We start from the raw sequence: 46,716 nt of genomic DNA on the forward strand, positions 1-46,716 counted from the left end.
GCTTGGATACAGCTTTAGGTGCTGAAATTTCATAAAAGCCTAGAGCTGTTTCTTCTTTTTCTGTAGTTTTACTTGATGATTTTGTTTCCTCTTGTTGATCAAGAAAATATTCCCTGGCTTGGCGCTGCCAGTAAAAGAAATCGCCACGCTTAATGTTATTTTTCTCGCAAAAAGCTTGCTTAGTTAATCCACTTCTGGCTTGTTCTTCAAAAACTGGTATCCAGGACTTCAATCTAACATCCATGACTTTTTTATCCATAACAAAACGCCCTCCAAATCAGTAGTTTTTCTTTAATACTACTAATTTGAAAGGGCGTATTCGAGAGCTTTATATTTGCCGCTTACTTTTTTATTAGGCTTCCCCTAGGAGGGGAAGCTGTCACCGTAAGGTGACTGATGAGGTGTAAGCGCGCCTACGGCTCCGCCGAGGCCAGCTAAAAATCTACTCAGCCTCCTCGCCATCTTCTATCTCACTCTCTTCTTCCTCTTCCACATAATTAGGATCATACACCACATATTCATTGGATTCTCTAAAGACTGTGTTGGAACTACCCATCTGACAGACCTTTATCTTATCTCCATTTTTAACGTCTGATGCCTTTATGGTGAGGACCTGACCGGATTCATATTTTGTAGAGACCTGCTCATCCCCCACAAATACCTTTGACCATTTCGTAAACTGGTCACCGTAAATGTGAAGCCTTCCATTAAAGAAGTAAGCCCGGTCAATGTTTACATCCTTTACACCCATCACAATGTCTGAAGGCTCATACTCTGTACCAGCCTTGTAGGTGTAACGGTTGCCATACATGATATCGTACTGAAGCATTCTCAAGTCGTTCAAGTAATCGTTTGTGCCATATTTTTTGCCAGCAGCCATTGCTGTCTGATGATATCCATTAATATTTCCATTGTGGATACCAAGTCTGTTTAAATACTCTGAAACCAGCTGGTATGTGGTAAGGTCCATATCTTCCTTTGGCATACCAAAGTTGTTCCAAGTGAAATACTTTGTCTTGTATAAATCCTTGGTAGATATTTCATCTTCTGTAAGGCCCATGGTAGGAAGGTGATCACCGAACATGATAACCAGCGTATCCTCGCCACGCTCATCAAAGGCCTCTATGTACTGCTTGATGAAATCATCCACGTTGTGGATTCTGTTTACGTAGTAAGACCAAGCGTAGTTTTCTTCTTCGGTCTTGCCTACTGCGTTTACCTTTATCTCAGGGTCTTTTTCTACCTCGTAAGTAGGGTAGGAACCGTGTCCCTCTACGGTGATAGTGTAAATAAAATCACTGCCTTCGGTGCTGTCCATGGCATCCATTGTACCCTCTAAAAGGATATCGTCTGTAGGCCAGTTGCCAAGAGGAGTGTAATCTGTGATATCAAGCATCTCCTTAGATGTGAATGTGTCAAATCCCATCTGGGAGAAGGCGTTTCTTCTGGAATAGAAGTTACCACCATTGTTGTGAACTACGTGTGTGCCGTAGCCTATATCCGATAAAACATCTGCGTAGCTTTCCACATCAACATCCTTGAGAATGGTCTTCTGTGGGTACTCACCAGGACCAAAGAATCCAACGCTAAGACCTGTCAGAATCTCAAACTCTGAGTTGCAGGTTCCGGCACCTACTACAGGAACGATACAGTGACCTGTAGAATAGTTTTGCTCCAGCGAATGGATAAATGGGATTGGGTCCTCGTTTGTCTCCAGGAAATCTGCTTCACTTACATCATAGAAGGACTCAAGGAGAATAACTACGATATTTGGCTTGGTGCCGTCATTAGTCTGTAGTGTCGAAACATAAGCCTTATCATTTTCTATAATGCTGTCGATTTTGGCCTCTGAGTAGCCGAATGGTCTGTTCATACCTCTGTCTAAAACTGAAGTAGAAAAACCGTATAAATATCCGTAATCCAGATATCCCTGTGCCAGATTTCCGAAGTAAGAAGTCATAATTCCGGAATTTCTAAGGAACAATGTGGATGGATAAAGTGATGCAAAAAGTGCAACCACAAGTATCAATCTCTGCCAGAATGGCTTGCCGTCCTGCTTTTTATGACCTTTTATAGCGTATATCACCATGATAATGATATAAATGATAAGCGCCACTATGGCCATCATTGCCTGCTGGGCTGAGAAGTAGTTGGAGTCTTGCATGGTGAGCAAATCGCTTATCATGTATAGGTCGGTATAGCCAAATGGCGATACGCGGTTCAGCAGAATGACGCAGTTTATAATTCCAAGAATGATGAAAAACATGCTTAAGAACACTCGCCACCAGCCACGTCTTTTGCTCAAAAATACTATGGAAAGAACTACAAACACACAGTATGAATTAAACAAAAATGGGCCTGTATGATGAACCACAAAACCTGTGGCTGCTGCGAACGAATGTCTCGAAAGCCATTCCATAATGAATATGATTAGAAGGGATAGGGGTATCTGCATCCAGAATGCACTCTTGTCCCACAGGCTTAACCATTTCCTGCGAACCTTGCTGTTTAGATATGACTGAACAACCTTTGAATTTACAATTTTATTAGAGAACTTTTTTATGTTATTGCCGACTGTTTTACAGACAAATTTAGTGCCTGATTTGATTTTACTTAATAGCTTTTTCATTGAACCTCCGATAAGCTTTAAAGTAGATTGTAGCTAAGATTAGTGATAAAATAATTCCTGTCATTAATCCCACGGATTATAACACTTTATATTTTAATATTCAAGAAAGCGAGTTCCCATGAGATTACAGTTTTATAAGAAAGGTATTCCCACTAAAATACTACAACGTGCAGCCATTTTGCTGGCTGTTTTTATTATATCTCTTGTATTCTTTGAAATAGTTACAAATATATCTGAAGATGTAGAGATATCTAAGCAATCATCACCTACGCTTCCTATAGTCACCATGGAATTTCTAAACCACGGCAATACGCAGCTCCACGGCTACACTTCCGAAATGGACCCGGCCTACATGCGTGACGCCATCATTCCACTGGACAAGAAACGTACCATTTCATTATCTATAGATACAAAGGATTTCCCTGTGGACAGCCTGTCCTATGAAATCCGCTCACTTGATACCCAGCGAAATATCGCAAAAAATGACCTTGACTACAAAAAGGATGGGGACATCATCACCGCCAGCTTCCAGGCTGAAAACCTTATCGAGGTCAACGAGGAATATCTCCTCATACTGACCCTTGAAAATGATGGTAAAAGCGTATATTACTACACCCGAATCATGGAGACGGACGGCTGCAACGAAACAGAGATTTTGGACTTCGCTCAATATTTCCATAATACAGCACTGTCAGAGGATGCCACAGATTTGGCCACCTACATCGAGCCAAAATCTACAGGCAACGACCAGGATTTAGGCCATGTAAATATCAACTCCACTCTGTCACAGATTTCCTATGGCAACTCAAAGCCTACTCAGGTGGGCACTACCAACGTAGCCATGACAGATATCACCTCAAACTACATCAGCCTCACCCTGCTGTACACCCTAAGCATGGAAAATGATGACCACACGGAATACTACACAGCCTCTGAGGACTTTAGAATCCGCTACACAGCCGATAGAATCTATCTTTTGTCCTACGACCGCACCATGGAGCAGCTCCTTGACAAGGATTCAATCCAGATAACCGACAACCTGATAAACATCGGTATCACCGACCCGGATGTTAAATATCTTTCAAACGAAACAGGCACCATCGTTTCTTTCGTGGAAAATGGCAGCCTGTTCCAGTACGACCAGACCAACCGCCAGATTAAAGAAATCTTTAGTTTTGTGGATGACCCGACGGACTGCCGTTCCACCTACAATCAGCACCAGATTCTTCTATTAAATATAGATGAGTCCGGCAGCATGGATTTCGTTGTTTACGGATACATGAACTCAGGCACCCACGAGGGCCAATCCGGCATCAATCTTTACCACTACGATGCCACAGAGGATGTTGCCAGCGAGCAGCTTTTCATTACATCCACCAGCTCATACCAGATACTTAACGCCAACTTCTCAGATCTTTTATACGAAGCTTCTGACGGCGAGTTTTACATCATGATTAATGGCACTTTGGTCTACATGAATCTTAAGGACCTCACCACCAAAGAAGTCATTACCGGTCTTGATGATGCCCAGTACGCTTCCTCAAGCTCCCGCAGATATGTGGCATGGATGGAAGATGCAAATGTTTCAGAATCTATCCACATCATGGATTTGGAGACAAACCAGACCTTTGATATAGAGGCCGAGGAAGGTCAGCTGTTAAAGCCTTTATCATTTATGGATGACGATATTATTTACGGTTCCATTTACGAAAAGGATATTATTCGTGACCAGGCTGGTTCCATGGTTTATCCGATGTACGCTTTGACTATTGCAGATATCACCTCTGGCAAAGCAGAGCCTCTGAAAACTTACCAGAAAAACGGCTACTACATCACAGGAGTGCACCACGATTCCTACACTATTTATCTGGACCGTGTAAAAATCGATTCCGACGGTACCATCCTTCCTGCGGATGAGGACACTATCAAAAACAGTGCCGGTGCCCAGAACCAGGCGGTTCCTATCACCACTGATATAGACGAGGTAAAGCAGCAGGTGGTTATACTGAACATGACTCCGCTGGACGAGGATGAAACTTTGGGCAAGGTTTCCTACAAGGTTTCAGGTCTGGTGCTTGGAGACCCATCCAGAACCATCGATGTAGCCTCAACCACCAGCTCTACCCACTATTTCGTATATGTGGGAAGCACTGTCACTTTGGCTACTGACAACCTGATGGAAGCCATCACCGAGGCCGATGCAAATATGGGCGTTGTCCTTGATAATGATCCAAAATACGTTTGGAAACGTGGACGCAGAAATTATCAGAACCCTATCGAACAGGTAGCCTACGGCTCCAGCGATTCCGAGGCAAGCTCTAATGCTAAAGCCCTTTCAGCTATGCTTGTACACGAAGGGGAAAACGTGCAGGTTCACACTCTGTTAGAGGCGGGCGAGACACCTATTTCGCTCCTTACAAAGACCCTAAAGGATTACACGATTCTTGATTTAACTGGTGCCACTTTAGATGAAGCTCTTTATTATGTAAGCATTGGCAATCCAGTCTATGCCTACACCGGTGAGAACAACGCAGTGCTTATCATAGGCTACGATTCCACCACCATCACCTATTTTGACCCTGACACCAGCACCAATAAAAAAATGTCGATGACCGAAGCCACCGACTATTTCTCAACTTTTGGTAACGTATTCGTAAGCTACATAAAATAAAAGCCTTCCCCCCTAGGGGGAAGGTGGCCGCAGGCCGGATGAGGGCTAGTACCTAAAGGCTATAGACAAACAAAAGTATAGCCAAATAATAAGTCCCCAAATTCAGCCAATGAACTAACCTCTTATTTTTCACATCCTTAAAATGATAAAAATACAAAAACAATATCGTCAAATCACTAACCAACGTCAGCACTCCAGCCACACCAATCAGTGGCATCCCATTCAACCCACACTCTACAGCCTTTAAGGTCATAGTGCTTACAAAATAGGCATATATGAGACATGGCACAAGCAAGCTACCCATGTGTAAATGGCAGGCCTTTTTTAATATCAGCACAATGCCACAGCCCAGCACAGGAAGGATGTACACCAGCACATTTGTGAAATCTGTAATCCTGCACATGTAGTTTAAAAGCCCTACATGGCCCAGCATAAATGCGATGATACCCAGTGCAATAACCCGTTTGTTCCTGTAGGTGTTGTAGAATGCCATCAAAAGGTCACCTACAAAGCATGCCAGAAGCGCCCAAAACATCAACCACAGTTTCTCGGAAAGCATCTGGTTAACCCACAGTATCACCAGAAATGATGCAGAACACAGCATTTTCAGTGGTACGTAATACTTTCTGGACAGGCTGTTATCACATACGAAAAACAATGCAATCAATAGTGCCACGTAAATTAAAGTCTCTAGTATCATAGTTTTCTCTCCAATAACTCTCCCATGTATTAATGGTCAAGGTGATTAACACCTTGACCATCGTTTCTTTACATTATAATCATTCGTCATCCTGACCTGCAAGTATTGCTTCAAGCTTTCTTTGGTTGCTGAGCATGATTGCTCCAACACCAAGCAGGAATATTGCTATGCAAAGCAGGTATCTGGCGTCGAATCCATCTGCTGTCTTTGGAGTGGTATCCTTTGTGTGGCCCGCTGAAATGGAGCCATCTGCAGCCACCTTGTAGGTCACTGTGGTTGTGGTCTTGGTTCCGGCTGGCGCAATCTTTAAGCCTGTCATGGTATATCCGTCAGTGTACTGGAACTGAACCACATGGTCGCCCTCAGTTAGAGAGCTGACAAACTCAGACTTCAACGTAAGTATGGTAGAGCCTGATTTGATAGTATAGTTCACCGGGTCTAAAACCTTTCCATCAAATAGGATGTAAAGTAGCTTTTCAACAGGTCCGTTGCAAGTGATAGTTATGCTTCCTGCATCCTTTGCCACTGACTGTCCAGCCCCCTGAGTGATTTTGTACATCATGTTAGTCTGGGCTTCTGTGCTGGCATATGGAGCAGCGCCACCTGCAATACCTCCTGCTGCACCGGACGATGAACCAGATGAAGAGCCCGAACCACCGGAACTTCCTGAACCGCCGGAACTACTAGAGCCACCTGAACTTCCTGAACCACCGCCTGTTCTAAGCTTGTAGATGTAGGTATAAGTAGCATCTCCAGTTGCTGCTGCAAATGGAGGCTCTGGACCTGACTGGTAGTCATAGGTCTTATTAGTTGCACTATCTGTGTAGGAAGGTGGGTAAATACATGTAGGGACCTCACCCTTCTTTACGCTTAAGGTGTAGCCTGTGACAGTTTTTTCAATTGTCTTTAGGGCGGCATCCATTAGTTGGTAGTTGATGGTGATGGTGTATGTACCATCTGGTTTGCTACCTGCTCTGTAGATATAGGTGTAATCAGCATCTGCTGTAGCTGGCACAAATACAGGGTTTGGACCTGAAACAAGGCTATAGGCTACTCCGCCATACGAATAAGTTCCAGGCGCTGTAAAGCTTGGAGTTACACCGTCAGCCACTGTCATTGTGTTTCCATTGATTGTTTTAACCTCTTTTCCGGCTTCATCCTGAAGTAAAAATTTGATTACGATTGTGTGATTTGTCTCTACAGGATTATCTGTGATTTTATAAGTAAATTTATAGCTTGCGTCCGCTGTAGCCGCCACAAATGCAGGGTCTGGCCCTGACACTAGCTCATATGTTTTTCCTGCATTGTCAGTATAGATTGATGGTGCGGCTGGTGGCATCTGCCCCTGCTCTACATACTCAATTTTGGTACCTATTTCAGTAGTACCATCCTCTAAAACATATCTGTAGTTTATGTCAAAGGTCTTGGCGTCGCTAACAGCCTTATACACGTACTTATACACTTGATCTGTTGACGCTGGATAAAATTCTGGTTCAGGACCCGATATTTTTTTGTAGGTAATGCCATCTATCTTTATAGTATCAGTACCCTTGCTCCATGTAGGTATAATTCCCTCTTTTACTGTAAAGCTAAAAGTAGGATCGTTATTAGCATTATAGTCTGTGGTGATACCAGATAGTGAAGTCAAATGGTATTCAATATCAATAATATATTCCGCTAAGTCATCCGAAGAATCCAGGACGACCGTTGCGCCCATTCTCTTAAAGGCCTTTGCAACTTCATTTTCTTCAGTACAACCAGGGCAATAGACTTTAAGTGGCTTCCAGCCATTTTGGGATCCAACACTAGTTATGTCTGTTCCATCTACAAATGTTATGATAGTGATATTGCTATCACTAAAAGCATCCCTTGCAATAGTAGTGATTCCATCTGGAATCTCTAGTGGATCAGGAACATTTTTCGATACATATTCAAGGGTTGAGCCACTATATTTAGGCGTTGTGCTACTTGTGTCTTGGTCTGAACCAAGTGAATTACTAAACACAGGAGCTGCCAAAGTCATAAGCATGGTTCTAAGACCTGATTGCTCTGCAGGTTCCTCACCGCCCGTAACCTCCGAGCCAGTTGCCTCATCAGCTGGTGCATCCTGATTTCCTGTCCCATCATCCGGTGATGGTACATCAGGTGTAACCCCATCCTGTGCAGGTAACCCAGTCTCTTCATTCAAATCTTCAGTTGTATTATCTGTGGTGATTGTATCAGAATCCTCGGGTGTCTCTAAAACCAAATCTGTGTCCGGCTCCGCTTCAGAAGTAGAGCTGCCTACAAAGGTCCACCCCCCGAGAATAATAGACGCGCTTATAAGTAAACATCCTATTTTTTTCAAAAGTACTTTTTTCACCATAGCAGTCCCATCCCTGTAACTCATGAGAAATAAAGTGTCACTATTTGACTCTCTTTGCTACGATGAACATTCTGCCGTCTTCCTTGTAAGTATTACACGTGCTGAGAGTCAATATTTTGTCTGTGCTAGAAATATTGATAGTCTCATCAAAAACTGATAATGCCTGTATGTTATCCAAGAACTCCTGAAGCTCAGCACCTGTTACAGCATCTATGAAATTGTAGTATTTGTAGTTGTCATCGTCATCATAACCCACTTCAGACAGACCCACTCCTACTACCTCATACTCCTGCTCTTCGTATAGAGTCTTGAAAGTAATTGTCTTGTGTGACAAATAATAGTCGTGATCTAGATATCTCTTTAGGCCGCCAAACATAGTGCCTGAGCGCATATTGTGGCCGTAGATAATTGTGTTTGTGGTCGGATTTACTATGTCACAACGATAATCGACAAAAAGTGTGCCTGCCGTACTGTCCTGGCCATAGAAATCACGTCTTAAATAGTACTCCGGATCATTTGGTGTCTGCACTACAGGATAATTGATGTCGGTATCAGCTATAGTAAGTACCCCTACAAAATCCTTGTTCTGCGCCAATAAATCCTTTAATTCTGGGAGAACTTCGCGCTCATCTGCTGCATAATCACTGTCCCAAGGGCTGAGAATCAAATCATTGCCAATGACGTTCGCAGAAGCTACGTTACTCTTTTTACCCCCATTCGAATCCTCTACAGATTCTATATCGTCTATTTCATTACTTATATTAACTGATTTTTGTGAATTATTAGTGTCCGTACCATTTTCCAATCGTGACTCTATATCTGCCTGAATTCGTCTGGCCTTGACTATCTCCTTCAGCTCAACACCTGCAAAAGCTACTACCAGCACAGCCGCCAAAGACACAAAAAGAAGGCCCAGTCTCCTAGAGCTCTTGGCCTTTCCTGCTGCTTCTTCTATGATTTCACGGTCACCAAGCATACCTGCAGACTTGTTTGCCACAATATCTGCCACATGTGCCGCGTATTGTTTACCGATAGGGCTTTTAAATGTGATGATACCATCACGGATGTCATTATAAAGGCGTAAAGCAACCTCAGGATCCTGGATATCAAGCTCCCCATTGATGCACTCTATTTTCTTTACATCTTCCTGTGCTGCCCTGTACTCATAGTAGGTTTCAAACTCAAAACCGCCTATGTTAAACCTTTTCTTTTCCAAAACTGCGCTCCCCCATCAAGCCCATTTTGTCTTATTTTTAGTCTATCACAATCGATTTGGTTTTGCATTAAAATCAAGGGTACGGAGCTTTATCGAACACTTTATTCAACTGTAAATAGTAACTGAGTATAGCATAGTGGGGGATTTATTGGATAGCAAAAGTTAAAGAATAGTTTTTTAATGCCATTTACCTTTTTACCTTCACTTCTGCTAATTTTGCCCAAACCTCTTCTTCTGAAAAAACTCTTCCATTCTCCATATCATCAATTGCTTCATCAAGCATTGAGAAAAGGTTATCCATATTCTTTTCCATATCCTTTGCTTCAAACGAAACATCATGCTGTATCATAATAAAACCCACTTTCTATATACATGCCATTTCTGTATATAAAGATTACCACAAAATAGTAATTTTTAACAACATAGCAGCCCCATCGGGCACGCAATGTCTTAGACCGTTATAGGTCTAATATTCTAGAATTGTAATTATCTTTGCATCATTTATAACATGCGTGTTCTTGCATATTATATACCTATATTAGCCATTAATATGCGCGTACTTGCGCTTTATATATATTATTATTGTAATATTGAAGATTTATTAGAATAGTTCAGGATGTTCTATAGAGAATATAAAATGAAAATGTTATAATGAATGACGTTGCCACCCCTAGACAGGCAAAGGAAGGGGGTGTTTGCTTGGAAATAATAGCATCATTTCTAATCTCTGTTATGGCAAGTATAGCTGCCTACTATATTTGCAAATGGCTCGACGGAGATGACCACGGCAATGAGCCTAAGGAATAAGCCACCTTGTCCAAAACGGAATAGAAAAAGCTAGGAGCTGCAACTCCTAGCTTTTTTGTTTGCCTATTATGAAATAATAACATCATTTCTTTGCCTATTATCATTATAGCAATTCGTTATAGAATGTCAAATTTGAATTCGTTTTTTCTTCTACATACTATTAATTCTTACTACATCCTGATTATATATCTATTGTAATATCAAACCAACATAAAAATGGTACCCGAATAGTACCAAGCACTCATTTTGCTATTGCTATTCAATAGTTTTTTGTAAAATTAAGGCAAGCCGAGGCTCGCCTTAATCTTGATTACATTCGCTCGCTCTCATAGGGGCGAAACCCTAATAAAGTCGTTCGCACATTGTGGGGGCGAAACCCCAATAAAGTCGTTCGCACATTGTGGGGGCGAAACCCCAATAGATGTGTAATCGCATCATCTGAGTGCATTTTAACAAGATTTTTAAACTTGTCAACAACTATTTTCCATCGGGCACGCAATGTCTTAGACCGTTATAGGTCTAATATTCTAGAATTGTCATTATCTTTGCATCATTTATAACATGCGTGTTCTTGCATATTATATACCTATATTAGCCATTAATATGCGCGTACTTGCGCTTTATATATATTCTTATTATAATGTATTTGAGGTGATAGAAATGAAATATATGTTTTCCTATGATATTATTTCAGAACTCGCTAAGCGTACAAAAGAATATAGACTAGCATATCCTCTGACTCAACAAGAGCTAGCGGACAGAGCTGGAATATCACTTAGGTCGATTCAAAAATTCGAAAAGGGTTTAGATGTGCAACTGGATATCTTTATCAAGATTATTATGGCATTAGATTTAGCCGACAACTTTGATGCTCTGCTGCCAGATATGAGTAACAGACCATCTGCGTATTTAGCAAAACAAAAGGGCACCGTAAGAAAAAGAGTTAGAAAGAAAAAAGTTCAGCCAGGCAACAGGACTTTCAAATGGGGTGATGAATAATGAACAACCTTGCAGAAATATTTTTATGGAATACAAAGATAGGCACTTTAAATCTGAGAGAAGATTTGCCCTACGCTTTTTTTGAATATGATAAGGATTTTATAAACGGCGTTCAGGGAACAGGTATACAACTTTCACCTTTGAGGATGCCTATTTCTGACAGGCTCTATTCCTTTCCAAATCTGGCAAATGCCTTTCACGGAGTGCCTGGTATGATAGCTGATTCTTTACCTGACAAGTTTGGTAATGCTGTTATCAATCAGTGGCTTGCGTCTCAGGGTAAAACAGAAACAGATTTCAATGTAATAGACAGACTATGCTATACCGGAAGCCGAGGAATGGGTGCACTAGAATATCGCCCTGCTCTCTCACTTGATGCTAAGGCATCTGACAAAGTCAATGTCAGTGAGATGGTCAAGTTTGCTTCCGATGTTTTAAACAAAAGAAAAAGTGTAGATATCGACATGTCCAATGCAACTTACTCTCAGCTTCTCAAACTAGGCACCTCTGCAGGTGGCGCCAGAGCAAAAGCTGTCATTGCATGGAATGAAGAGACAAACGAAGTTAAGTCTGGTCAGATTAATCCAGAAAAAGGTTTTGATTACTGGCTAATGAAATTTGATGGTGTTAGTAACAATGGTGATCATAATTTAGAAGACGAGCCTGAATATACTCTCATCGAGTATGCATATTATCTCATGGCCTTAGAAGCTGGCATCAATATGAATGAATGCCGGATTTTCAAAGAAGAAAACCACAATCACTTTATGACCAAGAGATTCGACAGAGTTAATGGCTCAAAAGTCCATATGCAAACTTTAGCAGCTCTAGCCCACATTGATTACAACACACCAAGACTTTGTAGCTATGAATTGGCGGCTTCCTACATGAAACAGATTGGTCTTGGCGCTAATGAGATTGAGCAATTCTTTAGAAGAATGGTGTTTAATGTTCTTGCTGTAAACAGAGATGATCACGTTAAAAATGTTTCATTTTTAATGGATAAGAATGGCATCTGGAGTTTGTCACCCGCCTATGATGTGACTTTCTCTTATAATCCTACTAACAAATGGTTAAGCAAACATCAAATGCTGATTAACAACAAAAGTGAGCTGATAGAATTAGCAGATTTACTACAGGTTGCATCTACCATCGGCATCTCAAAGCCAAGAGCCAAGAATATTATTGCTGATGTAAGAGCCGCAGTAAATCACTGGTCTTCCATTGCGGGAAATGTTGGAATTAGAGAAAACACTATAGAATTAATAAGTACAACTATTGCTGAATTAGTTATTATTTAATTTTTAGACCAAGTGCAAATATATGAATACAGAGGTTGTGTCAATACAAAGAAGGATTCAGGGCTGTCCGAAGACAACCACTGAATCCTATCTTTGTTTAAGGGGAGTTTTTTACTATCCCTAAAATGCTTTTACTTGACTACCACCGGAATCGTCTTCGAGGTATTAACCTGAACCGATTTATCTCCATCTCCTTCAAATATATATCCTTCCACCGTGTAGTAATAGGTCTTACCACTATCAAGTTTGGTGTTTGTATATGATCTGGTGGTGGCTGGTATGATAGCTATAACCTTACCCTTGTCGTTTGGAGACTCTGATCTGTAGATGTAGTAATGGTTAACTGTACCATCGTTTGGCCAGCCGGAGATTGTTGCTCTTCCTGCATTCCTGCTTGTTACCTTAAGTGCGGTAGTAGCAATATCTGTTGTTTTGTAGATTTCCTCAGTGGCACTTGTGATTTCTGTGCCGTCTTTCAATGTAGCATAGGCTATGGCTTCTATCTTGTACTCTGTGCTGTTCTTGAGGCCTTCAAATGTAAATGTGTTGTTCTGCCTGCCTACCATTCGCTTGAGCTGTTTTTCTTCATAGGTGCCATCGGCCTTCTTCATCCACAGTTTCAAATCGGTTCCATCTGAGTACAGCTCACCTACCCATGCCACTGTCAGTGAATCACCTGTATCATCTGTCACTCTAAGATTTGCCACGCTCTGAAGCTTGATATTGTAAGGCACTGTAATCTCGCCTTTGAGTCTGTCCGATACGCCTGTAAATCTGATATTAGTAGGGCCATAAACTGCCTCACCGTATTCTACCTGGTAATCTCCGCTTGTGCCATCGAACATATCAAGTGTATATCGCTTGTTTGGTGTTGATTCGATAAATACCTTGACACCTGGCTTTTGAACTATTCCTCTATATCTAAGAGTACTACCCTCTGCAGGAATAATTGTACAGTTGGCGATATTTCTTAGGACAATTTCATAATTTGCCTCTATATCCCCTTCCTTGCTTCCTATTGTGTAATGCATCGATGCGGTGTACTTACCCACGTCTGAGAAGTTATCAGCTTCTTTTGTCCTGTCATCATTCTTGTAAATCTTTATAGAGTCCTTATCAATACTTCCTGTTGAGACATTGAGTTTAAAGTCTGGAATGATGTCATAACCTGTAAATTGGTAGGTAGGTTCATAATTGATAGCCTTTATATTTTCCTCGTCAAACCAGATATCGTAGTTTATCTCCTTTTTTGGTTCAGCCATGAAATAGCCAGTATTAAGACCAGAGTACACTACCTTTCCAACTGATAAATAGCCATCATCAGAACCCCAGTCTGTTGCAGTGTAATGCTCGCCATACTCTAGCTTGAAATCTTCAAGTTGATCATTATTATTCTTTGGCAATATAAGTGATATCTCTGGCAATCCCTCTGTGATATGTTCACCTGTATACTGCTGTGTTGGGATGATACCCTCATGGAAGATATGGTTTTCATCGTAGTAGCCGACCTTAACATCAGCCATAGTAGCCCAAATAGTGTAGTCTAGGGTCTTTGTTCCTCTAAAGTTACCTATACCCTCTACAGTTACGGTATGCTTGCCTGGTACATTATGGTTTTTACTGTATGACTTTTTATAGTCCGTTCCTTCTACCAGTGGCTGTCCACCATCTGTAACCTTTACATCAGGTTCAATATTTTTACCAGCATCGTAGGTCTGATTTGCTCCGTCCTCGTCCTTAAAATGAACTAACATGTCTCTCTCCTCGATATTGTGCTGAACTATGATGTAATGGAATACATATCCTGGCGAACCTGTGACTTCTGTGGATGTTGGCTGTGATACAAAATAGTTTCTCTTAAATGAAACTGTGACCTTACTAAATGTAGTGAGATCTACTGTACCATTTTCTGCCTTCGTAAATACTGACGCTACGTTTTCATTCTCATAGGCAAAGTCTAGGTCATCTTCACTAATTTTGAGATGAGTTGTTCCATTCGAACCTAAATTGTAATCTATTACATTTACCTTTGGCTTGATATCCTTTCTGTTGTATACAGCAAAGTAGAAATCTTTGAACTCAGCTGCCTGTGCAGCTGACATAATGCCTGTGTCCACCAGATAAGTCTTGAGTGTAGCATCTGTAAATCTGGTCACTGTATTTCCATCAAGTGTAAATTCAAGAGTTTGAGTTTGTTCATCATTAGAAGCTATCATCGGTGAATCTTTGCGATATGGACCACCTTTTGCAGTTATTGCCTTTCTATTAATAACATACATCTGTGATATTTTTCCACAATAGTCACCAATACCAGTGATTACTACATTCTTCCAACCGGCATTAATAGATGAATCCTCATCTCCTGCGGCGTCGGTGTAGGTTACTTTATAGTCCTTGTCTGGTCTGAGTAGATTACCATCTTTAGTATGAACTGAAACTGTAGGTCTTTGACGTGTTGCATTGTAGGTGTACTGCATCTCAGCCTGAGGTTTTTTTGGATTGTCATACTCAGGCTTGTACGTAAATGGGTTTGTTACTCCTGTGACAGTGTACTTGATGTCTAATTCGGCAGTGTTAATGTTTTTGCCGATATTAAATGGCAGTGTGATAGTTCCACCATAGTTTCCTGTACCTGTAATCGTGATATATGGAGAACCATCAGCAACTTTGGCATGGTATCCTTTATTTGCATCGGTTGTAGTAGATTTGCTCCATTCCGCAGATGCAGCGGCTTTATTGTTATATGCTGTTACAGTAAACTCTGCTGCATCTAAAGTATAAAGATTACTGTCTGCTCTTCCTGTATCTTCAATTACTACTTCTGGTGTTACTCCTGCCGTATTTACTGTCTCTACATCATACACATAGATGGTCAGGTCTTCAAAGGAATCCTTTCCTTTACCTCCTATACATATATATCTCTTGTTGACTTTATCGTAACTCCATTTGCCAATCCATCCTGTGGTATTACCCTTTTCGTAATAATAGTGATAGTGGTCTTCCAATGATCGAGGTGTAACAGTAAAGTCTACTTCAAAGCTTGACTCACAACTGTTTATACCAGAAATCAAAATTCTGTAGTTACCTCTGTCCTTTACCTTTCCTCCTTGAATGTTGCTTCCACCTGTGATAGTTACAGTATAATCGCTTATATCTGAGCCTATATCACCACTATAACCATCCCTAACCAATGGTACTGATACTTTTTTACCAGAACTGTTCGTATATGTTGTAGAAAGCTTTACAATGTCAGAAATATCTATCCAGTCTCCAGTAAACTCGTGGGTTGTCTGGTCAATTGATATATTATCACGAGCTAGCTCTAACTTGTGAATGGTAAAATAACCCACTGCGTACGTACCAGCTATCGTGTTAGTACCATACGACTCAACCTTTACTCTTGGTTTTTTTTCATCTGCGATACTACTATCATTTTTATCACATGCAACAGTGTTATTTGCCCAGCTATAAAACTTCCAGTCACCTGCGGTAGAGCCATTTGTGTTTTCTTTAAGCAAATTCTTTATTTTTTTTGCACTATCCACATAATATACTGAGTATTTTGGTTTGAGTTCCACCCTGTCTTCTTCCGCTGGTACATCTGGGTTGTTATAAAAGCCACTATAAGTCGCATCTTCAACTTCTACTACAACGTGAGGATCATTTAAAGCCAGTTTAGTTATAGTAAACTTACAGTCTTCAGGTGTGAATGTATCACTATCTGAATATGCACCCATTCCTTTAATAGATACAGATGCCGTTTTTACACCTGCGTTTACATTATCCTTATAGGTAACTCTGAAGTCAGTGCCTTCTACCAACTCTTTTCCATCAATAGTACCCTTAACCACTGGTTTTATAGCCGAGCCAATATATCCATATTCATAACGCTCTGTACTTGGATTATCTGGGTCATACAGCTTAAATTTAGCTTTTGTTTTCAGTCCTACCTGTTTTACTCTAAATTTCTTGCTAGTGTTTGGATCACCATATACAAAATTTCCACCCAGTGTAGTTTTGTCCACCGTTATAGTGTGTTCGCCTACTGTAGTCACCGAGTCAGGACTAATAGTGAAATAGTCATTGGTTGGAAGTCCTGGTGATCCTTCATTGTATACTTCTTTTCCTTTAATAGTAATCCTTACATTTCCACGTTTTGATTCGTCTTGATCGTATGGCTTTTTAGTGTACAGCTTGAATGGATTACCTGTGTATTCAACACTATCTACAGATTTGAATCCTTGAGCTGGGTCCACAACTGTAATTTCAGCATCAGCAAGGTTGTACTTAATATAGAATGGTATAGCTGTTGATGAATTAGACACATAGTATTGGTTTGAAGCATCCGCTGTTGCCTTAATTACTGCATACCACTTTCCAACATCTTTTGCAGTGTCTCTTTCGAGATTTGATGGATCACGAGTGTAGATTATTGTATAATCGCCAGTAGCCTGGTCTGTTTCAGCTAGACTAGCTCCATCAAGTACATCACCAACAGGTCTAGGTTTCACCGCATCGCCTGTATATCGATAAACTGTTCCGTTTGCAAATGTAATTTTATTTGTATCTGGCCCATAGTCACTTAAATCTGCAAGGAAATATACCTCAGATGCTGTGTTACCATCTACATATCTCACGTTAGTGGCTTTGCCTGTACATGCATATTGTCCATTAACTGCCAAACTTGGATCTGGACCTGGAAGTTTATTTCTGTCTCTAGAAATTGTGTAATTATCCTTTGCTAATGCTTCAACCGTAGATGTATTTGACAAAGTAGCATAGCTAGTAGGGTCAGTTGCATTTTGCTTCACTTCCTGATATTTAATGGTTGGAACTATCTTTTCAGTTGTTTCGCCCTGAGCATTAAGCTCATAGTAACCCTTGTTTACAGATACTTGTGCGTATGCGGAACCTAAATCAAGCACTGTATTAAAGAATATCTGCTTGTATCCACTATAGGTTCCAATACCCTTTACAAATATCCAGTTCTTTTCTGTGCCTTCGGTGCCATAGATTGGCTTGTTGTTAACACCTCGGATATCAGCTACAGATGCATATTCAGGTTGTTGGTGAATCGCATCCAATTCTTCTCTCTTATCATCATCTGTTGCAGGTGCAACTATCGCATAGTCTTTACCATAAGTGAGTTCATTTTCTGAATTGGCAGTTTTCTTTAATGATATAGTGTTTGTCTTTTTGTCAATATAGTCTGCTATCTGTGCTGGTGTCAAATCAACTGCCTTGTAAGTAATATCGCTAATTGAACCCACATAGCTTGTAATAGAATTAGTTACGATTGCGTAATGTAATTTAATTATTCCTGAATAGAAATTGCTATTAGTTACTCTGATTTCGATAGTCTTTGTGCCGACACAGGTTGCGTCCTGTTTATCACTGTCACTAGCATTAGCTAACTTGCTCTTTTCATCGTCATAAACCTTCATTTCGTAATCAGAACCCGCTTTCAAGGTATATGGACCAGGGTCATTTGAACCATTACGAGATGTCAATGTAATAACTGGGATTTGCGATTTACCATTGTAGGTAAACTGTGGCATAGAATCATCGTGAAGGTTAAATTCAACTGCGTATTCAACGTATGATTTTCCTTCTTTTGGCTCTTCTCCAGATGTTACACCAACAAATTTCTCTGTATCTTTATCTACTGTTCCATCATCTTTCTTGGCAGCTCTATAGATGTTAACATTACCTCTTGTAATTTTTTTCGTATGGGTTGTAGTTCCTCTAAAGTTTCCAACACCTGTCAAAGTAGTCACTATATTATTGTCAGATAGATCTGGACCAATAATATACTCAGTAGGTTTGGTGGTATTAGGCGTAATGAAGTCCTTAACATCCCCGCTGTTAAGCTGGTAATCCCTTATTTCACCAGAGGCTGATTGTATGGTAAATAATACCTTTGGTATTATCGTCTGTTCAGCGCCAGTATATGGAGATATTATATCGTCTGCTGCTGCTCGTGTTCCTATATATTGTACCGGAGCCATACTTGTGTTGTAGAAAATATCTATATCCTGAGGCATTACTCTAATATAGAATGTAGCGCTTCCGAAGTAACCTGTATTACCTCCATTTATCTTTACCTCTATAATATTGTAGTTAGTGTCATTTACGTCCTCAGTCAATCGTGAACGATAACCTGTTTTGCCATCTATCTTGAAGTCATCATTCATGTTGGTCATCGTTAGTTCATAATCGTACGGCGAGTCAGAGGCATCTGTACTCTTAGGTGTAAGTGCTAATTCTGAAAAATACAAATCAATTCTTGGAGCTGCTGTATCTCCACGCCAAACTACATTAAGTGGTGATGTCTTTGTTTTTAACGAACTTATTTTTTCAAGTTTGGACTCTGATGATTTAGCCAAAAATACATCATCATTCCTTTGAGCTCCTAAAATCTGAACATAAGTCTCAGAAATATCTTTGCCGACTGTATACTCTTCTATACGCGAATCGGTATAGTTTCCTTTACCTTTTATTAATGCATACTTTTTGCCAGCAACATTAGTGACAGGTTCTCCTCCTTCCCAAACTTTAGTAGTTTCATTAAATGTAGGTTTAGTGTTGTATAACTCCACAGTATAATCTAAATCGGGAACTAATTCTGCAGCTTTATATTTTACAGTAAATACAGGATTTACTGGTGTGTCCTTGTTATACTCATAATGATTAGTATAAACCACTGTAATGTCTGAATCATTCAGAGATCGTGGTTGAATATTAAAATACACAAGTGCAATATTATTTAAATACTTACCCTGACCACGGATTTCTAGGTATGGCGAAGCAGTATCACCAACTGTATACTTCTTTGCGCTCATAGGATTATGATATTCGGCATAGAAATCCTCACCTCTTGTTAGTGGTTTAGTTGGGTCAATACCATATACAGTAATCGAACCATTATAGTTTTTTCCTGTATATTGAGCATTTAAAGTATCACAAGTATATATTCGTGTGACTACTTTATTAGCATCTGAACCTGTTTCGGTCTTAACATATCGAGCTGGATTTGTTCCACCAATATAAATGCCCTTAAACTCGTCTGTATTACTTGCAATTGTAAAATTAATAACCTGACTTCCTGTAAGGTTATTTTTACCTGTTACTGTTATCTTAGCTGTTCCTGGAGATAGATTATCTTCATATTTTACCGTAAAGTTTTCGCTATCGAACGTGGTTCCACTATAGGTGTATGTTTCATTAAATGTACTACCAATAGATACTTTTACCGGTGGATACCATTTGCTGCCTGTATAAGTGTATCCTCGCTCTTCACCCAAAGACGCTCTTGCAGTACCACCTTCACTTAATGAAGCCGGTGTAATCGTGTATTGATATGCCCTTCCTTTTAAAACTCCCGCATACTTTCCAATACCATGTATTTCATATTCAACAGTTCCTACATTAGTATTCTCATTATCTTTGTATGTAATATAATAATCAGCATTTGCACTTGTACTATCATTACCTGGATTTAAAAAAGCGTCTCCATACTTAACAACAATATCAGCAACAGAAGAATCTGATGTACCAGTAGTCAATGTAAGCGGTCTTCCTGTAAATTCCTTTGTAATTGTGCCTGCTGCAGATATCTCTTTTCCATCATGTAATACCCTGATACCTGAACTTGTCAGTTGCCTTGGGACAACGGTAAATGTCGCAGTCTTAACTTGTTTGGGTTCTGTGGCATAGGCACCTATTCCTTCAACCCTAATATATTTTGTGCCAATAGAAGATGTTGAGTCTATTTTATTAATACATTCTTCATCATCATAAATATTTAATGTATAGTCCGTATCCTGACTCAGTGGTCCTGTTCCTGTTAGGTATACAGAAATCATTGATTTATATGTATCTTCTGGATTGTCTCTTTTAGTATATTGCTCAGTATACCCTGTCTTATATTCATTAGCTGAGGTACCTTTTTTTACTGTGCCGCCATCACTAATTCGTATCTCCAAATCTATATCAAAATTTGAGATTATTTTAAATGAAGTAATTATACTTGATTGCTCGTCAAAATTAGTGCCTGTTCCTTTTATAACTAAAGTACACACACCTATATCTTTATGATTTCCCGGGTAGTCCACTGTATAATCTTCTGGATTTATTACTTCATTATTCAGTTTGACCGTAAAATCTTCACCAGGTGTTAATGTTATGTCTTTACCAGTATGCTTGTACTCATTCCCTTTAATCCATTCTACAGTAGCCGCACTTATAGAAGCCTCTTGTACAACAAAAGGCACACTCAGCTCTCCAATATATCCTTTTTCAGACTTCATTTTAAAGATGATCGTCATATTACCTCTTGGAACCGCCTTATTTAGCTTTGGATCTTGGGAGGAATCTGTATATATATTTCCTGCAGAATCCTTGATAACGTAATCTGCTGTGTTTGGTGTGACAATACCATTTTTTTCCTGACCATTAAGATCCTTAAAAACAACCTCGTCCCAGCCTGTATCATTTGCAGTTAAAGTAATATTACCATTGTTAAAATAAATAGTTTTAAGGCGTGAATTTGAGCTTAACTCAACATTTAATAATGTAGCTATATCAATTCCAGCTACTGTTCTTTCAATTCTTATTTCTGCACCATTTTCATTTATAAAATTGCCTTTTCCAGTAATTCTTACATCATATTTGAGTCCCTCACTAGAAGCCGTTGGCTCACCTACTATTTCTGCATCAAAATCAGTGTTATACACAGGTATAACACCATTTACTGCTCCAACTGTTGAAAATGACTGTATCGTACCACCTGATACAGTAAAAGTTGCATTAGCAAAAACACTTTCCGTTAGGTTAAGCGGTGTAATATTGAAATATCTATCATAAGTATATACAGAGTTATCGCCTACATAATAAGATATAGTAACCGTTGCTTTACCTACATTTGTATTATTTGATGTATTATATTTTACATAAGGATAAGAAGAATCGATATCTGATACAGTAGTACCTGCCGCACTTAGTGTTTTATAGGTTAAATTATTTATAACTTGCCCTGTATATGGAGTGCTATAGGTCGCCTTATCTCCAATAGTTTCTGTCCCTTCAATAAAAAATGTTAAAACAGATACCGAGATACTGAGAGTTTTGTTATTATAACTTGCTGTTATTACTGCTGTTCCTGGAGCATCTGCAGTAATTTCAGCTGTCATTGCAGTCTTAGGTGTAACCTTTACTATATTGCTGTCGCTTGAGGACCATACAATTGTACGCTCCACTTTTGCATCTTCACCAGGATTAAGTCCAAGAGATGCAGTTACTGTTGCTTTATCTCCACTGGCATAGTGATATTGTTTATCACTACCTAAAGTGCCATCTGCTACTAGTTTGGATACTATATAGTTATCTCCAATATTATCCTTTGTTTCTACATTTGTTTCTGTTTCCTGAAATATTCCATTATATGAAATTCCATTATATGTATTACTCCAAGGTGCTTTGTCAAGACTGAAGTATGTTTCTATAGATCCCTCATCATAACCTACATGTACACTACTATCCATTTCTACTACTATTGAATAGTAATTGTCCTTTGTAACCCAAGCATTCGGATTGCTACTAATGTTATCAAACTCTTCATCTATAGCATATCTTTTTCCAGCAGAACCATTTACAGTAATCGTTTTACTAGCCACCTCAACACCATCTGTAGGATTTGTTGGCTGTTTTCCCTCGTTATGTTTAAGATTCTTATAATACGTTATTTTAAACGTTGTTTCTTTAGCCTCAGGATAATACAGATAAAATTTAAAACCTCTTACTCTTGTGTAGTTGGCAATAGTTGCCTGTTTAATATAGGCAAAATTGCATGAGCCACCTATATTCTGATACGAATCACATGTAGTCGTACCAATAGTATAAATAGTAAAGTGCTCTGCCTCGATAGTGACATCCTCACCCTCTACCTCTGTTTCTATCTCGGTAATCTCGTAGTCGTCTTCGATTCTGTAGACAGTTACCTCTTCTTCTGAGGCTTTTTCCAAATCATCAACACCTGAAAAGCTTACTGTTACACTATCACCATGTTCTTCTGGTTGGTACTTTCGGCCACTAGCGTCATAAATGTTGATATTATAGGCTTCATAGGCTATAAAGGTCTTGTCATCCAGCTTTTCATTGACGATATGTTCACTTACCTTTGTGCCGGCTTTGTAGATAGTTACCTTAGAATGAGCTGGCATATTACCTGATACGGTTACAGTTGTTGTGCCAAATTGTCTTGAATAGGTCTGCTGTTCCAGGGTCATGTTTGGAGCACCACAATATTTGCAGAGTCCATCCTCGCCATATTCGCAATTTTCAAGCTCTTCGATTCCACACTTAACACATTTTCTCAAATGTGTTCCATCATTATTTGCTGTATACTCCCACTCGTGCTCGCATTCCTCTGGTGCCTTCTCATATCCGCAGAAGAAGCACTTGCCGTTTCCGTCGAATGCACATTCTTCGGCAACTTCCTCGCCACACTCTGTACAACGTTTTACGTGAGTGCCATCACCATTCGATGTGTATTCCCAATTATGTATGCAACCTTCCTTCTTCTCTTTTTCCTTCTCTTCTGCTAATCTCTTTTCTTCAGCTTCTTTATCTGCCTCATCTATTTCATCTAATTCTGTTACTTCTTCTTGAGGTGTGTCCGCTTTTTGAGTTTCCTCTTCTGTCTCAGTTCCTTCTATATTTTCAACTGGGGTTTCTGTTTCAGGAGTTGTTATGGTTTCATCTGTTGTTTCTGCTGTTTCCTCTGGAGTTGTCTCTTGTGGGGTTTGAGTTTCTGCTGGGTTTTCTACTGCATCACCTGTTTCAGCAGTGATATTTTCAGGGTTTTCACCTGGCTGCTCTGGATTCTCAGGAATTTGCTCATCAGTAGTAGGCTCCAAGCCTTCGCCGGTGCCTATATCAGTGGCTACATCTTCAGTTACATCTGTTGCATTTTCAGCTGCTACCTCAGCAGCCTCTCCCTCTGGCTCTGCAATATGGTCATGGAATTCCTCTCCTCTACCACAATCGTCGCAGTATCCGTCAGAATTCTCGCCTGGCACCAAGGTTCCGTTGTCGGTGTAGGCATAGTCGTCCGTGAACTCCTCGCAGTGATTCTCCTGATCGGCTATAACAATAAAGTCCCCAAATAGCGTCGATCCCGCCAAAAACACTGATAACCCGATGGCCAACAACCTTTTGATTACATCCAAATTTTCTCTCATAGTCCAATTCCTCTTTTACAGCAAACCCCTTTACTGTAACTTTCTTGAATTCAACAACTACCTTGTTTCCTGTATTTTTGCGTACCAAAAATAAGCACAGATATAGTGCTACAATTTCATTATCGGCTTAAATTACTATTTATTTTATAATGCGTCGGGGGTGTAACTATGAAATTATTGTGACGTGTTTGTTAAATGGAAAAGGAGCGCCACAGTTATGGCACTCCGCGTAGAATCTATTTGGCTTTATAAGTCCACCAGGCACTTATACAACAGCTCCTCGAAAGGCTCGTAATTAAGTATGGCGCTTTCCTTGCTGGCTAATATCATATCGTTTTTGGTGGTCTTTGAAAAATCTATATCGAAATGGTTGCTATTTTTGCAGATATATTCGATGAACACTCGCTGGGCTCTGCCGTTGCCCTCTCGGAAAGGATGAATCATATTGATTTCGCCGATGAGGTAGGCTAGCTTTTTAGCCATCTCCTCTTTATCGGTCACATCCTTCAGATAATTATTGGAAATAATCCAGTCTTGAATCTTTTTGAACTCTATCTCGATGAACTGTGTCAGGCAAAAAATGGTGCCCTTTGAAATATCTACCGTACGAATCTTGCCTGCCCACTCATAGATATCCTGGAACATGTACCTGTGAATAGCGCACAGATGGTCCAGTGAGAAATCCCCGGGAATCGGGCGTTGACACAACTCAAAGTATCTGGCAGAAGAAAGCTCCTGCTCTGCCTTGAACAGCTCGTCCTTATCCATGATGTTCAGTTTGTTCTTCAATATATGAGTATGGGGATAGCAGTACTGGCCGTTGTCCTCGTACTCATATCGGTAATATTCATCCATCATAGGCCTAACCTACTGAAACATACCTGGATGTAATCTCTCGAACTACATCCTCCACATCAATCTCTCTTTCTATAATCATTCTTCCACGCTCTATTTCCTCTGGCGTAAGAATCATATCCTCCATTGCAAATGAAGCTTTGATGCTTGCGATTTTCTCGTCTGTAGACATTAGCTTCTCCTTATTTATCGGCTTTATTACCATATCTTTCACCTGTTATTTCTACAAATCACAAATTGCTAGGTAAATTATGTTTCTATTATATCACAGAATTCAGTCATTTTGTTATGCTTTATAACTTATAGTGTGGCGCTGTGTTTGTTGGCTGATCCTTGGCGAGACGGCACCGATTTCTATAATGCTAAAGAAGATAGCTATTTAGTTTCTGCTCAATTTGCTTTATATCCAGCGCTGAGAATTCTGTCTCCATTGAAATCAGCAAATTCTCCCCCACTATTATTCCATTTTTATCGTATGTGTTCAGCTTCTCCAGATTTCTAGTGGCATAATCTACCTCTGAGGCCAACCCTAAGTGTTCCCAGTAATATGTTTTTCTTTCCTTTACATTAAGAAGCACAAAATCTGGATATACTGTCCTTCCTGACTTGAGCTTCAGCGCTGGCTCGTACTGGTATGGAACGTTGTGTTTGTAAAACATGTCCGCCAATATCTTTTCTGACTTGGACCTTACATACTCGCCTCTTTCTGTTATATATTTCCCCTTTTCTGGAAAAGTATTTTGACTCCCGGGATTCTGGCGCAGCCACTGTTGAATATACATGTCATCCGTTTGAATTAGCGGCTCAATCAGCATCTTCTTAGCATGGCTTCTGTTTAGGTAGACTCTATCTATTGCCTTCAAATTATAATTTCCCAAAAACATTTCCAATAGTTTTATTTGCTTTATCACCGCTGCTTTTAGGTCCTGATAATACTCCTGCTGGGCCATGTCTTTGATTAGATTCAAATCCTTTTTCTTTACATATGTCCGCCTTCCATCTGCATGATAAATATAATATTGATACCCGTTCTTTCTCTTGGAATAACTTATACTACGACTATCAGTACTAAATGCTTTATTTTCCAATTTGTCTATCCTTGCTGCTAGGCCTTTTAATTGCACTAGCTCTTCATGTAGTTTTTTCATATCCTCATGCTCCTTTATTTACATGTAATTTTTGTAATTCTGTTGTTTTCGTGTCTCTTAGCCCTTCCCTTGGCACGTAAATTCTCGCTTTCCATATTTCTACATGCCTTCTAAAGTCCTGTTAGACACGACAATTTGTTTTATTTCATTTTCTACGTGCCTTTTAGATTTCTGTACGACACGTAATATACTGTTTATCCACACTCTACGTGCTTTCAAGCTTCCTGCTCGACACGTAAAGCCCATTTTTCCTTCTATTCTCGTGCCTCCTGGCTCCCGGACATACACGTAGTACACATTTCTCACTATATCTTCGTGCCCACCGACTTCCGGGCATACACGCAGAATACATTTCTCACTACATCTTCGTGCCCACCGACTTCCGGACATACACGTAGAATACATTTCTCACTATATCTTCGTGCCCACCGACTTCCGGACATACACGTAGTACACATTTCTCACTATATCTTCGTGCCCACCGACTTCCGGACATACACGCAGAATACATTTCTCACTATATCTTCGTGCCTCCCAGCTCCCAATCCAGCACGGGAAACCAGATTTCCCCCAGTGCGCAAATACACCCACTCAAGTTTCTATCCAAAATGATTCAATTAACTAAGAATATAATGTGAATTACGGATTCGAAATGTGAATCCAAAGATAATTTAATTATATGAGGTAAATTTATAAAAAAGACAGCAAATAATATAACCTTTCAAATACAGCATGTCAACCACAATTTCCCCGCCACCGAGCCTTCACCAAAAAACAAAGAAAAAAACCTCCGCAGCGCCAAAGCACCGCGAAGGTTTTCTAAACTAAATAGATTATGCGTTTTGAATCTTTCCAGTATAAAGCTGGTAATACTTACCGCCTTCTTTAATGAGCTCTTCATGACTACCGCGCTCAATGATGCGGCCCTGGTCAAGAACCATGATACAGTCAGAGTTGCGGATAGTTGAAAGTCTGTGGGCGATAACAAATGTTGTACGTCCATGCATCAGCTTGTCCATACCATCCTGTACAATCTTTTCTGTACGTGTATCGATAGACGATGTAGCCTCATCCAAAATAAGTACTGGTGGATCTGCGATAGCAGCTCTTGCGATGGCAAGCAGCTGGCGCTGTCCCTGAGAAAGATTGCCGCCATCTCCACTGATTACAGTGTCGTAGCCCTGTGGAAGTCTGCGGATAAATCCATCAGCGTTGGCAAGCTTAGCTGCTGCAACTACCTCTTCATCCGTAGCCTCCAGCTTTCCGTAGCGGATGTTGTCAGCGATTGTACCTGTGAAAAGGTGTGTATCCTGAAGTACGATACCAAGCGACTTTCTAAGGTCTGCCTTTTTAATCTTGTTGATGTTGATGCCGTCGTAACGGATTTTACCATCAGCAATATCATAAAATCTGTTGATAAGGTTTGTGATAGTAGTCTTACCTGCACCAGTTGCACCAACAAAGGCGATTTTCTGGCCTGGAGTAGCGAAAAGCTTGATGTTGTGAAGTACAGTCTTGTCTGGGTTGTATGCAAAATCAACATCGTCAAATACGATATCACCTGTGAGCCACTGGTATGTAGTAGTACCTTCAGCCTTGTGATAGTGCTTCCAAGCCCACTTTCCTGTATGCTCCTCGCATTCTACAGGCTGTCCGTCCACATCCTTGGCATTTACAAGCATTACATAGCCCTCATCTGCCTCAGGCTCCTGATCGATAAGGTCGAATATTCTCTCGGCACCTGCCATAGCAAGTACGATAGACTGGAACTGCTGAGATACCTGCATGATAGGCATGATAAATGAACGTGTAAACTGAAGGAATGAAACAAGTGCACCAAGTGTAAGTCCTGTCCATCCGTTGATAGCAAGTGTTCCACCTACTATAGCGCAAAGTACATAGTTTACATTACCCAGCTGAGCGTTGATAGGACCAAGTGTGTTTGCCAGGCGGTTAGCCTTGTAAGCGTTCTCATAAAGTCCCTCGTTAAGCTCGTTGAATTTGTCGATTACTTCATTTTCGTGGCAGAATACCTTAACGACCTTCTGTCCCTTCATTGTCTCTTCGATGTTACCATTTACTGCACCAAGAGCCTGCTGCTGCTGTCTGAAATATCTTCCTGACGTGCCAGCGAGAACCTTTGTTGCATAAATGATGATTGCTATCATCACAAGTGTTACACCAGTAAGCGGTACTGAAAGCATGCACATGTACACAAATACAGTAACGATGGTGATTGCACTGTTAAACATCTGTGGGAAGCTCTGTGAAATCATTTGTCTCAGAGTATCGATATCATTGGTGTAGATAGACATGATATCTCCGTGTGCGTGGCTGTCGAAATAGCGGATAGGTAAATCCTCCATATCGTCAAACATCTCATTTCTGAGATCTCTCAGTGTACCCTGAGCCACAAAAATCATAATGTAGTTGTAGGCAAATGTTGCCAAAATACCTATAGCGTAAAATACTATAAGCTGTCCAATAGCTCCTGCAAGAGGACCGAAGTCCTTGCTACCTGAATCTACCATTGGAATAATATATCCATCAATAAGCTCCTGCATGAATGCAGTACCCCTAGCATTTGCGATAACTGCAAGGAAAATGCATATAATTACCGCTATGAGCTGGAACTTGTATCTACTTCCTACATATTTAATCAGGCGGCCAAGCACGCCTCGTCTTTTGGCCTTCTGCTCTGGGGTAAGCTTTGGAATCTGTCCTGGTTGTGGTCCTCTAGGCATTAGTCCTCGCCTCCTTCCGTCTGCTTGTCAAAGTCGCCGCTGCCGGCACCTGTCTGCTGCTCGAAAATCTCCTTATAGATTTCATTGCGGGCAAGCAATTCTTCATGTGTACCAAAATCATTAAGCTTACCATCATCCATTACGATAATTCTGTCAGCATCCATTACAGATGAAATACGCTGAGCGATAATAAGCTTTGTTGTGTTAGGGATTTCCTCTCTGAAAGCCCTGCGGATGTTGGCATCTGTAGCTGTATCTACTGCAGATGTAGAATCATCCAAAATAAGAATCTTTGGCTTCTTAAGTAAAGCTCTTGCGATACAAAGTCTCTGGCGCTGTCCACCGGATACGTTTGTTCCGCCCTGCTCGATGTATGTGTTGTAGCCATCTGGGAATCTCTCGATGAATTCATCAGCACATGCAAGCTTTGCTGCGCGCTTTACCTCTTCGTCTGTGGCATTCTTATCGCCCCAACGAAGGTTATCAGCGATAGTTCCAGAGAAAAGTACGTTGTTCTGAAGCACTACAGATACCTGATTTCTGATGGTTTCCACATCGTAGTTCTTTACGTTGATACCACCTACAACTACCTCGCCCTCATTTACATCATACAGACGTGAAATCATTGAAACTAAAGTAGTTTTAGCTGATCCAGTACCACCGATTACACCGATTGTCTCACCTGAATTAATCTTTAAGTTGATATGATCAAGTACAGGTCTTTCAGCTGTCTTATTGTAGCCAAACACTACATCCTTAAACTCGATAGAGCCGTCTGGCACCTCATATACAGGATTTGGACCATTTGTAATAGTGGTCTCTTCCTCAAGTACCTCATAAATACGCTCTGCACTGGCTACTGAAAGTGTAACCATGATGAAAATCATTGCAAAGAACATAAGTGACATAAGGATGTTCATGCAGTATGAGAAGAATGAAACAAGCTCACCTGTAGTAAGTGTGCCATCGATAACGATGAAGTGTGCACCAAACCAGCTGATAAGCACGATACATGCATAAATAACAAATGTGTTGATAGGCATCGCAAAGGCAATCATCTTTTCAGCTGTTGTAGAAGCCTTGTAAATTCCCTCGCTGCCGTTTCTAAACTTAGTCTTTTCATATGCCTCTCTTACGTAGGCCTTTACTACTCTGATACCAGTGACATTTTCCTGTACAGATGCATTCAAAGCATCGTATTTTTTCATCAGTATCTCAAAAAGTGGTCTGGTCTTTGTGAGAATAAATGCCATCACTGTCAGGATTACCACCATAGCCACTAAAAATACACTGGCAAGTCTTGCGTTGATTCTGAATGAAAGCACCATAGCCACTATTACTGTAACTGGGGCTCTAAATCCCATTCTAAGAATCATGACAAATGCGTTCTGCACATTTGTAACGTCTGTTGTAAGACGTGTTACAAGTCCTGCTGTGGAGAACTTATCGATGTTTTCAAATGAAAATGTCTGGATGTTCTCAAACATTTTTTTACGTAAATTTTTAGCCAAGCCGGCTGATGCCTTACTTCCGTATACCGCGCCAAGCACGCCGCCAAGCAAGCCTATTACTGCGCAAATGAGCATCAATCCACCGATGCGATAGATTTCACTCAGATTTCCAGCTTCTACTCCTTTATCCACCAAATCCGCAATGAGAAGTGGAATAAGCATTTCCATTGCTACCTCTAGAATCATGAATACTGGAGTGAAAATCGCAGCAAACTTGTATTCTTTGATTTCCTGCAATAATCTTTTAACCAAAAGTCTAATCCTCCTTCTTTAATTCTATGTAAGATTTGTAATTTGCAGCGTTACTGCGTAATTTTTCAAGTACCTCTACCACAAGCTCCATCTGCTCTGGCGGGATGTCCTTTGAAATATAATCGTCAACTGCAGATATTTGAGACTCTGCTGCACTGACAAAGTTTTTCCCTGCCTCTGTAACGACGATTTGTTTTTTCCTTCCATCGCCATCCACAGGCACTTTAGCGATAAAACCGCTTTTGTCCAAATACTGAATCATGTCAGCAAGTGTGGATTTTGGAAAATGAAATTTCTTTTCCAAATCCTTTTGAAATACAGGATCTTCCTGACGCTCCAGGTATCCTAACAGCCAACCATATTTCATATTGCACTGTTGTCCTTCGCTGTTGGCGATGATACCACGGCTTACAGCATTTCTGATTTCACGAGAAGCACAATCCAAAACAAAGCCCAGATGTATTCTGTTGTCAAAATCTTTTTTTATCAAAACTGTTGCTCCTTTCTTCAGTATTGTCTATAATTTGTCCGGACTCGGAATGTTCGAATCCGAATAGTCCGCTTCCGAACTAATTGTCAGTATATCACTAAAAATGTGACCAAGCAACAAAAAAAATGTGTAAGTTCAGTTAAAAATTCCTCTCGCCTTGTTTTCCGTGGTATAGTAGACAATGAACAGAATACTGCACACACAGCCTGTTCTATCAGTTATTTGGGGAGAGAAGCTATTAAAAATAAATTTAATAAGGAGCAACTTATGAGAGAACGAAGCAAAGATTTAAGAGTTAGACGTACAATCAATTCGATTCGTAGAGCTTTCTTCGAACTTGTTTTAGAGAAGAACTACAATGAAATTTCAATTACTGAGCTCACTGAGCGCGCAGGTATTAATAGAAAAACTTTCTATCTTCATTTTTCTTCACTTGATGATTTTGTAGCAGAAATTGAGGAGGAAATTGTATCAGATATCTTAGATCACATCGGCAAGAACGCCGAAGATTTTGATTTGGCCGGATGTATCACCAACTTCTATCTGTATCTTGAATCATGCAACGAGGTACAGCAGAAGTTACTTTGTGATGACCACTATTCTTTCTTCTATGAGTCTGTAACAGAGGGCGTTCTTCGCAGTGCGCCTTTTGTAAGATTCTTTGAGATGACCGATTATCCATCTATCGTACGTTCTTACACCATTTCTATCACATTTATATATAGAGACTGGCTCAAGGGCGGCAAAAAGATTCCTTTCGATGTTCTTACAGCTCAGACAAGCAAAATCATCGAAAAAGGCTACGCTGGAATTGTAAATAAACAAGATTTGATTAGAGGCTAAACCCGGGTAAAAAAAGAGGCCTGCAGATTTTTCTGCAGACCTTTTTTTTAAAGAATAAGCTTCATAGCACCGTAAATTCCGGCATCATTTCCAAGTGAAGCAAGTGTAATCTTTGTGTTCTTGCAGCCGTGGAAAGCAATCTGATTGAATCTGTACTCTACCTCATCGATAAGGTACTGACCGGCCTTTGATACGCCACCGCCGATAACGAATGCCTCTGGGTTTACGACAGCTGAAATAACCTGAAGCCCCTGTGCAAGATACTCACAAGCTCTCTTTGCTATTTCCTTAGCAACTGCATCACCCTTCTTTGCCTCATCAAATACAGCCTTTGCATCAACTGTCTCAATGTCTCTAAGTGAGCTTGCATCATCATTCTGAGCAAGTCTGATTTTTGCAAGACGAGCGATACCTGTAGCTGAACAATACTGCTCTAAGCATCCATGATTGCCGCATCCGCAAGTATTTTCTTCTGTATAATTAACTCTGATGTGACCAATCTCACCTGCTGCACCGTGAGCACCGCTGATGATATCGTCGTTGATGATAACACCACCGCCAACACCTGTTCCAAGTGTAACCATTACTGAGCTTGAGTACTCTTTTGCAGCACCCATCCATGATTCACCAAGTGCTGCAACGTTTGCATCGTTACCAGCCTTTACCTTGAGACCACCAAGACACTCTGAAAACTCTTTTTCTACGTTAAATACGCCCCAGCCTAAATTTACGCATCTATTTACCACGCCATCGCCTGATACGGGGCCAGGAATTCCTATTCCAACACCTGATACATCATCAGATGTAATGCCTTTTTCTTCCATTTTTTTGATAACAGTCTGAGCTAAATTCTTAAGAATGTTAACACCACCGTTTGTTGTGTCAGTAGGAACCTCCCACTTCTCTACGAGCTCTCCTTCTGTAGTGAAGAGACCGCATTTACATGTTGTACCGCCCAAATCAAGGCCAAATCCATATTTTGCCATCTTTTTCTTAACCCTTTCAAAAATCTTATTCTGCTATTGTAGTTATTTGAACATCAGTAGCATTTTCTGGTATCGTTCCCGGTGGAACTTCTGTTCCATCGAAAGTCTGGGTAATAACATTATAGGATGGCTGTTCTACAGGTTCTACCACTTCCCCCTCTGGATTGATTTCCTCAGGGTTTTCCTCGTCAAAGACTCCGTATGGTTCCTCCTCGCCTTCATCTTCATCCACAATTTCAAGCTCTTCCTGCTGTTCCTCAGTACCAATATATTTTACAGCTTTCTTGAAAGGAACCGGTGTCAGGTCTTTATGCACCTGTGACATATAATCCTCCCATATCTTTGCCGGATATGTGGAGCCTTTCAGTCCAGGCACTTTCTTAGGGATATCGTAGCCCACCCACACGCTTGTGGTGTAGTAGCCCGTGTATCCTACAAACCAACCATCTCTGTTGCTATTAGTTGTACCAGTTTTGCCAGCTGCGGGCATATTTCCCATGTCGATGCCCTTTGCTGTTCCTTCGACCATTACAGATTGTAGCATATCTGTCATAGTGCGTGCATCATTTTCTTTATAAACTTCTACTTCTTCATCCTCTTTTTCGTAGATAGTTTCACCTTTTGCATCCGTTATTTTTGTAATACAGGTAGGATTTCTCATATAACCATCATTGAAGATAGTCTCATACCCTTTAGCCATCTCAAGAGGACTCACCCCTACGGTCAGGCCGCCTAGACAGGCTGCCATTCCATAATCATCTTTTTCAATATGTGAAAACTCCAGTTTTTTCAGGTAATTAATACCAGTTGCAGGACCAATCTCTTCATATATCTTCCATGCTATTGTGTTCTTTGACTTTGCCACTGCTTCCCGAAGTGTTATCTCACCGGAATATCCTCCGTCCGCATTCTCCGGCCCATCTTCAATTTCCTCATCCACCACTATAGTATCAGGCGTATACCCCCTCTCGATGGCAGGTGTATATACAATCAACGGTTTTATAGCACTTCCGGGCTGTCTAAAACTTTGGAAAGCACGATTCAAAGTATATCCATTCACTTCCTGATTTCTTCCACCTACTATGGCCACCGTCATACCTGTTTTATTATCCAGGCACACTGCAGCCGCCTGAAGTGCATATATCCCTTCATCATTTAAATCTGTAAATTCCTCAAGATTGCCGTCTATGGCATTTTGAAGCAGGTTTTGCTTCCCCATATCTATTGTGGTATAAATCCTGTATCCTGAAGTAAAAAGCGATTTATTCCACTGGTCATAAGCCTCAGAATAGGCATTCTCATAATCTGTTTTTTCCGCCTCTGATGGGAAATCTGTAAGAAACTCAAACCCGTCCGCTTCCATCAACGCCCGTGTAGCGCAGTAGTATATATAAGTTTCAACATAGTCGTTCTTTTGACTCTGGCTTCTTAAAAGAGTAATAGTTTCGCTTTTTGCTTCCTTATATGTTTTTTCGCCTATCACCCCATCATCAAGCATAGCCTTTAAAATCAGGTTGCGCCTAGTGATAGTATTATCAGGATTTGCCACAGGATTATAAAAAGTAGGGCTATTTGGAATAGCAAGCAGGTAACATATCTCCGACAATGACAAATCACTGATATCCTTACTGAAATATCCCTTTGCCGCTGCCTCGATGCCATAATATCCATTAGCGAAATACACGTTATTCAGATAAAATTCCAAAATCTGATCTTTGGAATATTTTTTCTCAAGCTCTGAGGCTATGTAAATTTCCTCAACCTTTCTCCGCCATGTTTTTTCTCTACTCAAAAATATTGTTCTGGCCAGCTGCTGGGTAATGGTACTTCCGCCCTGAGTGATTTCCTTATCTTTCCAATAGGCATAAAGAGCCCTCACAATGGCCTTATAATCCACACCATTATGCTGGTAAAATTTTTTATCTTCTATAGAAGTAATCGCCTGAGTAACGTAGGTTGGAATCTGGTTGAAACTTAAATAATAGACATCCTTTTCACCCTTTAACACAGAAATCATCTGGCCATTTGCCGCATATACTTCACTGGTTTCTATCTGTCTAAAAGTATCAGGGCTAGAATGCCGCACGATATCTACAGCCTCCGTCTTAAGCCTGGAGACCTCCGCAGCATAACCACTCACGTAATAGAATGTGACTCCCGCCACAAGAATGAGCAGCAACACAATTTGAATTTTAATCATCCTAAGGATTTTCCTATCCCTAGACTTAGTTTTTTGCACGGTTCCACTCATACTCCCATTGTAAACAATTGCCATTTTCTCCTCAATACACGCCACATTTTCACCACAATTTTTTCACTGTCCATAATCGTATTTCAAATTATCGTGCTTTTGTTATCTGCACAGACACTCTATACATTTCGGGAATACTTCCCCGGTCTGGTGGCAGGATATGCAGGCGATTTTGGAATGAACCTAGTGAAAATGGTAAGTGAGTTTTGCAAGTTTGGGCAGACCGAGCCATGGACGGCGAGGTCAAGGAGATGCTGAGCACGGATGCGAATATCGACTGGTGCCCAAACTTTCGAAAGTCACTTGCCAATTTTCACTTGGTGAATGGAGTATGAGCCTGCATATCCTGCCACCAGGCCGGGGAAGTATTTTGCATTCCTTGGATGTGTCTGTGGTGAATTTCCAAACGTAACTTCCTTGTCTAATTTTCAATTAAAATTTGCTTACTTACCGAAATAACCTTGTATTTAAGGCGTTAGAGAATTATATTATAAAGAGTTGATAAAGTCTCAAATTAGGTTTATTTGAGGTATAACAGTTTTGTTTAGGGAGGTTTAACGTGGATAAAGAGAAATTAGGCGTTACCAAAAATGGCGAAGATATTATTGCCTACACATTAGTAAATAAAAATGGTATGCAGGCCAAAATCATGAACTTTGGTTGCAACCTGCTTGAACTTTGGGTTCCAGACAAGGAAGGCGTTCTTTCAGATGTGGTTCTTGGATACGATAAAATTGAAGATTATTTTATAAATAGCCCAAGCTTCGGCTGCTGCATCTGCCCTTATGGAAACCGTATCGGTGATTCTAAGTTTACACTCAACGGTGTAGAGTATCAGCTTGATGCCAACGATGGCAAAAACAACCTTCACTCAGGTTTCAATCCTATGCATAGACGCATTTGGGATGTAGAGTCAGTTGATGATAGCCACATCACATTCACATGCCACAAAGCTGATGGTGAATGCGGTTTCCCAGGAGAGATGGATATCACTATCACTTATACTCTTTCTGATGACAATGCTCTAAAGCTTGAGTATTCAGGGCTTTCAGATGTTGATACTGTGTTCAACCCAACCAACCACAGCTACTTCAATTTGAACGGACACGACTCAGGAAGCGTTATGAACCACATCGTTTGGATTGATGCTGACAGATATACTCACACAGATTCTGAATCTATTCCACATGGCGAATGTCGTGAAGTTAAGGGCACTCCAATGGATTTCACAACTCCAAAGCCTCTTAGCCAGGATACTGAAGCAGATTACGACCAGCTTAACTGGGCAGGTGGTTTTGACCACAATTACTGCTTAAATGATCCTTCTTTAGACAAGCCATCTTGTACACTTGAAGATCCCGAGAGCGGCAGAAAGATGGAGGTTTACACTGATTTGCCTGGTGTGCAGCTTTATGCTGGAAACTACCTTGATAATAGCCATATTGGCAAGGGTGAATTCCCTTACGATAGAAGATTTGGTGTATGTTTCGAGTCACAATTCTTCCCAAATGCCGTAAATGTGCCTGAATTTGCACAGCCAATTGCCAAAGCGGGGCAAAAAGTTCACTCAACAACTATCTACAAATTCATCTAATACCAAAAAAGACATCGTCCAACTAAGACGATGTCTTTTTGTTTACCTGTAAATCAATGTGGAAGGTACACCCCACTATTCAAATCTAGCCTTCAATGCCTCCACAACTTTACCAAACTGCATAAAATGTGAAGCCTTTACCAAAATAGTATCTCCACTTCTAACAATTGGTAATAAATCCGAAAGCATAGAGTCCACATCACTATAATGATGTGCCATACAAGAACTGTTCTTCTGGTTCAAAGATTTATTAATTTCTTCAGACAACTCACCTGCTGTAAATACGTAACCGATGTGATTGTCCTCAAGAGCCTGTCCTATCTCGTAGTGGAGATTTTTCTCATCTACTCCAAGCTCGCCCATATCACCAAGTACTGCAATTGTGCGTCCTGCAGCTCTGCCAAGCACCTCAATTGAAGCCTTCATTGAAACAGGATTTGCATTGTAGCAATCATCAATAATGGTAATGCCACGCACTGTGATGACATTATTACGACCTGCGATTGTGCCTGCACTTTCAAGCCCTTTTTTGATATCCTCCTTTGAAAGTCCAAGTTCGTTTCCAACTGCTGCTGCAGCAAGGGCGTTAGCCACGTTATGATTTCCAGGAAGAGGAATAGTAACGTCGATTTTTTCGCTATTAATGCTAATCACAGCCTTTGTAGCAGAAATTCCATCAGCCGCAACATCTGTCGCACTGATTTCCTGACCATTTAAGCCATAGAATACCTTTTTAAGACCAAGTGTATCCGCACCTGCTAGCTTGTCATCGTCACCATTTAATATAACTGTGCCACCTTCTGGCATGTGCTCAAACACTTCAGTTTTAGCCTTTAAAATACCATCTCTGTCCTTAAGGAATTCAAGATGACACTGGCCGATATTAGTCATAACCACCATGTCAGGCTTTGCAATATCTCCAAGGCGATGCATCTCTCCGAAATCAGAAATACCCATCTCCACAACAGCCACCTGATGCTCAGCCTTAATGCGGCAAATGGTCAGTGGCAAGCCTATCTCGTTATTGAAGTTTCCTTCTGTCTTAAGCACATTAAATTTTGTGGAAAGCACCGATGTAATCATCTCTTTAGTGCTTGTCTTTCCCACACTGCCGATTACACCTACAACAGGGATTGTAAGTTCCATCCTATATGCTGTCGCAATCTGCTTTAGTGCTATTTTTGTGTCCTTAACGATGATATATGGGCCTGAACATTTTTCCAGCTCATGCTCAGCCAATGAAGCAAGTGCCCCCTTTGAAAAGGCATCCTCAATAAAATCGTGACCGTCCACTCTGGCACCCACCATAGGTATGAAAAGAAAATCCTTTTCCACCTTGCGGTTGTCATTTACGGCTCCCATTATTTCTTTATCCTTCAGTGCCTCGCTGCCCTCCGGCAAAATCAGCTTGCCTTCAACAACCTGAGCCACCCTGCTAAGTGTCATGTTTTTCATATATTTCTTCTCTCTAAACCAATTCCCATCGAGTTTCTATGATTAAATAGCACCACCGAAACTCACTTAAAACTATGCGTACTTCTTTAATGAAACCTCTATCAGATGTTCACACAAATCCTCAAAATTCATGCCTGTCACTCCTGCTTCCTGTGGTAAAAGGCTTGTAGGAGTCATGCCAGGAAGTGTGTTTGCCTCCAGGCAGTAGATGTTTTCATTTTCATCCATAAGGAAATCCATACGTGCATAGGTTGTAAGTCCAAGTGCCTTAAACGCTATCTCAGCGTACTTCTGCATTTCCTTTGTGGCCTTTTCGCTAATTTCTGCTGGGCAGGTCTCAACTGCAGAGCCTGCTGCATATTTATTCTTATAATCGTAAAATCCCTGCTTTGGAGCGATTTCAATGATAGGAAGTGCCTTGTACTCGATTACACCATCAGAAAACTCACGTCCAGAGATGAATGCTTCCACAACTACCTCATCTTCCCACTCAAAAGCTGCATCTAGAGCTGCGTCAAAATCAGCTGGATCATTTACGATTGTAACACCGATAGATGAGCCGCCACAGTTTGGCTTAACGATGCATGGGAATTTATCAAACTTAAAGCCTGCACGGTTTTCTTTTTTAAGAGAAACACCCTCTGGTACTGGAACACCGGCATTTTTTATTACTTCCTTTGTCATCTGCTTGTCCATGGCGATTGCGCTTGAAAGATAATCATTTCCAGTATATTTGATTCCGTACAAATCAAATGCAGCCTGAACCTTTCCACTTTCGCCATCACCACCATGAAGTGCCATGAAAACAATATCTGCCATCTGGCAAATCTTGATTACATTTGGGCCAAAGAAGCTAGGACTCTTGTCCGCTCTGCTTGCAATAATCGCATCTATATCAGGAGCCTCAGTCGGAATATCATTTACAACTACTGAATTCTCCTCGCTTTTTTCAAATATATCAGTTACATCACATTCCGCGTCAGAATAGCCCATAAATACATCAAGAACCAGTGCATTATGGCCTCTGTTTCTAAGGGCCTTTGCAACCATTGTTCCAGATTTAAATGAAACGTCTCTCTCAGAGCTTAATCCGCCTGCTAATACAACAATATTCATTATAATTTCCTCCTACGATAACTATTCTTCTCATGTACCGTAAAATGACCTTTAATCAACGTGGTGAACCACATATGAAATATCATAGAATAGTTACACTCCTGATGTAATATAGACTTTTTTACGCGAAATTACAAGCCTTTAGGGACTACATATATGTCCTAATTCTATACTCTCCGTACATATGCCTCATGAGATTTCCTGTAGCTGTTAAAAACTCCCCTACAAGCCTTGCACCTTTCTCATCTCCTAATGTTCTACACACTTCTTCCTGAACGGTTAGGGAATCGAAAAATGTACGTGTATCATTATTATTTATATAGACGTTAAATACATATCCCAGGCATTCGTGCATAGTGTCGTAGTCCTCCTTTATAAGGCATGCTTTTGCTAATATGGCTGATATCTGCATGTACTTTTCCTTTATAAATGGGCTTCTTTTATCCATCCTATTTGCCATCAGCCCTTTTAATATCATTTCTCCATCTTCCCGATTCCCTTTAAGTATATTTGCCTCGCCAATCATCAGTAATATTTCATATTCAATTTGAGATAGCTTCATTCTGGAAATATCACAAATTTTTGGCATGGGTCTTCTGATTTCAAATATCTTTACAATCTCACTTAAGAACTCATCCACCGTCATTCCAGATTTTCTTCTCATAGCCAGATATGCCAACACGAAATACTGGCTGTTTTCCTTATCTGATTTTTTATCATCTTCCATATATTTGCAAAAACGCTCCAGCGCTCTTTCAATTTCTTCAAGCCTTCCCCGCTTTATTGCTATTAAAAGCTCTTTCCTTGCATTTCTGAATTCAAACACCTCATCCAGATCCAGCTCATCATATATAATCCCATACTCCTCACAAACTCTGTTTATTTCCATAAACAGTTTTTTACTGGGAAGCTCGTGCCCGTTTTCAATTCTCGAAATCGTCTCCCAGGCACAATTTACCATTTCTGCCAGTTCCTGTTGCGTTAATCCCATGTTTTTTCTCAACCAGCTAATGTATTTTCCATATTCAATCTGATTCATAAAAAATACCTCCTACTGATATAACTAAGGCCTACGCTCTTAATTACTATTTATCAGTAAGAGGTTAAAAATCATTGTATATTCTATTATTTATTCACGAATTTTTAGAATTCTGGCTCAATTAAACCATATGCTCCATTCTTTCTCTTGTATACCACATTGATTTCGTCTGTATCAGCATTTCTAAACATAAAGAAATCATGACCAAGCATTTCCATTTCAAGGCATGCATCCTCAGCATACATTGGCTTCATATCAAATTTCTTTGTACGGATAATCTGAATCTTATCGTCATCATCTATTTTCTCTTCGATGAAATCCTGTGCAAAAATAGTTCTTGAATCAGACTGCTTTTTGTCGATAATCTTGTTTCTGTGCTTCTTGAGCTGTGCCTCCAATGTATTTGTAACAGCCTCAATAGAAGCATACATATCAGATGTAACTTCCTCAGCACGTAAATAACTTCCCTTCATTGGGATTGTAACTTCAATTTTCTGACGATCCTTTTCTACGTCAAGTGTGATGATTGCTTCTGTGTCCTTATTAAAATATTTGTCTAATTTCTTAAAACGCTCCTCCACCGCGTCCTTAAGTCCCTGGGTTAATTCGATGTTCTTTCCTGTAATTGTTGTTTTCATGATGTCTACCGCCTTTACCAAAGAATTTAATAAACCCCTCAAATATTTATTAATTTAAGGTTTTGATTTATCATGTAACTAGTATATCAAGAGATTTGAAAAACCACAATATATTATCTGATAATTAATAATTTGTTAATATTTTGTGTACACTTTTTAATTTTATTCAATAGGAGTTTCAGATGAAAAAAACAGCATTAATCACTGGCGCCAGCCGCGGTATAGGAAAAGCTATCGCAACTGCACTTGCCAAAGAAGGCTATCACCTTGCACTTTTCTGTCATAATAATTTTGAGTTACTGGAAGATTTAGCGAAACAGCTAAATTCAGAATATAAAATAGAGGTTTACACCTACTGTGGAGACATTTCTGATTATGAATTTACCATGACCTCCTGCGAGGATGCCCTGAAAAAGTTAGAACATATTGATGTTCTTGTAAATAACGCAGGCAAAGCTTCCATCGGTCTACTTACAGATATGACCGCCATGGACTGGAATAGCATGGTTGGAACCAACCTTTCTTCTTTATTTTATACTTCCAAAGTTATTATTCCTGATATGGTGGCCCGTAAATCCGGTAATATCGTCAATATCAGCTCAATGTGGGGAAATGTAGGTGCCAGCTGTGAAGTTTGTTATTCATCCACAAAAGGCGGCGTAAACGCCTTCACAAAAGCCCTAGCCAAGGAACTTGGCCCTAACAATATCTCTGTTAACGCTATTGCCTGTGGTGTAGTTGATACTGATATGAATGGAATGTTATCCGATGAAGAAAAGCAAGAACTATCTGATGAAATTCCGGTAGGACGCTTCTGTGCTCCCGAGGAAATTGCCGAAATAGTTCTTGGCATAATAAATGCCCCATCATACATGACGGGGCAAATAATTGGTGTTGATGGCGGCTATATTTAAGCCGCCTTTTATTAAATCTTTTATTAGATGAATTCCTTAATCTGCTTGTAGATACCTGCAGCATCAAGCTCATACTTCTCAAGAAGCTTTACAGCTGGGCCTGACTCGCCAAATGTATCCTTTACACCGATGCGAAGCATCTTTGTAGGGCACTTTTCAGAAAGAACTTCTGCAACTGCTCCACCGAGACCACCGATTACTGAGTGCTCTTCAACTGTAACAACCTTGCCAGTCTTTGAAGCGCTCTTTACGATGAGATCTGCATCGATAGGCTTAATTGTGTGGATGTTAATAACCTCTGCATCAATACCATCCTCTGCTAACTTCTTTGCAGCTTCAAGTGACTCGTTAACCTCAAGACCTGTAGCGACGATTGTAAGATCCTTGCCTTCTTTAAGAACAACGCCCTTACCAATCTCAAACTTGTAATCAGCATTGTCGTTGATTACAGGTACTGCAAGACGGCCAAATCTAAGATAAACTGGGCCATCCATCTTGTAAGCAGCCTCAACAGCAGCCTTTGCCTCTACATCATCAGAAGGATTGATGATTGTCATGCCTGGGATTGTACGCATAAGTGCGATATCCTCGTTACACTGATGTGAAGCACCGTCCTCACCTACTGAAATACCAGCATGTGTAGCACCAATCTTTACATTAAGATGTGGATATCCAACTGAGTTTCTCACCTGCTCAAATGCACGTCCAGCTGCGAACATAGCAAATGAAGAGCAGAATGGAACCTTTCCTGTGCTGGCAAGACCAGCTGCAATACCTACCATGTTTGACTCAGCGATACCGCAATCAATGTGGCGCTCTGGAAATGCCTTCTTAAAAATACCTGTCTTTGTAGCCTCTGCAAGGTCTGCATCAAGAACTACTACATTGTCATATTTCTCACCTAAAGCAACAAGTGCGTTACCGTAGCTTTCACGAGTTGCAATCTTCTTAACGTCTGCCATTCTTACTCACCTGCTTTCTCTAATTCTTCCATTGCAATCTTGTACTCTTCGTCGTTAGGAGCCTTTCCGTGCCATCCTACCTGGTTCTCCATGAATGATACGCCCTTGCCCTTAACTGTCTTCATAATGATTGCTGTAGGCTGTCCCTTTGTCTCTCTAGCCTCTTTGAAAGCAGCGCGAAGCTGTTCAAAATCATTTCCATCAGCAACTTCTACCACGTGGAAGTTGAATGCTCTAAACTTATCTGGAATAGGATATGGGCTGTTTACATCCTCGATACGTCCGTCAATCTGAAGACCATTGTTATCAACGATTACGCAAAGATTGTCAAGCTTCTTTGCTGCTGCAAACATAGATGCTTCCCATACCTGACCTTCCTGGATCTCACCGTCTCCAAGAAGTGTATATACTCTATAGCTTTCGTTTGAAAGCTTTGCTGAAAGAGCCATTCCAACTGCAACTGAAATACCCTGTCCAAGGGAACCTGATGATGCATCAATACCTGGTGTGTGCTGTACACATGGATGTCCCTGAAGATGTGAACCAATGTGACGAAGTGTCTTTAAATCCTCAACTGGGAAGAATCCTCTCTGTGCAAGTGTTGAATAAAGACCTGGTGCTGTGTGTCCCTTTGAAAGTACAAATCTGTCACGATCTGCCTTCTTTGGATCCTTTGGATCGATGTTCATCTCCTCAAAGTAAAGGTATGTAAATACCTCTGTTGCTGATAAAGATCCGCCTGGATGTCCAGCTTTTGCTGCATGAACACCTTCAATGATACCCTTGCGGACTTCAGTAGCTGTTTTCTTAAGCTCTTGATTTGTCATTTTTCTCCTCCTAAATACTCTATCTTTATCTCATTTCATCAAGTGTAATTAGCATGATATTCTTGATTGCTGATGAAATGGTAATAGCATTTTCATGGAACCCGGCATTTGCAAACACAAGATAAAAGGCATCTCCCTGTCTGTGTAGCTGCTTTGTCTTTTCTATAAGTACTTTCAGCTGAGCTACCTCGATAGGCTCGTTATTATAGTAGCACTGGGCAAAAATAGTGGCTGACTTACCCTCGCATTTACCGAGAGATACCAGGTCGAAACCATCTGTAGTACCGGCTTCTTCATCATTTACCCACCAGTTTCCAATTTCTTCCACTGTAAATGGCAGAAGATTCTTGTCGCTTTGTTCCCTAAGATATTCCGCACAAATCTTTATGAATACTGTTTCCATGTATTCGTCCATTGAAGCTTCTACTTTGCTCCACAGGCTGTCAATATTTCCTGATACATAATCCTCATAATTAGGAACAACTATCTTGTACCAGAACAACGTGCTTGTATTAACTATGGAATATCTGGTCTTTTTTCTATTTGTAATCTCTGTAATGGCGGTATCCTTTGTACAGATATCTATTGCCATCAAAGAGTTAAGATATGGCACAACCACATCCTTTGGCTTTTCAACCTCAGCAGATATTTGATTTACTCTGTTGATTCCCTTTGCCAATGTAGTAAGCATATAGTTGTAATATGCAAGTTCTCTGAGTTCTGTGGCCATGACATTTTCTGGATTAAGGCCAACGCTCATATTTTTATCTAAAAACAGTCTAGCTGTAATATCCTTAAGCTTATTACCATCTGACGCTGGCGCAAGTCCATACTTTTCATATCCTGGCACTTTAAGCATATTAGCCACGCGCACCAGATTGTAAGGAATACCGCCTGTAATGCCATACAAATATGCGGCTTCCCTAGGGCTGGCATCAGCAAAAAACTCACATGACTCATAAAATCCCAGTGGATTTACCACTAAATCGAGACTTATATTATTTTTCCAGATTGCTTTTTTACCCTTAACATATTTATCTATTAAAACAAATGCGTCTGAGCAAAAAATAAGCTTTACTGGAAGACTCTTCCATTCACCAATCACATAAGAATATAAAAGCTTATCAAAATCAGGATCCGCTTTAACAAAATTTTGATATTGATCAATAATGATAAGTATCTTTTCTTTTGACGCTTTTTCTGTAATTTCCTTACAGAATCTTTCGGCATCAATATTTTCAATTGACATCAGCTTTCCTAACCTCTCTAGCTGATGTTTACCTGTGGTTTCGTATGCATCAAAGAATATTGCATTCTTTTCTTTTGCAAACTCCTGTAAAAGAGTTGTTTTACCCACACCAATTGATCCGGAAACTACTGCAACCCCCGCAGTGTCCCCCTCGAAAAACCCATTTAGACTTTGTATCTCATCTCTTCTTCCAATTAACATAACACCTCTCCTTTACACGATTTACTAGCGTGTAATTCTATGGTATCACGTTTCAACTATCAAAGCAATAAATTGCAAAATATGAGCTTTATTTTTGGTTATTCTAAATTATTTTAGATATTTATCTATCAACCATTACTTACTTTAGCATTATCTTATAAATTAATCAACAATGTCTTCTCTTTTTTTACCTAATAGCGGTTAAAAAAATGTCTTACACAGCTCTCACTTCACTATCTTTTTCGATTTTTCTATATCTAGTGTGATATAATCTATATATAGTATTTTTAAAACCATAATTATTATTACAGAGGTAATGCTTATGCCTGGTTTTATTACTCATCTCATCTTTGGAGAACAAACTCAATCTTTTATTGATTCCAAACAAACAAATACCATTATCGAAAACCATCATACATGCTTTGCTCTGGGCCTACAGGGACCAGATATATTCTTTTACCATATTCCAGCATATATTTTTTATAAACAAAATATTGGAAATGTAATGCATAATCAGAACGTTATGCTTTTTTTCGAAAATCTTATTAATGCAAGAAATTCCTTTGAAGATAATCATGACCGCAAGATTTGCGATGCATATATTATAGGCTTCATTGGCCACTATTCATTAGATGTTACTTGTCATCCATATATTTATTTCAAAAGTAATCATTTCAGCAATTTGAAACGGGGTAAATCATATGATTTTGGGAAACATGTATCCTTAGAAACAGATATAGATCATCTCATTCTTCAGCATTATAAAAAGATTTTACCTAGTCAATTTGATTACGGCGCAGCTGTTGAACCTTCTACACATGAAAAAGAAGTAATTGCTGAATTATTATATAAATCAATAAATCTTACATATATAGATAATACAGTTCATCATGGAACCGTCCAGCACGCTATAAATTCTTTTATTAAATTAAATCGACTCATGAATGACCCTACTGGTAAGAAAAAACATACAGTTAGAAAGATAGAACAAATTTTATTTAAGCATTGTGTTATTTCAGCCATGATACCCAGTGACAAGAAAATCAAGTATACAGATCCATGTAATGAAGCACATAACAGTTGGTACAACCCTTGGTATCCAGCACTTTTACGTTCAGAAAGCATTTATGATCTAATGAATAAGACAATGCCAATATATTTAGCGAGAATAGAGTTATACATGAAAGCCTGCGGGTACGAGATTAATACCGAAAACATATTGGATTCATTTGAAGAAACTAAAACATATCTACATTATAGAAATAAACTGTTATCTAATTTGAGTGATGTTAGTTATACTAAAGGACTGCCAATACAATAAAAAAGCTTCAGGAGCTAATCCTGAAGCTTTAAATAATAAAAGTGCCCAGAGTCGGAATCGAACCAACGACACGAGGATTTTCAGTCCTCTGCTCTACCAACTGAGCTATCTGGGCACATAGTTGCGGGAGATGGATTTGAACCACCGACCTCCGGGTTATGAGCCCGGCGAGCTTCCAGACTGCTCCATCCCGCGATAGTAATAAAAAAGATGGGCGGTGGTGGATTCGAACCACCGAAGCAATTTGCAGCAGATTTACAGTCTGTCCCCTTTGGCCACTCGGGAAACCGCCCATGATATAAATTATTCAATTAAATGGGACCTACAGGGCTCGAACCTGTGACCCTCTGCTTGTAAGGCAGATGCTCTCCCAGCTGAGCTAAGATCCCAAG

29 protein-coding genes and 4 tRNA genes are annotated in these 46,716 nt (G+C 40.2%); 7 read left to right on the forward strand and 26 right to left on the reverse strand.

The features are described 5' to 3' along the window. On the reverse strand, positions 1-259 hold a 259-nt coding region (gene tnpA, locus BLV53_RS14570), incomplete at its 3' end, for an IS66 family insertion sequence element accessory protein TnpA (RefSeq protein WP_330388355.1). Between the two features lie 183 nt (positions 260-442). After that, positions 443-2,629, reverse strand: coding sequence for an LTA synthase family protein (locus tag BLV53_RS14575; protein WP_090302195.1), 2,187 nt, complete (start codon positions 2,627-2,629; stop codon positions 443-445). Positions 2,630-2,747: 118 nt separating this feature from the next. Here BLV53_RS14575 and BLV53_RS14580 point away from each other — a divergent pair, with 118 nt between their 5' ends. Next, positions 2,748-5,300 (forward strand): hypothetical protein, encoded by a 2,553-nt coding sequence (locus BLV53_RS14580; protein WP_090302197.1) that lies wholly within the window; start codon positions 2,748-2,750, stop codon positions 5,298-5,300. Positions 5,301-5,352: 52 nt separating this feature from the next. Here the strand turns inward: BLV53_RS14580 and BLV53_RS14585 are convergent, their stop codons facing one another. The 4 genes from BLV53_RS14585 to BLV53_RS17125 all read right to left on the reverse strand — a co-directional run bounded on the left by BLV53_RS14585 (position 5,353) and on the right by BLV53_RS17125 (position 9,930). After that, positions 5,353-6,000: a lysoplasmalogenase family protein gene (locus tag BLV53_RS14585; RefSeq protein ID WP_090302198.1), complete on the reverse strand. Its 648-nt coding sequence runs from the start codon at positions 5,998-6,000 to the stop codon at positions 5,353-5,355. A 79-nt stretch (positions 6,001-6,079) separates the two neighbouring features. Next, on the reverse strand, positions 6,080-8,365 hold the full coding sequence (locus tag BLV53_RS14590) for a hypothetical protein (protein WP_090302200.1): 2,286 nt from the start codon (positions 8,363-8,365) through the stop codon (positions 6,080-6,082). Between the two features lie 40 nt (positions 8,366-8,405). Then, entirely contained in the window at positions 8,406-9,581 is a 1,176-nt protein-coding gene (gene srtB, locus BLV53_RS14595; RefSeq protein ID WP_090302202.1) for a class B sortase, read from the reverse strand. Positions 9,582-9,768: 187 nt separating this feature from the next. Continuing rightward, a complete protein-coding gene (locus BLV53_RS17125; RefSeq protein ID WP_170830891.1) occupies positions 9,769-9,930 on the reverse strand; it encodes a hypothetical protein in 162 nt (53 codons plus the stop codon). 1,118 nt (positions 9,931-11,048) lie between these two features. Between BLV53_RS17125 and BLV53_RS14600 the strand changes: the two genes are divergently transcribed. Further along, positions 11,049-11,387 carry a helix-turn-helix domain-containing protein gene (locus BLV53_RS14600; RefSeq protein WP_170830892.1) on the forward strand — a complete coding sequence of 113 codons (339 nt, stop codon included), beginning with the start codon at positions 11,049-11,051 and terminating at the stop codon, positions 11,385-11,387. Further along, on the forward strand, positions 11,387-12,688 hold the full coding sequence (locus tag BLV53_RS14605) for a type II toxin-antitoxin system HipA family toxin (RefSeq protein WP_090302206.1): 1,302 nt from the start codon (positions 11,387-11,389) through the stop codon (positions 12,686-12,688). The genes BLV53_RS14600 and BLV53_RS14605 overlap by 1 nt, the downstream gene beginning before the upstream one ends. A gap of 131 nt (positions 12,689-12,819) precedes the next feature. On the opposite strand, the gene BLV53_RS14610 is transcribed toward BLV53_RS14605, so the two are convergent. From BLV53_RS14610 to BLV53_RS14635, 7 genes are all read right to left on the reverse strand, one after another. Then, positions 12,820-23,928 (reverse strand): fibronectin type III domain-containing protein, encoded by an 11,109-nt coding sequence (locus BLV53_RS14610; RefSeq protein ID WP_090302208.1) that lies wholly within the window; start codon positions 23,926-23,928, stop codon positions 12,820-12,822. A 246-nt stretch (positions 23,929-24,174) separates the two neighbouring features. After that, complete coding sequence (locus BLV53_RS14615; RefSeq protein WP_090302211.1) at positions 24,175-24,786, reverse strand: Fic/DOC family protein; 612 nt, start codon at positions 24,784-24,786, stop codon at positions 24,175-24,177. A gap of 4 nt (positions 24,787-24,790) precedes the next feature. After that, positions 24,791-24,955: an antitoxin VbhA family protein gene (locus tag BLV53_RS17130; RefSeq protein WP_170830893.1), complete on the reverse strand. Its 165-nt coding sequence runs from the start codon at positions 24,953-24,955 to the stop codon at positions 24,791-24,793. A 190-nt stretch (positions 24,956-25,145) separates the two neighbouring features. Then, entirely contained in the window at positions 25,146-25,931 is a 786-nt protein-coding gene (locus BLV53_RS14620; RefSeq protein WP_090302213.1) for a hypothetical protein, read from the reverse strand. 833 nt (positions 25,932-26,764) lie between these two features. Beyond that, positions 26,765-28,675 carry an ABC transporter ATP-binding protein gene (locus BLV53_RS14625; RefSeq protein ID WP_090302215.1) on the reverse strand — a complete coding sequence of 637 codons (1,911 nt, stop codon included), beginning with the start codon at positions 28,673-28,675 and terminating at the stop codon, positions 26,765-26,767. After that, entirely contained in the window at positions 28,675-30,438 is a 1,764-nt protein-coding gene (locus BLV53_RS14630; protein ID WP_090302217.1) for an ABC transporter ATP-binding protein, read from the reverse strand. The genes BLV53_RS14625 and BLV53_RS14630 overlap by 1 nt, the downstream gene beginning before the upstream one ends. A 4-nt stretch (positions 30,439-30,442) precedes the next feature. Then, positions 30,443-30,928 (reverse strand): MarR family winged helix-turn-helix transcriptional regulator, encoded by a 486-nt coding sequence (locus BLV53_RS14635; RefSeq protein ID WP_090302219.1) that lies wholly within the window; start codon positions 30,926-30,928, stop codon positions 30,443-30,445. Positions 30,929-31,195: 267 nt separating this feature from the next. Between BLV53_RS14635 and BLV53_RS14640 the strand changes: the two genes are divergently transcribed. Beyond that, on the forward strand, positions 31,196-31,771 hold the full coding sequence (locus BLV53_RS14640) for a TetR/AcrR family transcriptional regulator (protein ID WP_090302221.1): 576 nt from the start codon (positions 31,196-31,198) through the stop codon (positions 31,769-31,771). A 47-nt stretch (positions 31,772-31,818) separates the two neighbouring features. Here the strand turns inward: BLV53_RS14640 and BLV53_RS14645 are convergent, their stop codons facing one another. Next, complete coding sequence (locus BLV53_RS14645) at positions 31,819-32,757, reverse strand: ROK family glucokinase (RefSeq protein ID WP_090302223.1); 939 nt, start codon at positions 32,755-32,757, stop codon at positions 31,819-31,821. Between the two features lie 25 nt (positions 32,758-32,782). Next, positions 32,783-34,957 carry a transglycosylase domain-containing protein gene (locus tag BLV53_RS14650; RefSeq protein ID WP_242879117.1) on the reverse strand — a complete coding sequence of 725 codons (2,175 nt, stop codon included), beginning with the start codon at positions 34,955-34,957 and terminating at the stop codon, positions 32,783-32,785. Between the two features lie 610 nt (positions 34,958-35,567). Between BLV53_RS14650 and BLV53_RS14655 the strand changes: the two genes are divergently transcribed. Next, positions 35,568-36,602: an aldose epimerase family protein gene (locus BLV53_RS14655; RefSeq protein WP_090302224.1), complete on the forward strand. Its 1,035-nt coding sequence runs from the start codon at positions 35,568-35,570 to the stop codon at positions 36,600-36,602. 75 nt (positions 36,603-36,677) lie between these two features. On the opposite strand, the gene BLV53_RS14660 is transcribed toward BLV53_RS14655, so the two are convergent. The 4 genes from BLV53_RS14660 to hpf all read right to left on the reverse strand — a co-directional run bounded on the left by BLV53_RS14660 (position 36,678) and on the right by hpf (position 40,850). Further along, complete coding sequence (locus tag BLV53_RS14660; RefSeq protein WP_090302225.1) at positions 36,678-38,057, reverse strand: UDP-N-acetylmuramoyl-tripeptide--D-alanyl-D-alanine ligase; 1,380 nt, start codon at positions 38,055-38,057, stop codon at positions 36,678-36,680. Positions 38,058-38,129: 72 nt separating this feature from the next. Beyond that, on the reverse strand, positions 38,130-39,173 hold the full coding sequence (locus tag BLV53_RS14665; RefSeq protein ID WP_090302227.1) for a D-alanine--D-alanine ligase family protein: 1,044 nt from the start codon (positions 39,171-39,173) through the stop codon (positions 38,130-38,132). 148 nt (positions 39,174-39,321) lie between these two features. Continuing rightward, positions 39,322-40,212, reverse strand: a complete 891-nt coding sequence (locus BLV53_RS14670; RefSeq protein WP_090302229.1) for a helix-turn-helix domain-containing protein — start codon at positions 40,210-40,212, stop codon at positions 39,322-39,324. Positions 40,213-40,316: 104 nt separating this feature from the next. Then, positions 40,317-40,850: a ribosome hibernation-promoting factor, HPF/YfiA family gene (gene hpf / locus BLV53_RS14675; RefSeq protein ID WP_090302230.1), complete on the reverse strand. Its 534-nt coding sequence runs from the start codon at positions 40,848-40,850 to the stop codon at positions 40,317-40,319. Between the two features lie 182 nt (positions 40,851-41,032). On the opposite strand from hpf, the gene ymfI reads away from it, so the two are divergent. After that, positions 41,033-41,764 (forward strand): elongation factor P 5-aminopentanone reductase, encoded by a 732-nt coding sequence (ymfI, locus tag BLV53_RS14680; protein WP_090302232.1) that lies wholly within the window; start codon positions 41,033-41,035, stop codon positions 41,762-41,764. Positions 41,765-41,787: 23 nt separating this feature from the next. Here ymfI and BLV53_RS14685 read toward each other — a convergent pair whose 3' ends face one another. The 3 genes from BLV53_RS14685 to BLV53_RS14695 are packed head-to-tail and all read right to left on the reverse strand — an operon-like array spanning position 41,788 to position 45,003. Beyond that, positions 41,788-42,726: a transketolase family protein gene (locus BLV53_RS14685; RefSeq protein ID WP_090302234.1), complete on the reverse strand. Its 939-nt coding sequence runs from the start codon at positions 42,724-42,726 to the stop codon at positions 41,788-41,790. Positions 42,727-42,728: 2 nt separating this feature from the next. Continuing rightward, on the reverse strand, positions 42,729-43,553 hold the full coding sequence (locus BLV53_RS14690; RefSeq protein WP_090302236.1) for a transketolase: 825 nt from the start codon (positions 43,551-43,553) through the stop codon (positions 42,729-42,731). A 25-nt stretch (positions 43,554-43,578) separates the two neighbouring features. Beyond that, the gene (locus BLV53_RS14695; RefSeq protein WP_090302238.1) at positions 43,579-45,003 is read right to left on the reverse strand and encodes an ATP-binding protein; all 1,425 of its coding nucleotides are present in this window, start codon (positions 45,001-45,003) and stop codon (positions 43,579-43,581) included. 322 nt (positions 45,004-45,325) lie between these two features. Between BLV53_RS14695 and BLV53_RS14700 the strand changes: the two genes are divergently transcribed. After that, complete coding sequence (locus BLV53_RS14700; RefSeq protein ID WP_170830894.1) at positions 45,326-46,324, forward strand: zinc dependent phospholipase C family protein; 999 nt, start codon at positions 45,326-45,328, stop codon at positions 46,322-46,324. Between the two features lie 42 nt (positions 46,325-46,366). Here the strand turns inward: BLV53_RS14700 and BLV53_RS14705 are convergent. The 4 genes from BLV53_RS14705 to BLV53_RS14720 all read right to left on the reverse strand — a co-directional run bounded on the left by BLV53_RS14705 (position 46,367) and on the right by BLV53_RS14720 (position 46,713). Next, positions 46,367-46,439: transfer RNA gene (locus BLV53_RS14705), tRNA-Phe, on the reverse strand. Between the two features lie 6 nt (positions 46,440-46,445). Then, positions 46,446-46,519, reverse strand: a tRNA-Met gene (locus BLV53_RS14710). Between the two features lie 16 nt (positions 46,520-46,535). Beyond that, positions 46,536-46,617 (reverse strand) — tRNA-Tyr (locus BLV53_RS14715). Positions 46,618-46,640: 23 nt separating this feature from the next. Continuing rightward, positions 46,641-46,713, reverse strand: a tRNA-Val gene (locus tag BLV53_RS14720). Positions 46,714-46,716 lie beyond the last annotated feature (3 nt).

Source organism: Pseudobutyrivibrio sp. ACV-2, assembly GCF_900107545.1.
In the GTDB taxonomy this organism is placed as follows: Bacteria; Bacillota; Clostridia; order Lachnospirales; family Lachnospiraceae; genus Pseudobutyrivibrio.

Bases quoted from the DNA above. Each gene is read 5' to 3' on its own strand.
- BLV53_RS14575 (WP_090302195.1), bottom strand. From the start codon at position 2,629: ATGAAAAAGCTATTAAGTAAAATCAAATCAGGCACTAAATTTGTCTGT.
- BLV53_RS14580 (WP_090302197.1), top strand. From the start codon at position 2,748: ATGAGATTACAGTTTTATAAGAAAGGTATTCCCACTAAAATACTACAA.
- BLV53_RS14585 (WP_090302198.1), bottom strand. From the start codon at position 6,000: ATGATACTAGAGACTTTAATTTACGTGGCACTATTGATTGCATTGTTT.
- BLV53_RS14590 (WP_090302200.1), bottom strand. From the start codon at position 8,365: ATGGTGAAAAAAGTACTTTTGAAAAAAATAGGATGTTTACTTATAAGC.
- BLV53_RS17125 (WP_170830891.1), bottom strand. From the start codon at position 9,930: ATGATACAGCATGATGTTTCGTTTGAAGCAAAGGATATGGAAAAGAAT.
- BLV53_RS14600 (WP_170830892.1), top strand. From the start codon at position 11,049: ATGAAATATATGTTTTCCTATGATATTATTTCAGAACTCGCTAAGCGT.
- BLV53_RS14605 (WP_090302206.1), top strand. From the start codon at position 11,387: ATGAACAACCTTGCAGAAATATTTTTATGGAATACAAAGATAGGCACT.
- BLV53_RS14610 (WP_090302208.1), bottom strand. From the start codon at position 23,928: ATGAGAGAAAATTTGGATGTAATCAAAAGGTTGTTGGCCATCGGGTTA.
- BLV53_RS14615 (WP_090302211.1), bottom strand. From the start codon at position 24,786: ATGATGGATGAATATTACCGATATGAGTACGAGGACAACGGCCAGTAC.
- BLV53_RS17130 (WP_170830893.1), bottom strand. From the start codon at position 24,955: ATGTCTACAGACGAGAAAATCGCAAGCATCAAAGCTTCATTTGCAATG.
- BLV53_RS14620 (WP_090302213.1), bottom strand. From the start codon at position 25,931: ATGAAAAAACTACATGAAGAGCTAGTGCAATTAAAAGGCCTAGCAGCA.
- BLV53_RS14625 (WP_090302215.1), bottom strand. From the start codon at position 28,675: ATGCCTAGAGGACCACAACCAGGACAGATTCCAAAGCTTACCCCAGAG.
- BLV53_RS14640 (WP_090302221.1), top strand. From the start codon at position 31,196: ATGAGAGAACGAAGCAAAGATTTAAGAGTTAGACGTACAATCAATTCG.
- BLV53_RS14645 (WP_090302223.1), bottom strand. From the start codon at position 32,757: ATGGCAAAATATGGATTTGGCCTTGATTTGGGCGGTACAACATGTAAA.
- BLV53_RS14650 (WP_242879117.1), bottom strand. From the start codon at position 34,957: ATGATTAAAATTCAAATTGTGTTGCTGCTCATTCTTGTGGCGGGAGTC.
- BLV53_RS14660 (WP_090302225.1), bottom strand. From the start codon at position 38,057: ATGAAAAACATGACACTTAGCAGGGTGGCTCAGGTTGTTGAAGGCAAG.
- BLV53_RS14665 (WP_090302227.1), bottom strand. From the start codon at position 39,173: ATGAATATTGTTGTATTAGCAGGCGGATTAAGCTCTGAGAGAGACGTT.
- BLV53_RS14670 (WP_090302229.1), bottom strand. From the start codon at position 40,212: ATGAATCAGATTGAATATGGAAAATACATTAGCTGGTTGAGAAAAAAC.
- hpf (WP_090302230.1), bottom strand. From the start codon at position 40,850: ATGAAAACAACAATTACAGGAAAGAACATCGAATTAACCCAGGGACTT.
- ymfI (WP_090302232.1), top strand. From the start codon at position 41,033: ATGAAAAAAACAGCATTAATCACTGGCGCCAGCCGCGGTATAGGAAAA.
- BLV53_RS14685 (WP_090302234.1), bottom strand. From the start codon at position 42,726: ATGGCAGACGTTAAGAAGATTGCAACTCGTGAAAGCTACGGTAACGCA.
- BLV53_RS14690 (WP_090302236.1), bottom strand. From the start codon at position 43,553: ATGACAAATCAAGAGCTTAAGAAAACAGCTACTGAAGTCCGCAAGGGT.
- BLV53_RS14695 (WP_090302238.1), bottom strand. From the start codon at position 45,003: ATGTTAATTGGAAGAAGAGATGAGATACAAAGTCTAAATGGGTTTTTC.
- BLV53_RS14700 (WP_170830894.1), top strand. From the start codon at position 45,326: ATGCCTGGTTTTATTACTCATCTCATCTTTGGAGAACAAACTCAATCT.